The sequence below is a fragment of the Paracoccus sp. NFXS7 genome (assembly GCF_040148865.1).
Classification (GTDB): Bacteria; Pseudomonadota; Alphaproteobacteria; order Rhodobacterales; family Rhodobacteraceae; genus Paracoccus; species Paracoccus marcusii.
Window position 1 is genome coordinate 1 of record NZ_JAKEKV010000014.1, and the last position, 54,768, is coordinate 54,768.

The window sequence follows — 54,768 nt, forward strand, 5'->3', positions numbered from 1 at the left end:
GCAGGATAGCACCGAGAAATTGTCCTATTCACAATAACTCCGCTTATTGCGTAGTTTTTTATTTGACACTGCGCATATTGCGTAGTTATCTTCATTTGCACAGGGCGCGACACACGAGCCGCCCGCCGAGATGGAGAACCCACATGCACCAGACGAATTACCATGAGGATGATCGAGACGGCTGCTTCTTCTGCGGCGTGGCCAGCGCGTTCGCTATCTGGATCATCGGCGCTGCGATCTTCGGGATGATCTGGCTTTTCGCTAGTGATGCCTTTGCGGCGTCCGCCGACCGCCCGGATCTTTGCGCCCAGTACCGCGGCGGCGAGGTCGCGGCCTGCATCGCGGAGATGAGCCAGTGACGCTCCTCGGCAAGGACAAGTGCGCCAACGAGCTGCTGGGTAAGCTGATGACGGAGACGCTCGTCCTGCAGCAGCTGCTGAAAAAGCGCGGCGAGGTGAAAAAATGAACCGCACCCCCCTGCCCCCGATCCTCTACCTGGTGGCCCGCGACTATGGCGCCCTTGGGATCGGCAGCCAGGACATCACCCCGAGCCGTGACGAGGCCTATGACCAGTTCACCTGCGCGACCGATGCGGGAGAGCCGGTCGGTGTCTGGCAGATCACCACGGCCGACGGCCTGCCCGCTGGCATCACCGACGTCACCGACGCATTTGAGCGCGAGCTGCAGGACGTCTGCATTGCCCGCGATCTGGATTGGCCGACGGTTCGCCATCTCGAAGACAACCCCGCCCTGAAACTCGCCGCCGAGTAAGGAAAACCCTACCATGAACGACATGACCAACACCCCCGGCACGGGGCTGATGCTGCCTGCCGGAACGGATCTCGCTGCGCTGTTCAAGGACGGCACCGGGATCGACCCGCTGATCGCCCGCATCGAGGCGGAGGTCCGCGCCCACGTCCCCGACACCAGCACCAACAAAGGCCGCGAGGCGATCAAGTCTCTGGCCTACAAGGTCAGCCGGTCGAAGACGGTGCTGGACGATGCCGGCAAGGCGCTGAACGAGGACGCCCGCAGGCAGATCAACCTGGTCGACGCATCCCGCAAGAACATCCGCGACCGGCTCGACGCACTGCGCGACGAGGCCCGCGCCCCGCTGGTGGCATGGGAGGAGGCCGAGGCCGCCCGCCAGGAACGGAACAAGCGACTTCTGGCGCAGCTGACCAACCACGGCATGAACGGGCTGGAGGCATCGGCCGACATCATTGCGAAGGCGGCACAGATCAAGGGTATCGTCCTACCCGACGGCTTCGGCGACGACCGGGATGCGGCCGAGGCTGCCCGGGCCGCCACCATGGACGCGTTGCGCAACATGTTCGTCGCGGCCCAGAAGCGTGAGGCCGAGGCAGCGGAGCTGGAGGCGCTGCGCCGAGAAGCCGCAGAGCGGGCTGCCGCCGACGAAGCCGCCCGGATCGAGCGTGAGCAGGCCGAGGCCGCGCGCCTGGCAGCCGAGCGCGCCGAGCAGGACCGCATGGACGCCGAGGCGCGCGCGGCGCGTGAAGCAGAGGGGCGTCACCAGCGCGAGCTGGCCGAGGCAGCACGCCGCGAGGAGCAGGCCGCACAGCGTGAGCGGGACCGGATCGCGGCCGAGAAGCGCGCTGAGGAAGAGGCGCAGCGCAGGCGCGAGGAGAACGCCCGCATTCGCAACCGGATCAAGCGCGAGATCGCTGCGGCACTGACCGCCCTGCCCCAGCCCCTGACCCCCGAAACCGTTGCCGAGGCCCTGGTGGCCGGTGGCATCCCGAATTGCAGCGTGAGGTTCTGACATGGATGGAGCATGGCCCTTTGACGACGCCCCGAAGCGTCCCGAGCCGAACAAGATCGCCGGCTCGCCGCCCCACGAGGAGTATCAGCCGCTCACGCGCATCCTCGCCGCCGGCGTCCATCAGATCGACGGCGAGGACTATCACCGCGACCCCTGCCCCGAGGCGTCGCTGTCCTCCACGCTGGCCAAGACCATGCTGGCGCAGTCGCCTCTGCATGCCTGGACGGCCAGCCCGCGGCTGAACCCAGACTGGGAGCCGGTGAACAAGAAGACCTTCGATATCGGCCGGGCGGCGCACCGCGCGATTCTGGGCGCGGGCGGAGACTATGTCGCCATCCCCAGGAGCATACTGGCCAGCAACGGTGCAGCCAGCACGAAGGAGGTCAAGGCCTTCATCGAGGACGCCCGCGCCGCCGGCCAGACGCCCCTTAAGGAGGACGAGGTTGCCCAGATCCAAGCCATGCGCGCCAAGGCTCAGGACAAGCTGACCGCGCTGCAGATCGACCTGGACCCTGCCCGCTCCGAGATGGTGGCCATTGCCGAGATCGACGGCGTCTGGTGCCGCGCGATGATCGACAACGTGCCTCTGGATGCGCGCCTGCCGATCTACGACTTCAAGACCTGCGAGAACGCCAGCCCCGAGGCCTGCCAGAAGGCCATCCTCAATTACGGCTACGACGTGCAGGCCGAGCACTACCGCCAGGTCTGGAAGGCGGCCACCGGCGAGGACCGCGTCTTCCGCTTTATCTTCCAGGAGAAGAGCGCGCCGCACGAGGTCTGCGTGGTCGAACTGGGCGCCGACACGCTGCTGATCGCCCGCAAGAAGATCGCCCGAGCTCGTGAGATGTGGGGCCTGTGCCTGCGCGCGGACCAGTGGCCGGGCTATCCGCTCGGCGTGCACCGCGTCGACCTGCCCAGCTGGGCGATCGAGCGCTGGCTCGAGCGCGAAAGCCACGAGGCCCAGATCAAGCGCGACACGGGCCGCGACATCCTTGCCGCCTCCTATGCGGCGCAATCCCCCGAGAACCACGAGGTGAACCCATGGGCGTGATCCGCTTCATCCCCGTTACCGAGATCAACGATCCCCTGACCCTGTCGATCGGCCTGAGTGGCGGGTCGGGCACGGGCAAGACCTATACCGCGCTGCTAATGGCCCGCGGTATCGCCGAGGTCGTCACCGGCAAGCCCGGCGCCCCCATCGGCTATGTCGACACCGAGAACCGCAGGGCGCTGCACTACAAGGCGGCCTTCCCCGAGATGATGCACTTCGACTTCGCCGCGGTGGACGACAAGGGCAGCGTGGTCGGCTTCGGGCCCGAGCGCTGGATCGAGGTGATCGACGCGGCCGAGAACGCCGGGCTGCCGGTGCTGATCCTCGACAGCTTCTCGCATGCCTGGGAAGGCGTCGGCGGGGTGCTGGACCTGCACGCCACGACGCTGGACCGCCTGACGCGCGGCGATGACAGCAAGAAGGACCAGCGCAGCCAGCTGGCGTGGGCCGAGGTCAAGCCGCGGTACCGGCGCCTGATCGATCGCATCGTGCGCGCCAAGACCAACATCATCATCTGCACCCGCGCCAAGCCGGTCATGCAGGACTTCAAGACCAAGCTGAATGCCCGGACCACCAAGACCCGGCGCAAGGATGTGCCGTGGGATCCCGCTGCCGATGGGGACCTCATGTTCGAGATGACCACGATGGTGATCCTGGACCCGGTCGCGCCGGGCTGCCCCGTCCACCAGATCAAGGTCGCCGACCAGTTCAAGGCGCTGCTGAACCCGCGCCAGCCGATGGGCGCCGAGACCGGCCGCAAGATGGCGGAGTGGGCGAAGGGCCAAGGTAGCGCACAGGAACAAAAGACAGCTCTGGATGAGGCTCGCACCCAAGCGCGCCGGGGGCGCAGCGCCATGCGCACCTGGTGGCAGGAGAACCCGCAGAAGGCGGAGATTGCCAAGGCGATCCTGCCGGAGCTGCAGGAGCTTGCCGCCGCTGCCGACCGCGAAGCCGAGACTGCCAACGATGACCCGTTCGCTGATCGGCCTCAGCCCGACGAGGACGAGGCCAGCGACAGCATGACGCCCGAGCAGCGTGCCGAATACGAGGCCGCCATTGCCAATATGCGCGAGAGCGCCTGATGGCTTGGCGCGCTCATGAGGGGCGTTGGCCCAATGGGCGGCGCTTCTGGACCGTGGAAGACCGTCGCTCCAAGCCCGCTCGGGCTCGGTGCGGCGATAAGGGCGGCATCACCCGCTACTGCGATTATCACTTGGCTCTGTGTGAAGTGTCGCGGCTTGCCACCTTGGATAAGCCCCCTTCCCCACCAAAGCCCAAGTCGCAGGCGTGGCACCCTATCGACTGCGACGACCGCTTTTGACCCCATTCCCCGCCGCCCATCGCCTGTGGCGCGCGGGGAGAACTGGCGGGTCGGTCCCCCTCCCCCTGACCGGCCCGCCCTTTTCACAGCATCACGAGGACCCGCTTATGCGCCACGACTTCCAGAACATCCCCGAGGATGCCGACGTCATCCTGCACCCCGCCGACGCGAACCTGATCCACCGCGAGCCGGTGAAAGCTACCCGCATCGGCATCTACTTTTTCTGTGAAGGGACCGACCCCGAGCGCGGGCCAGACTACTACCTGGGTGACGTCGCGGCCTTCTGTGAGGGCTGGGAGCCGGTCGAGGTCGCGGCATGATCAGGCGCCGCCAATCCCCGTTATTACCTTCCCGGTCCCACCGCACTCGGGGCATTCCTTGCCATCTACCTCTCCAGTGCCTTCGCACTCGCGGCAGATGTTCTCGCCTGCGCCCGGTGCGTCAGGCGGTACTGTGTCTGGGTTCGGATCGTCGCTCATCTTGCATGCTCCTGTTGGCTCATAGGTTAGTGCAACCGGTGCACCTGACCGTTGTTCCAGTTGGCGGGAGGGTGCTGCTGTGAGCCCCCGTCCCGGCCCCATCAAGCACGGCACGATCTACGCCTACAAAGCCCGCGGCTGCCGGTGCGACGCATGCCGGACTGCCAACAGGGAAACCTGCCGGGCTGAGCGCCGCCGGTGCGGTGTGATGCCGCTAGGTAACCCCTGCAGGATCGGCGATCGGCAATTCAGCAGCCAGCTGGAAGCTGCTCGATCCGCAAAAAAGTCCAAGAGCGCGATCAATTACCACCTGGACCGACACGGCAACCTCGATCGGCTCGGCGCAAAGCCGGGCGGGCCGAACAACAGCATGGGCAAGCCGGTCTGCATCGGCGGGCAGGAGTGGCCGTCTCAATCAGCACTGGACCGGGCCTTGAGCGTCCCCCTCGGCACCGTGTCGCGATGGATCAAGGCAGGCGCACTCGACGCCCTGACCGGCGCCGTGATGCACATGAACACACAAAGGAAAGCGGCATGACCATGTATTCAGTTATCTGCAGCTCTGAGGCTCAAGATGTCTCAATGAGTAGACTTACTCGTCATCTTCCTCACCGACACCTGCAGCTTCCAAAATGGCTAGCAACACAGCCATGTCTTCGCGCTGGCGCTCATATTCAACCGCATCCGAGGCACTCAGAATGCGCGCTTCTTCGCTCTCGTCGCAATGGAGTTCAGCAGTACCTAAGACGCGGCGCAGAACTTGGCTGGGAACTGAAACAGAGTGAGTGTGAGACATCGCGACCTCGGAACGAAAACAGCGGCTACAGCTTAGCCTGCGCGGTGGAAGTACTGGAGAACGCCAAGCCATTCGAGTGCGTAAACGCTTCTGTCTTAAAGTTGTCATGGTTTCGTCACTCTTCTCGTAGGACAGATGTATGCGCATCCTGATCGCCTGCGAGACCTCAGGCGTCATGCGCCGAGCCTTCGCGGCCCGCGGCCACGACGTCTGGTCCTGCGACCTCCTAGCGGCCGAGGACGGCAGCAACCGCCATATCCGAGGCGACGTGCGGGAAATTCTGGACGATGGCTGGGACCTGATGGCCGTCATGCACCCGCCCTGCACCCGCCTTTGTCGATCCGGTCGCCGCTGGATGTCTGGGCCGGGCAAGTGGACGCCGCCCAAGCAGCTGCCCAAGGGCCGCACCTGGGCAAGCATGCGCGAGGAGTTCGAGGCGGGCGTGGATCTGTTCACCGCGTGCTGGCGCGCGCCGATCGAGCGGGTCGCGATCGAGAACCCCGAGATGAACGACCTTGCCAAGGACCGGATGCCGGCCGACCTCCCTGCCCCGCAGATCGTCCAGCCGTTCTGGTTTGGCGAGCCAGCCTACAAGGCCACCGGCTTCTACCTGCGTGGCCTGCCGCTGCTGGTGGCGACAAACATGCTGCCAGAGCCGGAGCGGGGCCGCGACGAGTGGAAGGCCTGGAGCGCGATCCACCGCGCTCCGCCAGGGCCAGACCGCTGGAAGATTAGGAGCAGGACCTTCGAGGGGGTGGCGGATGCCAGTGCTGACCAGTGGGGCGGCTATGCGGTCAGCGCGAAGGAGCGGGTCGCATGAGCCCCGAAGCAAACGAGCTGCTGGCCAAGCTCTACAAGACTGGCAAGCACCCCGCGAAGAACCGAAAGGCCGCGGCCGAGCTGATGGATGCCGGGCTGGCCGAGCCGGGCAAGAACGGCGGGCTGAAAATCCTTCCCGCAGGGCGCTTCGCAGCTTGGCAGGCGCAGCAGGTAGTGAGAAGGGAGAAGACATGATGGACATGATCGGTAATGGGGCTATCTTCTCTGACTGCGGTCAGTACCGCCTGCGACTCGACCGGTATATCGGCGCGGGGGACGTGGTTGCTGCCGTTTTCGGGGTCAATCCGTCTCAAGCTGGTGCAGACCACAACGACCAGACCAGCAAGAAATGGATTGGTTTCGGAAAGCGCCTGAGATGGCGGCGATACGTTGCGGCAAATGCGTTCGGCCTCATCGCGACTGACGTGCGAGATCTGGCGACAGCAGCAGACCCCTATGGCCCCCGTTATAGAGAGACTGTTGCAGAGGTGATATCCGAGGCCGATGTACTCGTTGCATGCTGGGGAAGCCGTACGAAGTTGCCAAAGGTGCTGCGCCCCCGCCTTGATGAGATGGCAATGCACCTGCGCCAAAGTGGAAAGCCTGTCTTCTGCTGGGGTCATACGGCGAGCGGCGATCCTATCCATCCAATGATGCTAGGCTACGCGACGCCCCTAATCCCATTCAGGGGATGCGAGGCATGACCTGGCGCCAGCAAGCGGCGGAGATCATCGCGGAGGCCACCCGCGCCCTGCCCTGCCGCTGCAAATAAAGGCTTCCGTTTCAATACGGCTTCGGTATGATCAAAAAGTCCCTTACGGACCTCATCAGTTGCCCTTGCCTCGCAGCGCTCATAACGCCGCGAGGCATTTTTCTATCTGCATCGATGAAAAACTGAGATCACCCACGTAAAGCATGGCAACCAGCGAGGCAGGACTACTTAGTGTGGTACGGGTATTGCCCGCGAACCAAAGTGCAGGCGGAACAGGAATGGGCGGTGGTTAGGGAAATTGCCGCTGTTTAAATATTTTGAAACACACTAATCAATAATTCCGTTAATCTTGGCGTTATTTTGGCGATTACTAGTCATCGAATCTATTTCACGCGCACTTGCATAAATGAACAAAAGATCCTGCTTTATCTTGCTTAATTCTAACAAGTTTTTTGCAGCTAAAACGCTCTGTAGAGACTGAGAGCAACGACCTTGAAGGTGAGAATATGCCTGCCAGTCCCCCTCAAGTTCTTCTATCAACTCCGCCTTGAGCTGAGATATATCGTTAGGAAATGGGTTAGCCTTCAACGGCCTGATAATCTTTGCAACGTTCTCGCTTTTATACTCGATTTCATAGAACGTACTTGATGCTTGCTGAAGTATTGCAGCCCTTTCAGATTCCGTCATTACAACATTGCTTTGCCGCGCGGCTCTCAACGATTGCCACGCAGCGAAAGCGGCAGCAAGCGCGGCTACGATTGACCCAATAGCCGCTGCCCACTCGACTGGACTCCCCCAGCCAGAGAGTATCGAAACATGCTTGATCGCTGTCCAGTAACCGTCCAGCCATTCAATCATTCTACATCCTTATATCGGACGTGCATAAATGCACTTGTGCACAAATGCACGCTCGCATTATTCTCCGAACGCCCTGCCCGCTTCGTGGCGCTTCCACAGCTCATGCAGCGCATGCTCGATCAGTTCGGAGTTATTCATGTCCAGACGGGCACGCAGGATCGCCACACGCTCTAGGATCGGGTCGCGCTTATCGAAGTAGGCACCGAGGTGTTTCTGCCCTGCCCTCTTGGCGACAGGCTTCTCTGCCGCAGGCGCTGGTGCCCGCTTCGCAGCAGGCTTTGGCGCAGCCGGCGCGGCGGCGGCTTCCGGCTCTGGCTCCTTTGACATCATCGCTGCCAGAAGCGGATTTGGTTTTTTCATTTCTGCACCCCTGCCCTATTGCCCAACTGCATTTGTGCCACTGTGCACAATCCCATGACTGCACGATTGCTCATTTGCTGCCCTGCAATTCTGCACGAACCCACGCCCATAGGCTGGCCACTTCCGCAGCAGCCTTGCCGTTCGGATCTACCTCCTGGACCGTCTGTCCGGATGCGCTGGCATCCCGGTGGGCCTTCCGGCGGTGGAGCACGACGGGAGCTGTCTTGGCACCCATGGCCTCGATGACCTCGCGCGTATAGGCGACCTCGGCCGGGCCGGTCGGGTTGGCCATATTCACCACCGCGAACACCCGACGCGAGAAGCCGCGACACAGGCGAAGGGTCCTGGGCATTTGCTCAAGAGGTTCGACATCAGGAGTGGTCGGGATCAGCACTAGGTCGGCGACCTCGACGGCGGCAGGAGCCTCGGTCGAGCGGGCAGGGGGGGTGTCTATGATCACCAGATCGGCCACGCCCTTAGCCTGGGCCAGCTTCTTCGGCAGTTCATTCTCGGTGGAGAACACCACCACCGGCATGTCGCCCTCGCGCCGCTCCGCCCATTGGCTCACGCTCTGCTGCGAATCCATATCGATCATCAGGACCGATAGGCCGTCTCGAACCGCGGCCACTGCAAGTGAGCGGGCGAGGGTGGACTTGCCCACGCCGCCTTTCTGCATTGCAATCGTGATCACCTGCATGTCTGCCCCTTTGCATTTGTGCACATTTGCAACTGTGCATCTTTGATCAACTGCACGATCATGGCTCCCAGAGGGTTACTTCGGGGAGCTGGTCAACGAACAGGTTAGCCTGCTTGCCTTGCTGGGCCTCCCATTGCGCTTTCTTCTCGTCGACGGTCTTGAGCCACCAGGACAGCCGCAGCTTCGTCACCTTTCGGCCCTGGGTCTCGATCGTGTCGACGCGGCACGAGAAGGGGGCGAGGGCGTTCACCTCTGCCACGGCCGGTTCAATTGCCTTGCGGCGTAGCGCCGCGAAAGGTCCGAGCTTGCCATGGGGGACGCCGAGATAGTCCCGCAGCTCGTCGGTCTCGAAGTCGTTGTAGAAGACGTGCTTCAAGCCGATCCGCTTGGCGATGATCTCATAAAGCGCCATCCCGTACTTTGTGCCGAAACCATGGAGGATCTGCATTTCGAGCCTGGCGAAGATCTGGCTGTCGCGCAGGATCGGCAACAGCTTCGGGTGAAGCTCATAGGTGAGCATCGTGGCGATGCCGGGTCCGAACTTCTCGACATCGGTCGGGCCGAGGAGATGAACGTTGCGGGTTGATCCGTCAGACATCCTCACGCGTACGACCGTCTGCATAAGGCTCAGGATTGCCTCTGTCACCCGGTCGTTTGACGTGTGATTGCCTCGCAGTTCGGAGAAGGGGATACGGTATTCCTGCCCCTCGGCGGCCATGTCTGGACCGAAGGCATTGGACAGCAGCTGGTTGTAGATCCTGCGCGCAGCCAGGGTGATCTTCTCGCCACCACGAACTTCGATCAGTTCGGCAGGCTTGATGACCTCGCCGCGACGCTGAAAAGCCCCAAGCGTGCCCGTAGAGCTATCGTGACTTTTTGGGCGAGGTTCGTCCCGCATGCATTGTGACCTGTCCCTGTTTTCGAGTCACAGTAGGCCTAAAAGTCGTCTCTTTGGAAGCCACTGCCGGAAATATCTAACAGCGGCGTGAGGACCTCGCCCCAAAAGTCATGATAGAGCTATAGGGGACATTCGAGGGCAGGGGCCTCGCCCAAAAAGTCACCTTACCTCGCCCCATCGGTCACCATGCCTCGCCCATAAAGTCTCGATACCTCGCCCGATAGGTCACTTTCAGGCTGGATTAATATTTAGGAACAGATGTTTAGGGCCCCTAAAAAGGAAGAAATATAAGAAACTAAAATGCTTATCCCCAAATGCAAAAAGACCGCCCCCGGTTTGAGCCGAGGGGCGGTGATGAAAGATGCTAGTGAATAGGGCAGGGGGCTACGTGCGGTCGTCCGGCCAGCCGTGAGGCTTGTGGCCCCACTTGTCGGACGCTCGCCCCCGTACCTCCTCCAGCGCCGCGGACATCGAATCCGAATAGCCGTTCTTTGAGGGCATGGTGATGACGGACCACGCCCACTGCGGGCGGCCGAGGCGACTGCTCTGCTGGTCGTCCAGCATGACGCGGCCGACGACCAGGCCATCCCGGAGGACGACCCAATCATTGGCATCGGCTTCGAAGGTGATCTTGCGTGTCCAATGCGTAGTCATTCCGGTTCTCGCATGCGAAGGACCCGGCTGCCAAACTGGAGCGAGAGCCGATCGCGCGGCGAGTAGTCGGCCATTGCGTCCCACGCCGCGATCATGGCGCTCAAGTGCCCGGCCGCCAAGGAATACCGATCGCCCTGCCACTCCTCGCACCAGATGATGTAGAGGGCCCGGTTCTCCGGGAAGATCGGCTCGTGAATACGGTGGCGGGGCATGGCTGTCTCCTTCTGGTCGATTAGAACGAAAGAAGAACAACACGCAAGACTTTACCCTATTGCTAACTGTGCACGTGGTCAGATTTTTCGTAGGGCATCATTACACGGACTGCATGATCAACCTTTCGATTGATCAGCTGATCCAAGAACCCTTCTTGTTTTTCGAGAGAATTGGGATTGCTCACCATTGATCGCTTGGTGATCTTTTTTGTGATTACGATACATCGTGCTTGAGAAGTCCTTTTCCGAACATGGCTAACCATTTTCGTCCCCCTCCTGTTGCAATGATAGAAGCGTTAAACGAAAGTCTATTCTCTTTAGTTTCATGACCTCATGCCGGTTAGATCAGCCGCAGGTGACCATCACTGGAACGGCTACGCATCCAGTCCTGGCACCTTCTTAAGAGCTGTGGTCAAGGCATCGGCCTCTACGACTGCCTCGACAGCCTGCTTCTTGTTCCAGACCGCTCTGGTCTTGCCGAGCATGCGTTCGACCCCCGCCCACAGCAGACCTGCCACTGTGATCACTGCATAGACCGTCTCCGCCGTCACATCGATCGGCATCGGAAACGGCAAGCCGAGCATCAGGGCAGCCGCGGCGACGAAGGCCACACAGGCGACGATGAAAGAGCGGTTGGTGAAGGCCAGTGACCAGCGCTTGTCCGGCCCAGCCAGGCGGTTCGCCTGCTCGATCAGCGCAGACAGGTCGCGGAGGGTCTTGAAGAGCATCAGCGGGTTCATGGTCATTTCACTCCGAAGAAAACAGCAACGTCCGCAGCCAGTGCGCCGATGAGGTACAGGGCGCCCTTGGCGGGGTTGGTGACGGCGGGAGAGGCAGGAGAGGGCAGGGGCTTCGGCGGGACACTGTCCATGACAGGCGGCCGGGCGTTGGCCGCGGCCCACCAGCTGCGCACGTCAAAGCCGGGGCATTGCGTTGCACCCAGATCGCGGTGTCCGACGACCTGTGCACCGGGATGCTTGGCCAGCAGCTCGCGGACCAGCTTCACCGTCGCGGCTTTCTGCGCCTCGGTGCGGTTGTCGACGCCGACGTTCGGGCCGGTGGCGCGCTCGATGCCACCGACGGAGCAGATGCCCAGACTGCCGGTGTTGTGGCCTGAGACGTGCGCGCCGACGACCGTGTCTTGGCGGCCTTTCTCGACGGCGCCGCTGCGACGGATCACGTAGTGGTAGCCGACGTCGTTAAACCCGCGGGCGAGGTGCATCTTGCGGATATCGGCCACGCCGTAATCCTGGTCGGGATAGGTCGCGCTGTAGTGCAGCACGATGTACTTGATGGGGAAGTGTGGCATGACTGCCTCCTCGTGGGCATGGACATGAAAAAGCCCGCCGGTCAGGGCGGGCGAGCTTGGCTTTCATTTGCGGGCGATTAATGTGCGCGTAGCCGAAACGTGCTTATTCGTTGTCGTTCGGTCAGGCGGTCCCTGTCTTGCCCGATCTGGGACCGCCGCTAGTTTCTCGGGAAAACTCACGACGGAACGATCTGGGATGGGGCCCGTTGAGACGGGGTAGACAGTGGAATATTTATCCCTGCTTCTGTTCTCGCCCCGCCTGCCAGCGGGGCAATTTTTTATCGCCAGGGCAGCAGCCTAATCTTTGTGGGGTGCAGCCAGGCGCGCCACAGCGGCCAGTGATGCCGCTCATCCTCCGGGATCAGTAGCTGGCGGCATTTCAGGGCACAGAAGAACGATGCCATCTTCATCAGTCCGAAGACGATGTTGATCAGCCGCCCGCGGGTCGCGTCGGTCCACTGCTCGGCGAAACCCGGCACCCACATCCGCAGAAGCGGCATGCCCACATCCCAGTAGATGCCGCGTAGGATGATGGCCCCGGCGAGGATCATGAACCCGGTCGCGAACCACCAGGTCGCGGAGCGAAGCTCACGGAAACTGGCACGGAATGCCCAAATCACGGCGAAATAGCCGAGCGCGTTGATGACGGCGATCAGCCCGATAGTCAGTGCCATGTCTTGGTGTCCTTCTCCAGCTGCTCCACAAGGCGTTCGATTGCCCGCACCCGCGCCTTGATGGCCCGCTTCTCCGGGGCCGAGTCTGTCATGTGCTCGCGCATGATCGTGTCGGCCCTCTCGGCCCTGCGCCCGTGGCCGGTCAGCTGTCGGATGAGCCGCCCCATCATCGCCGATCCTCCAGAAGCCGGACCGCCCGGCCCATGATTTCGGTGTTCGCCGCCGTGGTCTTGTTCGTGTCGGTGATCAGGTCGCGGCTTTCCTTCACCATCGCCTGCGCCATCTCCAGCATCTTGTCCTGCAGCTCGCCGTTGCGCTTGTACTGGATCCAGTTGGCCCAGCCCTGGACGACGATCACGACCCCGGCGAGGCCGCCGCCCACCTCCCGGACAAGGGTCATCAGCTCATTCATGGTATCGGCCCGGCCGTGCGACGGCGGGTGGTGTCATCAGCCATCGCGGCCTCCGTGAAATGGGGTGGAGTTCACGCCCGGCGACCGGGCATGAAAAAGCCCGCACGCGGCGGGTTAGGGTTAGGGTTAATGAACAAATCAGTGCAGACAGCCGGATAAACCGTGCTACCGTCAAAAATGCGCAATGTGCAAATTCGAACGCCAGACGTGTCCGATAGCCGGGGTTATCCCTCACTCAGCCTTTACTAGGCGGGTGTATCGGCGTCTTGCGGAGGCCCCCGGAAACCCCTTCCGGGGGCCGGTTTTTCGCCGCTAACCATGTGCCAATTTAGACAGGCGCGCAGGGCTCCAAATGGCGCTACGTTTGCCTTCGGTCGGGCAGTGGTTCTGGGAGGGGTGGCTGCCTGACCGACCAAACATCTCAGAGCAAAATGTACGGAACGGTTCTGCAATGCAGCAAGTTGTGCAGACGTATTCGTAACCAGTGCCGGAAGTGCCAAATAGGGTCTCGCCAGAAGGCGAGGCCCTTTTCTTTGCATCAAGGCATCGAGGGCAGCAGGAAGCCATGTACAGTCATGCTGCTCGGTTCAGCGTAGTCGGCAGCGGTCCACCCTGCCCACAAGCGATGCCGCTCGATCGTCGCCATGGCATAGGCGTCGGTGGTCGTATCCCAGATGAAGCCGTCCGCCATGTCGGCAGGACGGATTGTCTCGAACAGCACGCCGTCGATGTAGAAGTCGCACTTGTCGGCGAACAGTTCCGTGACAAGCCGCTGCTGGACGCCAGGCGTGAACGGCCCCAAGGCCATCTGCCGCTTGTCCGACGATGCACGACCGCCGCCCCGACGCGGCATGTGGACGGCAGGTGCCCAACCGATCACGCCGTTCCGTTTCACCAGTTCGAAGTCCAGCTCCTTGCCGTTGCCTGCATGGACGAAGAACGCGTTGACCGCCTTGTCGGTGTGGCTGGTGACGACGGCGCCCCACTTGCCGCGAGGCGCTTGACGACGGTTCACCTGCAGCGCTCCGGTGCGCCAGCATCCATCGACCATACCGGCCCGCAGCGTGACGGACTTGTCGGCGTTGTAGTCGATGTTGGTAGGCGTGCCGATGCTGCCCCCGACGCCGTTTTCTTCATCACCGCCCGCCCAGTTCGGCAGGTAGATGTGCATGTTCGGGTTGTTCCAGTCGAAGTCCAGCGCGCGGTCGACACCGAAGTCCTGCACATGGCGGAAGCTGGGCAGCATCTTGCTCGGCGCGGGTTCGGGCATCGGCTGCGGCGCGGGGACCGGCTCCGGTTTAGGCGCAGGCGTAGGGGTCGGCTCCGGATCTGGCGCCGGGGCCGGGGTCGCCGGTTCGGCGGACAGGTGGGCTTCCAGCAGGCTCACGCCCTCCTTCAGCAGGCTCAGAAGGGCAGTCAGCAGTTGGCGTTCGGCCATGTCGAGTTCCTCGGGGGTTGGTTCCGGAACGGGGTCTGGGGTGGGTGTCGGGGTAGGCGTCGGCACCGGGTCAGGCTCCGGGACCGGCACAGGCGCGGGCTCAGGCACCGTGACAGGCGCATCCTCGATCAGCGCCCGCACCGCGGCCCAGGCCGGATTGCGGTCGCCCAGCCAGCGCTGCAGGCCGTGGCAGATGTTCTGGTCGGGCATCCGGCATTCGACCGACATGCACAGCGGGCCTTCGAAGCCTGCGGCATCGAGAGCGGCGAAGGTCGCGGCATAGACCTCGCCCATCTGCGGACTGACCGAGAAGGCATGGATGAACGATCGCAGGGCCGTGCTGCCGCCGACGCCGTTCATGTGGTTGCCGACCTCGTAAGCGCCCAGCTCCATGCCGTATTTCGACGCCTCGGTGCGGTAGTGCCGCCACTTGGGTACCAGGCTGCGGACCGTGCGGTCTGCGCCCCATGCGTTGCCCGTCAGCAGCTGGTCGCGGATCCGATCGAACGCCGCGCCCTGTGACAGGGAGGTACGCCAGCCCTCCAGCTGCGAGGCCCGGCCGCCATAGGCCATGCCGCCGTCGATCTGCGCGTGCACGGTCAGCATGTCGATCACCGAGTGCGGTGCGACGTAGACCGGCAAACCCCGCGTCCCGCTACGGTCCCGCCACAGCGGCGCCAACAGGATGTCAGCCTCGCCGCCGACCCAGTCCGCCTGGTGCTGGACCACGGTGTGCAGCCGCTCGTCCCCGCCCCAGACACGGCGCCAGATCTGCGCCATCTGCACCGACCGCATGCCGTACCAGTTCCGGAACTCAGACCCGGTGCTAATACCGAAGGTTTCGCGGCCCCGGGCGGCGCAGTAGTGGGCCTGCGGGGTGCCTGAGAAATCCCAGGTCTTGGTGCTGTACTCGACATAGACCTGCCGCGGCGCGGGCATCAGGTCACGGATCAGGACTGCGCACTGGCGCATGTGATCGTCAGTAGCCGCAGTCGGCAGGCACAGCCACATCGCGGCATCGATCTCCCGGCACAGCGCCGCCATCCACTCGTAGGGCACGAAGCGGTGGAAGATCTCGTCGGTCGGCAGCGCCCGGCTGGCCCAGTCCGTGATCCGCAGCCCGCCTTGGTTCTCCGACGTCAGGATGCCGATCCACTCGTCGAACCGCAGTGCGTGATAGGGGGCGATCTCGGTCAGGTACTGCCGGCGGAAGATCTTGCCCCGGTCGGCGTCGGCCCAGTCATCCTGGTGCACCAGCGCGATGTTCTTGATCGGACCACCTGTGGGATCGATCGTCCGGACGATCAGGTCGATCCAGGACGCGCCATTGGCGGTGAAGTCGAACTGGATCTCGTTCGGCGACACGCGCGTGATGTTGCGGGCCCCGTGCAGATCGATGGTGCAGGTCCCGTCCCACCGCAGACGGTGACGGCCCGAGCCGCCCGCCTCTGCCGGCATGTTGTGGAACAGGCAGGTGCGGAACCCGCCCGAGCCCGGCGGGATCGAGATCAGCTGGCCGCCGGGGGTCATGTGACCGTCGGCGACCAGTGCATCCCATTGCGCGCCGCCTCGGTCGGCCTGCCAGGACCACGCCTGCTTGAAGGCGTTGATGAAGGGGCGCGCGGACTCGCCATTGATGACGCCGAGGCGCGCCGCTTTGTTAGCGGTGGGCATGAAGTGTCCTTTCTGGACGGTTTCAGGAGAGGGTGATGCCCCACTTGGTGGCGATGTCCTGCAAGGCTTGGACGATCTCGGCGTCAGAGCGGGCGGTGTTCTCGATGACAATTTCGTAGAAGTCCAAGTTGCATTGCGCGCTGGAGTAGCTGCTGGCGTTCACCGTCCGGGACGCGAACAGATAGAAGGCCAGGTCTGTGCTGAAGGCGGTCACGTCCTGCGCCGCGGCATCGACGGTCTTCGCCAGCTGGTTGTCCCAGACCGTAACCGCCGTGCCTGTGTGCTTGATTGCGACGATACGCGCGGCGCCCGATGCCTGCCCTGTGCCCCAAGAGACGTCGTTCGTTGTCCCCTCAAGCAACTGCCGCCGCACAGACGAGGCGGTCGTGTTCCTGCGGATCAGGGCAATCTGCTCCGAGCTGGCATCACCGTTCGCGTTCTCGGACGCCGACCAGATGTAGCCGGTGTTCGTGTCCGTCGGGCGATAGGCGGTGATGACGGTGTAGGGGCGATCGTTGCCTTGGAACATCTGCGAGATGGCATCGGTCGGTAGGGCCTCGAACCGGGGGCGCGTGCCGCTGCCAGAGGTGTCGCGGGTCACGCGGATGATGGCTCGCCCATTCTGGGCATCGGCCACGCGGTTCTTGGTCCCCGCGACCCCAGCCCCAGCTAGGTTTCCACCGCCTGCACGCTTGTTTGCCAGTGCCGTGACCTCGGCACCCGACAGCGTCAGCGTGCTGTCGTCCGAAGCATCGAACCAGCCCGGCCCGGCCCATGAGGCGTAGGCCGGGCCCGATCCAGCGGCTGCGGCTGTGATCGTGACCGTTCTCGATGCCGTCTGGCCGCGCGAGTTGGTGACAGTGATCGTCGGGGTGTAGCTGCCAAGCGGCGGTGTGCCGGTCAGCAGGCCCGTGACCGCGTTGTAGGTCAGGCCAGACCCGGCCAAGCCGGTGACCGTGACCGTCTTGCCCATGTGCAGATCGCCGCAGTCGCACAGAGCGTAGAGGTCGGCGCTGATGGGTTGCCCCTCGGTGACAGTCGTTCCCGACCACCGAACGACAGGGCCGACGGCGATCGTGATCGGCTGCGGCACACAGCCATCGCCAAGCGCAGGCGTCGCCGACCGGGCGAGGACCAGCTGCCCCGGATTGTCCCCGATCGTCCCGGCCAGCGTGTTCCCGGTCCGCGTAACCGAAGGCGGCAGCAGGCCGCGCACCCAGGGCTGCGCCGGGGTGTTGTCCTCGTTCGGGATCATCTCGATCACGTCGGCGGTGACGTCGCTGCCCCAGACCTGCTGAGGGGTCGGGAGCGCGAACGAGAACGCCGTATTGAACGGGGTCTCCAGCACGGCCGCCGGGACCAGCGGTTGGCGGAACGTGCCGGTGCTGGGTCGCCATGCCCGCCACCAGTCGCACTCGATGTCGGCGCCGGCATCTCCGGCCGCATCAAAGATCGCCTGGTTGATGCCGGACTGCAGGATGTGGTTCGTCATCATCAGGTGGAACGGCCGCGACGGATCGAACGCGTTGCCGCCGTAGTCGGGCGAGCCTTCGGCCACCAGCGATCCGTTCTCCCAAAGCCGTACGCGCCAGACACCGCCCACTTGCAGGATCTCGAACGCATAGTCTCGGAACTCCGTCTCGCTGACCGGCGCGGTGTTGCCGAGGGTCGGGCCATAGGAGCCGACCCCATTGTTCCAGGTGTTGCGGTTGAACTGCAGCGCGGGTGAGAAGCCCTCGCAGTCCAGCTCCAGGCCGTCCCATCCGTTGCCCGGCTGCGACTGGATCAGCCAGAAGGTCGGGTGCCACTGGTTCCAAGACGACAGCTCGGAAGGGAAGCGCAGGCGCATCTCCATCAGGCACGGCGCGCGCATCATGTTGCGGCGTCCCATGTGGATCATGGACGACAGGTTCAGCTTGCCGTTCAGCGCGCCCATCAGCGCTCGCTCCGCTGTCGTTGCGCGCCGCGACTTCGCCCGCAGGATGCCGTTCTCGAACGTGATCATGTCGGCGTAGCTGGCCGGTACGACGCCGCGGTTCGCGTCGAGGAAGCCGGTATGCCACGGGTCGGCCTCGTAGCCCCCGAGGCTCGCGGCCCCGCGCAGGTAGCGCGGCGCAGTCGACTGGATGCCGTAGTGCCGGGTGGTCATGTAGGCGCCGGCCGCGCTGGTCGGCGTCAGGAAGTCAGCGGCGGTCATGTCGTCGAAGTCGTCGCCGTCCGCCAGCACGTAGCCGTTGTAGATCGTGCCGGATGCACCAGCTTGACCGATGGATGCACCGCCAATGACGGCAGGCGCCGCGTCGGCCACACCGCTCAGCACAGTCTTGGTCACGCCGGGCCCGCTGATCCCGATGGCGTTTCGGGTACGGATCCGGATCGGGTATTCGGTACCCGCCGCGGGCATGTCGAGCACGTACTGGCCAGCGCCCGTGCCGCTCAGGTTTGTCCAGGTGCCGCCGTTGCTGTACTGCAGGGCGGTGATGGGAGACCCACCGTCGCTCGGCAGGTTGTTGATGGTGATCACCACCTGATTGGGGGCCGGGCCGGTCGCCACCGACCAGTCTCCGGTCGCAAAGGCTGCTGGCGCGGTGGGGATCACGATCTCGCCCGGCATGGCCGCCGGGGGATCGTTGAAGATGGACCTGGCGCCACGCCCGTTCACTGCGCGCATCAGCACCGCGACCAGCCCCGCACCGGTGACGGTCACCGGGCCCTTCAGATAGGCGGCCACGGTGTCGAGCGGGATGGCACGGACGGCACCGGCCGGGACGGGGGTGGAGTAGCCGCCGGCGACGGAGATGAACGGCGCGCCGGGGAAGTTGACGGTCGTGCTGTCCGCACCGCGCAGGACGCAGTCGATCGATGCAGCGGTCGGGTTGCGCAGGATCAGCACGTGACCCGCCCCCGGCTCATAGGTCAGGTCGTTGGTGGCGGTCAGGACGATTTCCGTGACGGGCCGCGCGCCGGCCCCCCCGACGGAGGTCTTGATGATGTTGGCCATGGCCCCTCTCGGTGATTGTGCCCCTCGCAGGGGAGATGGTCGCGATGGTTGGGCGGGCTGCTCTAGCCGGGCCAGCCTGCGTCTGGATCGACGGTCTCGCCCGCGTCCAGTGCCGCCAGCAGGTTGGCCTCGCGGTCGTAGCAAGCCTGCACGTGGGCCCGGACGGCGGAGGCAATCGCGATGATCTCGGCACCGGACAGCAGCCGGAACGACCCGTCGCCCGTCTTCCACCGGACGGCATAGTTGGGCTCCAGCATGGCGCTGACGGCGGCCCCTGCGAAACGGGTCTGGCTGACGTCGTCGGTTGCGACCGACATCCCCGCGATGCTGATCCCGGCGCACATCGCCTCGTGGCGGCGGGACGCGATCTGATCGCGCAGCGCCTGGCGATCCGTCTTCTGCTGCTGCTCAGCGGTGACGACTTGGGTCCAGTCGATCATTCGGGCGCCTCCTCGGCATAGGTCACGGGCAGCGGGATCGGTCCGGTCTGGGTGACGGTGATGGGCTGCGGAAACCGGGCCTCCTCGGGCGCGTCGCTGCCGTGTGGCAGGATCAGCGTCAGCGTGATGTGACCGGCTTCGCGGGTGACGTCGGAGGCCAGGAGCGGGCAGCCGACAGCCTCGCGAGGCAGCGTGCCGCCCTCGGCCAGCGGGCCGAAGTCGTAGGCGGTACCGTTGACGGTCAGCACATCGCCATCGAGGGACAGCGACAGGGCATCGGCCCGCAGTTGCGGGGTGAACGTGATCTTCATGGGAGTGATCCTCAGTACCAGCGGCCGACGGCGATGAAGGTGACACGGGTGGCGATGCGGTTCTGCGTGGCTGCACTGAACGCAGACACGCTCATGCCGGTGGTGCTCATGCCGGTGAAGCGCGGTGAGATCGCAAAGGTCGTGCTGGTGGAGTTTACCCCCAGTGTCACCATAACGTCGTCGGCCGGGGTGCTTGTGACGAAGGTGGCGGGAAAGACAGCGACCACCTCTGCCGTCGAGCTGGTCGTCGTGTACCCCCAGCACAACAGCGTGCCGTCCGCAGTGCGCTGGAAGGCCCCGTTGGCATTGGATCCGTTCTCGATCTGGCGGTCCACGATCCAGCGCGTCCCGTCATAGGTTGCGACCGTGTCGGCATCGGTGCGGATGTAGCCGGCGGGCAGCGCGACGTTGGTGATGGTCCGCGCCTCGATCGCGCCCTGCCCGTCGACGTTGATCGTGACCGGACCGGTGTTCGCCGCAGCGGCCCGCCACCGGACCTGCATGCCCGTCGCAAGCGCCACACCCCCGGTGTTCAGCGTGATGGCGTTCGCCGTCCCGCCGCGTGAGGCATAGGTCTTCCCGCGCAGCAGCGGCAGGTCGCCGTTGTAGTCCGAGACGAATGTCGGAAACCAGCCGAAAAACGCGTCTGCCCGCTCCTCCAGCTGCGCAGGGTTGCCGGTGTTCGGCGGCGTGGGCGGTGGGGTAATTGCCATGCAAAATCACCCGGGTGACGGGCGCTCCTGAGATGATGGGTGAAGCTGTTAGACGAGGCTTTCCGCGTCGATGGTCCCGAAGGACTTGCCGGCGCCGATCGTCAGGTCGTAGTCGCGCAGGATGCCCGCGATGGTCATCCCGAACCGGTCCTCGCCTTCGATGGCGTAGAAGACGCAGATCTTGGACGTGATCCGGCGAATGACCTGCTGCACGCGGGCCTCCCCGCCGGAGGGCACCGAGAAGCGGAACCGGACGATCTCGCTGACAGGGCGCGGAACGATGAACACGCCCCCGAACTCGTCGCGGTCCTTCCGGGAATAGTCCACGATGCCCAGGCTCGATCCCATCAGCGTGATGCCGATGTCGATCTGGTTGCCGATCATGATCTCGCCGACCTCGGCCGAGCCGGTCGAGGCGACGGTGATCTCGATCGAGGACCCGGACGGCAGCGACAGACCCGGCAGGATCAGGTCCGAGCGCACCGTGAAGGGTGTGTAGATGTATTCCCAGAACGTCCCCACTTGGTCGCGCGAGGCGAGCTGGAAGGTCTGGTCGTAGATCAGCACGGCACCCGGAGTGGTGACCCTGATCCGGACGCTCTGCGCATCGAGCCCGAAGAACGCGATGCTGTTGAGGGTCCGCGGCGGGCGGATCGTGTAGGTGATGTTGCCGGGCTGGCGGGTGACCCCGCCAAGCCGGTTGTCGAAGGCGCGCCAGCGGTTGGTGGCCCCGATCCGGAACCACCACTGCGACGTCACATCGGTGAGAGGGTCATGCCCGACATTGGCCGCCTGGATGCTTTCCCAGATGGCGTTCTGCCGGATCACCCGTGCGCCGTTCTCGTAGCTCGTCCCGGCGGCCCATGCGGGATGGTCGGTCTCCGGGACATTGCTGGCCAGCATCATGGCGGGGGTGACGTCGTACGGCTCGATGATCTTCACGTCGCTACCTTGTTCTGGTCGGGATCGATCTTCACGCCTACGCGGTTCATTTCACGCAGGTCCTTTTTGGCATCGGTCGTACTCTCAGCGGTTTTCTGGCTGAAGGCTTTCACATGCTCCATCTCCCTTCTTAGCGCTTGCAGCTCCCGCACCACCTCGCTGTTGTCCAGCATGGCGCGGCTCTGGCGGTGGCTGAAGATGCGGCTCGGACCGGTTGCTTCCAGTTCCGGACCGTTCTCGCCCACGATGCGGAGGCCCCCGAGGTGGGTGCCGCCCGTCGCGAAGCCCGGCGTGTTCCGCAGCGCCGTTTCGGCAGACGTGAACCGTGCCCACAGCCCGCCCGAACCCCAGAGTGTGTTCCAGAACGGGTGGTTGTGGTCGGTGATGTGCCGCCCGTTGATGAAGAAGTGCCCGGTGTGAGGATTGGACCGCACGCCCTTGTCGTTCAGCACGAACGGGTTGGCCGTGGTCACCCCGTACTGCGTCATCATCTGCCGGATGGTGCCGTAGATGCCGCTGACCTCCTGCTTCAGGCGCTCCTTCTCCAGGTAGTTGCGCTCCAGGTTGCCCGTGGGATCGTAGACCGTCCCGCGCAGCAGGTCGCCGCCGTCAAAGGCCGCCAGCCGATTGCGGATCTGGCTGGTGTTGAGCCCGGCCGTGTTGATCCCCGCGGCCCGCGACATCGCCGTGAGATCGGCATCGTCCACGAAGTGGTTGCCCGCGGCATTGGCCGTGAGGCCTCCGACATACGTGTTCAGGGCCGCGACCTTCCGCTGCCGTTCACTCCGCGCCGTCTCGGCCGCGATGGCCTGACGCAGATCCACCAGCGACGTGCGCAGCGTGCCCATGCTGGCGCGCAGCCCGTCCGCGCCTGTGAGCGACGCCGTGACGTTGGCATTGCCCAAGGCGTCGCTGACGCCCGCGACGATAGTGCGGGCATCGCCGGCCCGCAGTGCGATGCGATCGTCCAGGCTGCCAAGCTGACCCAAAAGGCGCGTGATCCCCGCCTGCGTCAGGGTGTTGCCTGCCGCCAGGTGGTTCTGCACGCCGGTCAGGATGTCGACCTGCCGCTGCTGCAGTGCCGCGACCCGTTCCAGCGCCGTCGCAGTGGTGTCGGTCCTGACCGCGACCTTGCTCAGCGCCACGGCCACGCGGGCCTGTGCCAGCGCGGACTCGGTCCTGGACCGTGCCATGTCGTTGACGCTGGACAGGTAGCTGTCGGCCACGCCCGGCAGACGACCCGCCGCCTCCACATCGCCGCTGTTCGCCTGCATCAAGGTGCGCTGGTAGAGCGCCTGGTTGTAGGCGCGCGCCTGCTGAGGGCTGAACAGTGCCGAGGCCGTGCCCCGGAGCTTGTCCAGATAGTCGCGGATGCCGTCACCCGCCTTGCGCCAGTCGGCCGCGGCGGACGTGTTCAGGCGGATCGCTTCGGACAGTCCGCCGATGACGGTGCCGATCGAGGCGACGACCCGATCCTGCAATGCCGTCATCTCCCGGGTGAAGCCAGAGATCTGCGGCAGGATCAGGTCGAAGGCGCCCGACAGGCCGATCAGCGCGGCATAAGCCTCGCGGCCCGCCTCCGTGGTCAGGTCTAGGGACGCGATCATGCGGCGATACTCCTGGCGGGTCTGCGGCATGGCGATGCCCAGCTCCGCCAGCGCGGCCGAGGTCTGGCGGGTGGTGACCGCCAGTCGTTCGGCATCGGTGTAGAACGCCTGGTAGTACTGCTGCGTGGCACTCACCATCGCGTCCAGGCCGCCGAACGCTTCGGCGATCTTGGATGCCGCATCCGCACCGGCAAGGCCCACGGCATGGAAGCGGTGCCCCAGGGTGTCCATGATGCCGTTTACGCCGGTCAGCGACGTGGACAGGCGGTTCAGGGCCTCCGTGGTGCTCTCGCCATCCTTGCGGAGGGCATTGAGGCCGGGGATCATGCCGGCGAAGCCGTCGCCGAGACCCGCGAGGGCCTGCTCGACGGCGCGCTGCGCATCCTCCTTGCTCATGCCCTTGGTGCTGATGGTCATCTGGTGCGCGAAACCCGCAAAGGTCTCGGCCTCGAAGCCGAGCGCCGCAGCGGCATCCATGACGCCGGTCTGGATGTTGCCCACGATGCTGGACAGCGCGTCCTGGGTCTCCTGATCGGCGCGGTCGTAGCTGGTGCGGGTCTTCTTCGACAGGCCCCAGAACCTGCGCGTCTCGGTCTTGCGGAAGGTGTCGACTGCGGTGTTCAGGCCGTCGACGGTGATGCGCAGACCGGCGTCCAGTTCCTTGGTCTTCTTCCTGAAGAAGGAGAACACCGCGGCGACCGCCAGCAGGGGAACGGCGATGGCCCCGGCAGCCGAGGCGAGCCCGGCAAGACTCGTCGTCGCGCCGCCCATCATCAGCGACGTGTACTGGGTGATCGACCCGATGCCGCCCATGGCTGCCTGCAGGCCGCCAGTGAAGGCGGACATGGCCGCCGTGCCGAGCGACGCGATGCCGCCCAGAACGCCACCGACGCCGGTCAGACCGCCCACGGGAGCCCCGGCCGCGCCGAGTGCCGAAGACAGCGCGCCGCCACCTCCAGGAATGCCGCCCAGACCCATGCTGATCATGATGCGGTTCTTGGCGGCCATGGCGATCATCTGCGCCAGCCAGGACTTCAGCATGTCGCCGATGTCGGAGAGCGTGCCCTTGAAGCCGCTCAGCAGCCCATCGGTCATGATGTCGGTGAACTTGCCCGCCAGGGGCAGGCTGTCGGCCAGCTGGATGTTCAGCCGGCGCTGTGCCTCAGCCATCTCGTCCTGTGACAGTCGCCCGGTGAGCTTCGCCAGTTCGGCCACCTCGCGACGGTACTTTGCCATCGGGTCGAGGACCTCACGCCACTTCTGCGCCTCCTTGTCCAGGTTGTCGCTGAGCTTCTCGGCCTCCTTTGCAGCCTTCTTGGACGCCTTCTCGGCTTCGCTGGCGGCTGCCTTGCGACCCTTCGCGACTTCGCCCGTAGCTTTTGCCAACGCCTTTTCTTCGGCCGTCATTTCACCCAGCTGGGCGATACGGTCCAAGTCTAGCTGGTAAAGAGCTTCCGCGTTGTATTGGTCAACACCGGCGGCGATCTGGCGATCTCTGCTCGCGGCGGCCTCAATCTGCATCTGCTTGATGGTGCCAGCGATAGCAGCGTCGGCACCAGCCTTCTGGGCAGCAATGCGAGCACCGATGACCTCGATCTGGTTGTCGATGCCAAGCGAAAAACCAGCAGCCGCGGATAGCGCGGCAGCAAGGTTTCGCGCTGCGGCCGCCGCATTCGAAGCTGCGGCTGCTGCATTGTCCAAGTTTCCACCCAGCTGAAGGCCGAGCATTGATGCTTGGGCGAGTTGCTGAGCGGTTGCCATGATCTCCGGGGGGATCGCAGCGCCAGAGCGCTGAGCCTCACGAAGCTCCTGAACCAATGCTGCTGCGGCGCGAGCCTGTTCTTGCGGGCCCTTGGCCTCCTCTAGGGCTTTCATAGCCTTGTTCAGTTCGACCGCCTGCCCATAACCAAGGCCGTATTTGTCGGCCAGGTTGCCGATCGCCACTGCCAGACGTCCAGACGCTGCAGACATGCCTCCGAAGTCGCCAATGCTAGCTTTCGACAGCGCGTTGATCCGCTCAAGCTCGGCCCCGAGGCCTTCGAACTGACCAGTCGCAGCAGCAATGGCCGCACTCATGGCCTGCACCATTTCCAATTCGGCGAGGTCCCGCATGACCAGGTACAGAGCGCGCGCTGCCTCTGCATTGGCACCAAACTTGGTCGTCAGATCCTCGACAGACAGATTGGTGCCGTCGATGGCCGACTTGTAGGCGCTGAATGCGCTGTTCAGGTCGGAGACTGCATCCTCGGCTGCTTTGGCGCTATTTCCCATGGATAGGAACAACGGCAGGACCGCAGCCCCAACAGCGACGATTGTGCCAAGACCAGCACCCAGCAGTGCCAGCTTCCCTGAGACACCAAGCGCACCTGCAAGCTGGGGGAACTGCTGTGTGAATGCTGTCAGAGCGGACTGTCCCGAAGCGACCTGCACAGCAAAATCTTGGAGCTGGAAGGACGCATTGGTGATCTGTGGTGTAAACCGTGCAAGTCCAGCAGATGCGCCTGCAACAGCAGGGGTCAGCCCCAGGTAACGGGTCTGCGCCAACTGCAAAACCCGAGCGTGCTCGCCTTCGGTGATGATCTTTGCGCGAAGCGCGGTGTTGGCGGTCTCAACTGCTGCCTCATATCGCTTTGATGAAGCATAGACCGGGTCCAGAGCATTCCGCAGAGCTTCGTAGTTCCCCGTGGCCTGCGCAACCGCGGCTGCCTGCTCACGCTGAGCTTGCTCAGCCGTTTCCGCTGCCGTCGCGACGCCCAGATATCGGCTTCGAGCAATTTCTAAAACGGCATTGGCTGCCTGCTGCGAAGCGCTGCCGTCGATGACCATCCGAGCAAGGTCACCCTGAACCAACGCAAAACGCTGGCTTGCGGCATAGGCAGGATCGATCTGTCGACGCAGATCATCGAACGTCCGTGCTCCCTTGGAAACCTCTTGAGCAGAACGGCCCATCGACTGAGAAACCGCTCGCTCCAGCGACTTCATAGTCGCATCGAGACCACCCATGACACCGAAAATCCGTGCCATTGCCTGCTCAATGCTCTTGGCACTGACCTTGAGAGTGTCTTCAACCTTGCCACCAGTCCGCGCAAGACTGTCCATTGCAGTCTCACCTTGCGCGAGACTGGAGGAGTCCACGACTAGGGAAAGGCGAGCGGTTTCGTTCATGGGATTGTCCTTGGCGCACGTACGAAAGCCCCGCAGCATGGTGCAGGGCGAATGGAGGATTGAAGTGAAGCTAGCAACGATCGCCACTATGGGGCTGCTTGCGGCAGCCAGCGGCGCGACGGCACAGGACACTGCCACAGAGGAAATGAGGCAGCGCATAGTCGAGCAGAGGCTCTATGAAGCCTGCGTCCGGCTTTATGCTCAGGACCGTGATGGGACTATCGTTATGCCAACATGCTACGAAGCTTTCATCAGGTTTGGCCTGCCTGATTAACAGGTCAAACCCACCACGATCCTGCTAGCGGCGGATCCCGCAACGAGTCCTCCGCCTCGGCCTGCTCGGCCGCATAGCCATTGCACATCGCGTGCAGTGCCTCCGCCTCCCACGGTTCGTTGATCGCCCGTGTCAGGCGCGCGAAGGCGTCCAGCTCGGTCCAGTCCACGCCACGGGTGCCGTTGACGTCCGCTCGGACCGGGCCGAGCTTCCACATGGCGTCGATCAGGTATGCTCCCGCCGCGACGGGGGGCATCTCGACGGCACGGCCCTTCTTGCGGGCGTACTGCAGCCGCGTCTCCTTCCAGCTCTTTGGCGTCCCGTGAAGGAACGCCAACTGCCGGGCGTAGAGGACTAGGGCTTCGTGGACGCCGCCAAAAAATCGGCATCATCCTGGGCAAAGTCCAGGATCTGCTGCGCGAAGCTCGGCTTGGTCCAGTGCTCGACGTCCTTCTCGCGCATCAGGTGCGCCATGCTGATGAAGTTCAGGTCCAGCAGCGCCGGCGCATCCTCGAAGGTCAGGTCGCGTGCCTTGCCGTCCTCGCCGGCGGTCTGCATGTTGCCGAAGCCCACGATCAGGCGCAGCGCGGCCTTCACGGTGGCCTCGTGCATGTCCTGTGCGGTGTTCGTGTCGACCTGCATGCCGGTCTTGGCGGCGGCCTTGGCCTTCTTTGCCCGTTCCATCTCGTCGCGGCGCAGCTCGGCCTGCACGGCGCGGCTGGATGCGCCCTTGACCATGACGATGCAGGGCTTGCCATTGTTCTCGATCACTTCGCCGGTGGCTTGATCGCGCAGCTCTAGCGGGCGTGCGGTCTCGGCCGCGCCGCGCGCGTCGTATTGCTTCAGAAAGTCCATGGTGTGTCCTTTTCATGGGGTGTGTGAGGTGATGGGGCGGCGGGCCACACCCGAAGCCGCCGCCCCTTACCGATCAGCCGAAGCCGACCGGATCAGCCGACGCGGACCGTTCCGGAGTTGACGCGGAACTCGCCGCTCAGTCCCTTCATGGTCGACGCGTTGCGGGCGCGGTCGCGCAGGTTGGCGACCTTGCCGTGGTAGTAGATGATCTGGCCGTCGGGATCGGTGATCCGGACTGAGACCTCGTCGTTGGTGTTGTTGGCCGTGCGCAGGATCGTCTGCCCGGCATCGGGGCCGTCGGTCAGGAAGGTGAAGGGGATCGACCCGCCGTCCAAGGCGCCGTTGGCGTGATAGGTCCGCCCGGACAGGGTGGTCTCGGTCACGTCCTCGGACTGGTCGCCCGTCTCGCCCCACTCGGTGATCTTGCCGACCGTGGTGAAGCTCCTGCCGGCGAAGCCTGCCGCGTCGACGGTTGCGGGAACGCCCGCGGATACGGCGATCAGAGCGCCGATATAGGTGATGAGTGCCATGATCAGGCGTCCTTCTTGGTTTCAGCGGGCGCGGCGGCCCGTTCGGTGGGGGAGAGCGGGATCTGCGGGGACGGCTTGCGGTCCGGCGCATCGATCACCGACGCGGTGGCCTCGGCGGCTTCGTCGATCGGGTCGGGGTCGTACTCGACGTCGATCATCCTGGCCGCGACCATCGTGGTGATGGTGCGGACATTGTCGGCACTGCGCAGGACCGCGTTCGTGGTCTCAAGGCGGTCCAGCCGGGCCACGGTGTGGCCGGTCGGCAGGATCACCGCCTCACGGGTGTTGTTGGTGATGCTCGCCATGATCAGCTCCCCAGGAGCACGGCGACGAGGCCGGTGCCGGTCACGTTGATGGCACCCTGCAGGTAGGCCGAGATGGTATCGAGCGGGACGGCCACGACGCCGCCGGCCGGGATCGCACCGACCGCGAAGCCCGCCGCGACTGAGATGTTCGGGGCGCCGGGGTAGCTGACGGTGGTGCCGTCCGCTCCGTCGATGACGGACGACACCGCACCTGCCGTGGGGTTGCGCAGGATCAGCACCTGGCCGGTGCCGGGCTCGTAGGTCAGCACGTTCGTTGCGGTCAGGGTGACCTCCGTCACGGGCCGCTGACCGGGGCCGCCCATGGACGTTTTGACAATAGTGGCCATGAGCGGCCCCTTTCGCTGGTTGGGCCCTTGTCAGGGCGGTTGGTGAAGCTGGACAGGTGTGCCGCAGGCGGCCCGTGACGGGCTGTCAGGCGGCGAGGAACGAGATCACGACAGGCACCCGCCAATAGGCCCCGTCGGTCATGCCCTCGCGCGTGTGCGGGGGCTGGGTGATGGTGATCATCTGGCTCCCTGCCGCGAAGCGCGCGCCTGCGGGGAACAGCGCTGCGATGGCATCGGCATGGCGGTTGGCCGGGCGGGACGTGGAGCCCCTGGCGACCACCACCGTCGCGATCAGGCGGCCGACCATCTCCGGCGCCGTGGCGGCCAGCGTCTGGTCGGTGGTCGCGGCCTTCACCAGATCGCAGGAGACATAGGGCAGATTGCCCGGCGCCTTGGGATCGAAGTCCTCGTTGGGCCATGCCTTGGGCAAGGCGGTGAACCCTGCCAGGCGCTCCCGCAGCGCGGCCTCGATCGCTTCGACGCTCATTTCAGCCTCTCGACGTTGCGGGCCACGATCTGCTCCCACTGGGCGGCGGCGCCGTCGACCCAGTGCTTGCCTTCCTGGTTGAAGGTGCGGCCGAGGCTGTCTTCGCCCACGAACCCCTCGTGCTGGCGCATGGCGTGCGCCGCGGTCCATCCGATGCAGGCGATGTCGCCGGGCTGCATCTGGGTGACCAGCAGGGCGATGTTGGCCGATGAGTTGGCCCCGCTCGTATCGGCCGCATCGCTGGCTTGTCCGATCTGCGAGCCGTTGAGCTCGGTCACTACGCTGTTGATCAGGTGGCCGTCATCGACCGGCATCCGGCCCCCGTTGGCGATCGGGGTCTGCGCGATGTCCATGACCTCCTGGATGCTCTCCGACAGAACCGCCTGCATCTGGGCCTTTGTCTTGTCGGCGAAGGCCGCGATCGAGGCGGCGAAGGATCGGTCTGCCATCTGATACCCCAATAAAAAAGGCCGCCCTGAGGCGGCCAGCGTCACTCGACCCAAGCCCAACTTCGTCGGTTCTTGATGGCGGAGACCTGTTGCGGTGAAATCTCGAACTCGGAAGCGATCGCCTTTCCGCACTCGCCAGCCGTCAAACGCTCTCGAATATCGCGAACGATCCGTGCATCGAGCTTGGCGGTGTTCACGTCCATGCCCCGGCGGCTAGTGCGTACTTCCATGACGACCTTCCTCTGGCTGGTGATGTTCGCAACCCTAGGGAGAAAACACATCGTCACCTAGTCTTTTAATAGGTCCGACTTGATCCGGTAGACTGCCAGGCAGCGGCACTGGATGACGTTGGCCGCCAGCCCTTTCGAGTTGCCGGGGCTGTGCTGCAGGTCGCCGGGGTACTGCATGAAGACGCCCGGGGCAGGGTTGAAGAACTCGCCTAGCCTGATCGTATCGTCGTGCAGATGGCGGTGGCTGTCCCGCACTCGCCCGTCCAAGGTGGCCTGCCAGCGGATGCGCACCTGATCCTGTCGGACCGTGCCACTCTCGACCAGCTGCAGGAATCCCTCATGCCGCCCGGCGCGCAGGCCGTTCAGCGCCTCGGTGCGGCCGATGGTGTCGCCACGGTCCTTCAGCAGCTTGTTGCGCAGCTGTTTGCGGCTGATCGCGATGTCCGCGTCGCTGACGGCCTCCCCGGCGCGGTAGGCGCGCAGGATGCGCTGCTTCGTCGCCTCGTTGACGCTCTCCAGCGTCACGAAGGGCGGCTTGCCGTCGCGCGGAACGGTGACCAGGTCGCGGACACCCTCCGGCGTCATCATGCCGTCCAAGACCTTGCGGAACACGCCCTGGCGGCGGCCGTCGAGGCCGATGAACCCGCCCTCGCGCTTGCCGGTGGCCGGATCGACGCGGCCGACGATGGCACGGGCGGTGTCGCGCGGGTGCTGCCCCGCCTCGGCCGCCTCGCGGATGACGATGCGGGCCTGCTCCTTCTGCTCTTCGATCACCTCGGTGATGAGGCGCGACGACTGCTGCCTGATCCACCGCTCGGCGCGGTCGTGCCGCCCGTTGAAGCTGAAGACGAAGCTGCTGCCGTCGTAGGGGTCACGGATGCGCGTCTGCGCGAGGGCCATCGGGCCGCCCACAATATAGGAGCCGCGCTGTGCCTCGTAGAGCGGGCTGAAGAAGCCTTGCTCCAGCCGCAGCGCCTCGATGGCACCCTCAATATCGCCATCCCGGATCATGTCCTCGACCTGCTTGAGGCGGATCGCGCTGGTGATCTGGTCAATGGCGGCGATAAAGGCGTCGCGGATCGCAGGCTCCAGCTTGTCCAGAGCATCCTGAATGTCAGCCGGCAGTCGCGCCATGTCAGGCCCTCAGGATCAGGTCGTAGTACAGCGCGACCCCGCCCGGAGCGAACGGCTCGCAGCGGACGATCGCATAGCTGGTGGTGCCGATGCGCAGGTGGTCGGCAGGCGTGGGCGTGGTGCCTTCCGCTGCCATCATCTCGCGCCGATCAGACGCCTGGATGGTGGTGCCGTTCACCAACCCTAATGCTAGCGTGTCGCGCAGCAGCCTGACCGGGATCAGCTGGTCCGGCCCGGCGTGCCGGTCGTGATCGGGGCCGGTCCAACTGACGCGCACAAGCGTGGCATCGTAGCCCACGTCACCGAGGGCGCCAGCCACCTCGGCTGCGATGGCCTGCCAATCTTCCATGGCTCACGTCCTCATGAGAAACGACACACCACCCATGGCGGACCGCACCAGCCCTGCCAGAAGCCCGTCGATGATCGCCGAGCGCGGCATGTAGGCATCGGGCCCGGACGCACCCCTGACACGCTCCCAGGTCAGCTTTCCCGCGCCGACCAGCACCTTGTCGGTGGCCGGGGTCGAGACGGGTGACAGGACGCCGGGCGTGCGGGTCTCGATGACCGCAGCCTCAATGATGGCGTGCTTTACCGCCTCCGGAACCGCGTCCTCCTCCCACTCCGACAGCCACCGGCTGTTGAAGCGCGCGGCGATGTAGCGCTGACCACGGATCAGGTCCGCCGGGCCCGGCTTCGGGGTGACGCCTGCCGCGCTGGTGTAGTCGGTGGCCTCGGCTACGGTTACGGCCGGGACGGTGTAGCTGAGCATCTGCCTGCCTCCGCTGTGCTTTGGATGGGGGCCGGATCGGCCAGCCCCACACCGAAGATCAGCCCTGCTTGTCGGCGATGCGCGCGATCATCGTCGCGCGGCCGGCGGCGTGGTGGGGCTTCTCGCCCAGCACGTCCTGGTAGCGCGCGCGAAGATCCTCATCTGACAGGGTGTCGAGGTCGTCGCCAACCGGATGGTTGCCGATGATGGCCTGCGCGCCGTCGGTGATGACCACGCCTGCCTCGTCCGCGCTGTTCGCGGGCGCGCCGGTCTCGACGTTGGTGTTGCTGGCCTTGATGCCGGTGCCGCCGGTGGCCGCGACCTCGGCGTTGGGCGCGAAGTTGCCCTCGCTATCCGCCAGCAGGCGGGCGGTGCCTTCGGGGTCGGGGCGCACCGGCTCGACCTTGTCTGCGGCCTCGGCCGACTTGCGGGCCTCGGCGGTGGCCTGATCGGCCATTTTGCTGAACGCATCGGCCATTCGGTCCATTGCGGTGCCGCCGGCCTGGGCGCGCGACTGCAGGATCATCGCCCGGCTCTCGTCGCGGCGCGCGATGGCCTCGGCAAGCAGCGGGTCGTTGTCATGGGTGTCCATGATGCTTCTCCGTGTCTCTGAAAGGGAAGGGCAGGGGCAGGGGCCGAAGCCCCCACCGTCAGCCGTTGGTCACGACGGCGACCATGCGGACCAGCTTCGGATCGTAGACCCGCGTCCAGTTCGCGCCGCCGCCCAGCTCGGTGTCGCTGACGCCCGAGGCCGAGGCCGGGGTGCCGCTGAACGACACGCCACGGGGGTGCATGACCCAGTGCCGGCGGTACCAGACCGTCTCGACGCCTTCACCGTTGCCGGCCGAGGCATTGCTCTCGATCTCGACGGGCTTCTTCGGACCACCCTCGCCGGTGGCTTCGGCATAGCCGATGGCCCCGTTGCCGAAGAGGTAGGTGGTGTACTTGAAGCCGCTGGTGTCGCCGGGCTCGCGGGGGCACTGGTCCGAGACGTAGACGATCTTGCCGTCCCAGGTGTCGAACTCCAGGCCGGTGGCCGGGTCCTTGAACCGCTCGATCGCCCGAGCGGCGCGCAGGTTGAAGAACACCCGCGAGTGCATCAGGACGGCCGACAGGGTGGTGCCGTACTCGCCCAGCAGCGCATAGGCGTTCGACACGATCTCGGCATCGAAGCGGACCGGGGTGACGGCGCCGTCCTCGGATGCCACGTCTAGCACGTTGCCGGCCATGCCGGGCGAGGCAAACACGCCGCGCATCTGCAGGCCCATGATGCGCTGCTCCTCGCGAACCCAGTATTCGGCGATCAGCTGTGCCACGGCGTCCAGCGGATCCTCCGCCAGCATCGAGGCGACCAGGTTGGCCGACTGCCAGCCGTTGTTGCGGCGGATCTTGCGGGCCATGTCCTGGCCTTGGGTCAGCTTGTTCGGGATGGCGTTCTGCGCCGGATCGTCCGTCGAGACGTTCGAGTTGCCGGTCAGGTCGTTCCAGAACGGCATCTGCACCAAGTCGCCGGGACCGTTGGCGAAGCGCTGCAGCTCGGCATCGGTTGAGACGATGGGCGAGTTGCGGATGCGCGACAGCTGGGCGATGCGCTGGATGGTGGTGGGGAGGAAGAGCGGGCCATAGATGACGTCGCTCAGGCGGGTCGTAGCCATGTGAGGCTCCTTTGCGTGAGATTGCCTTGCGGGGGATGGTCAGCCATCCCGTCGGGCCCGGCTGATTGATGCGCCATCGGCGCGGTTATTGCGGAGAGCCCGTCACCAGTTGGGCGTGACGCCGGCGGCCTGGGCCATCTGACGCGCCTTGGTGGGGTTCTCCGAAATGGCTTGCTGCTGCTTGGTCAGGTTCGGCTTCTTGCCGTTGCTGCTGTCCCAAGGGTTGTCGGCGAAGCGAGCGCCGGTGCCGCCCTGTGCGTCGCTGCCTGTGGCCTTCTTGACGTAGATTTTGCCTTCTTCAGAGCCGGACCAGTCCTTGACGTAGCTGCCGAGCGGCATGGGACCCATGTCGGTGTCGACCTGCGCTTTGAACTGACCGTCTTCCTCAACCAGCTTCACCGCGCCCTTGGACTTCAGCAGGGCCATCGCGCCGGGCTTGAAGGCCGGATCGACGCCCGCCTCGTCCAGCGCCTTCGACAGGCCGTCGTCGATCGACAGCTTGTTGACCGCGCCGGTCAGAGTGTTGATGCGCTCGTCCTTCTTCGCCAGCTCGGCTTGATGCTTGCGCTCCAGCTGCTGGCGGATCTGGGCGACCTGCTCGTCGGTCTTGGCGGGGGCCTTGCCCTCCGCCTGCGCCTGCAGTGCCTCGTAGGCATCGGCGTCAAAATCGTCGGGCAGGCCTTCCAAGCGCGTCCGCGCTGCGGTCAGGTCCGACTGCAGGGTGCGGTTGGTCTGCTTCTGGCGCTCGTGCGCCGTCTTCAGATTGACCACCGTGGGGTGCACGTCGATGCCGTCGAGGTCGAGGACGAACTTGCCGTCGATCTCCTTGTACTCGGCGCGCAGGGCTTCCGGAACGTTGTCCAGATTGTCGAGAAGGGTCTTCAGAGCCATCGGCTCACTCCTTGTGATGAAACCTGCCTCGCAGGCATGAAAAAGCCCGCCGAAGCGGGCTGTCGTCAGAGGTCGTCGTCCTCGCCCCCGCCTTTCGGCTTGATGAGCGCGAACTCCTCCTCAGCTGTCCGCTCCGCGCTGGCGATCTCGCCGCGCTGGAGGTTCTCGTAATAAGTCTCGTAGCTGATGCCGCCGCCTTGCCAGACGCGCATCAAAGCCTCGGCCTGCTCGGGCGTCATGCCCGCGTCCACGAAGGACAGGTTCGGCTTGACCACGACCTGATTGGGGTCCGCGCCGATCATCACCGCGATGTGCCGCAGGCCCTTCTCCAGCCCCTGGGCGCTGGTCAGGGCGACAGAGGTCAGCGTGGCGGTCTGCGCCGCGTAGCGGATGCGCAGCGCGTCGCCGCTTTCCGCTGATCGCTTCTCGCTGTCGAAGAGGCGCGCCCCGGCCGAGGCGGCGTTCTCGCGCTCGTCTAGGATCGCAGTGCGATGCGCCTCGATGCCCGTGCCGGACGGCCCGACATACTTGGCATCGGGTGCGTGATCTTCCCGGCTGGCAGTGAGGCTGATGACGACCCCGGCGCCGACGGCCGCAGGCGCGTCGCCGTTAATGATGACCAGCGTCTCCTGGCCCGTCATGTAGAGCTGGTGCCGATAGTCCGCGTCCAGCCGGTACATGGCCAGTGCGGCTCGGGCCACGCCGATCAATGGCGGCTCCTGCGGAGATACGGACAGATCCTGCGGGCCCATGACCACCAGCGGAATGGCCGTGAGGGCCGCCCCGCCGCGCGCGGTCGGCTGCACAGGCTCGCCATCCTGCTCCTCGCCGTCGTACTTCTCGACGGAGTAGCGGCCTTCATCGAGCCGCAGCACTCGGTATGCCTTATGCTGCTTCCACGAGAAGCCATCCCGGGACAGCCCACTCTCGTCCAGCACGAAGAAGTCGCGGGAGGGAGACCAGTTAATCAGCGCCTCTGTGGTGTAGCCGGCCAGCCAGGGCAGGTCCGAGCCCTCCGACGCGGCATCGGCCAGCAGCCCGTACCGCCCGGTCAACAGCAGCTCGCCCGTGATCCGGCGGTGCAGGGCCTCTAACGGCAAACCATCGGCAGTAGCGCGCTCCCACAGCCCCTGCATGGCGGGTGGCATGTCGATCTGCGCCTCGGTGCGGTGGATGACGCCGATCATGCCGCGGATCGTCGGCGCCAGGATCTCCGAGAACTGGGCCCGCGTCTGGTAGGCCTCGAACATCTTGGCACCGCCATCCTCCTGGACACGGAAGCCGGACGGCATCGGCAGGTATCGCTCGCCCGCGGCCTTCACCGCTGTCTCGCCGTGCGCGCAGTCGCGCATGAGGGCCCATTCGTCGACGCGGTCGAGATAGTCCGGGTGCTTGGTGTCGACGGTGCCTGTCATCGCTCAGTACATCCCTACCATCGTCGTCGTGGTTGTCTTCGGCGGCGGCGGTTTCTTCTGCCGCGGCGCATTCGCCATCACAAAGGCATCCGCCAGGTTCGGCGATGCGACCTTGCGCTTGCTCAGGTCTTTCTTGCTCTCGACCTTGACCCGGCCCGCGTTGTCGAAGTCGCGGCGCGGTGTAGCCAATTCGTCGATGAGCCGGTCGAGGTGGTCACAATCCGGACTGATCGAGATCAGGTCGTGCGGCTCGTAGTGCATCTCTCGCGTGACCGCGTTGAAGGTGTTGCGGAAGCGGCGTGCGACGTCCCACCAGGTTTGTGCCTTCAGATTGGCATAGTAGTCGCCGTTTGCAGGCGATTTGGGGTCATCCTGATCGGCAGGATCGTCGGGGTTCACCACCCCATCACTGGCATTAAACCGGTGATAGCCATGGCTGACGCCGAACTTCTTGTTGAGCGCCTGAAAGTGCGCGCCTGCGAAGGCTCCGACGCCGATACTGTCGTACTCAATATCGGCCCCGTTATCGCGCGCCAGGGCGTGCACCCGGCCTGCCGACTTCAGCAGTTCGTCCTCGCGCCCCTTCCACTCCTCGGCAAAGGTCGCCTCGATGCCCTCCATCAGCACCTGGGCGTTCTTGTCATCGCCACTGTCGGCCACGTCGAAGCCGATGCGTCGGGCCGGACCTCTGGCTATGCCAAGGCGCTTGCACGCATCTAGAGAGGCCATGATCCAGGACCGCTTGATCACGACGGCGTCGTCATCCTCGCGCGGCTGGCCCAAGTAGATGTGGGCGAACTCTTCGGCGTCTTCGGCCTCCTTCGCTTCGATGATCCGCAGCATCGTCTCCGAGAGGAACGGGTTCTCGGTGTAGTTGATGTGCCGCTTGATCGTGTCTGGCGGGGTGTTGGCGACGAACCGGCGCCAGACAAAGTCCGTAACCAGCCGCGGGTTGAACAGGATCCAGACCTGCGAGCCTTCCTTCCGGATCGTCGGCTCCAGGATCTCCCACTGCTCGGCGGTCAGGTTGTGCGCTTCCTCCAGCCAGAGGATGTCGATCCCTTCGAGCGACTTGATCTCGTCGATGTGCCGCCAGAGGCCGTAGAACAGAAACTCGGCCCCGGTGGTGTTGTGCCGGATCGCGTTGTCGGTGATCGTGAATTGAGCCTGCAGCCCGAACCGCTCGATTTGGATCTTGAGCAGCGTGTAGACGGACTCAGCGATCTTGTTCTGGAACTGTCGGGCACACAGCACGCGGATGCGACACTTGGTGGCGAGAAACACCGAGAAGCCCGCGGCGTCCCATGATTTTGACGACGCCCGGCCGCCGTAGAGCACACGGTTACGGGCTGGCTTCAGCCAAAAGTCACGAAGCGCCGGATTAAGGGTTGGACCCTGAAAGGTCTGCGTAGAAGTCGGCAAGGCTCTTTACCTCCACGGCCCCGCCGTCCTTTCCCGTCAGTTCGCGACGATTGGTGAACGCTCCGCCCATCTCCTTAGCAGCCTGCTCTAGAAGCGAGGATGCCAGGACCATGTTGCCCTGTGCCTCGGCCTTCTCGGCCATGCGCTGCAGCCCTCGGAGGCGCACAGCGCGGTGGCTGATGCCGATCTTGCTGGTGTCCTCCAGGAAGGCGGCGCGGGTTTCCTCGAAGATGGCGCACCACTTCGGCGCCAGCCCCTTGCCCGCGCGCTTGGTCGGGTCATAGGTCTCGATTGACTGGCGGGTGACGGTGATCCCGAACTCGTCCTGCACCGCCTTCACGACGGTCGACGGGCCATCGAAGCAGGCGAGAGACTGAACGATGAAGGTCCGGATCTCGGTATTCAGCTTTGATGCTGCCATAGTAGGAATTTCCGCCACTGGAAAATTTCTTTGTTTAGGAGGATTACTTTGACGTCAGCCTCCCTTGAGCTAATGTTTGAGTCCCAAACGAAGGATTAGAAATGTCCATTCCTGAATATCAGCAGGCCTATCGGGAATTCAAAGCTGCACGATCCGCAGCTATCGCGATGGCCGAAAATATCGGTAAGATAAACGACGCTCTTAGATACGATCTGCGGTCATTCATCGGGTACAATTTTAACATCGACATTCAGCCACGGAGCGGCGTGCGTTATAATGAGAAAAGCCGTGTTGCTATGACTGATTGGCCGTCGTCGGAGCAAATGGATGCGGTCATAAGAGCATGGACCCAAAGCTATCTCCAGCTTCACAAGCGATGGGGAGACGTTCTTCTGCATGACCGCGAAGGCCTTATTCCACCTCCAGAACAGTTAAGGTTGTCGGAGCACTAAGCCTAATTGGCCCATCACCCGTCTCGCCCGTGCCGTCGCAGCTAGGACAGGTCCGCGCGCCCTCAGAGAACCAGAAGCACGGTAGGTCGCGCCTGGACGGGTAGGGCGCAGCCTTCACCGCACCCTTGCCCTGGCATTTCTTGCAGACGGTCATGCTAGCCTCGTTGATTTCGGAGGGGGTCCGCACGGCGAGGGGCCGGGACCACGCCCTCCCCGCCCGGGAGGACCAGGGCGGATGGGATGATTGGCTTAGGTATGGGAAATGAAAAAGCGCCGCAGGGCTTTACCCTCGGCGCGTACTTCTGCCCGTGTGTCTTAGCAAGTCTAAGCTACGCGGGCAACATCTAACTTTTACATAGTAGATGATGCCTGAGGTCCTGGTCATGAACGTTGCGCATGTGCAGACCAAAGGTTCTTGATATCGGTTTGAGGTTCAAGGAATAGAACAATCAGTTCAAGAAATGGCATGAGCAGGATGGTCATAGATGAGTGTTCAACAGCTAGACGTCCGGCCTGAGACTTTCGCACCCGGGGACATCTACAAGAATGTGCTTTTCGGTACGAACGGGTGGAAGTTTTTGTGGAACGGCGGACAGCGTCAATTCGATCACCTAATGGGCGAGCCACTGATCCCAGGGTCAGTCGAGAACTTCGTTTCAAGCCTGAAGTCGCGTCGCACGATTTGCGCTGAACGGCGCCTACCTTACATGCATATGGTCTTTCCATCAAAACCGGTAGTGATGACGGAATATCTTCCGGAGCCACTTAAAGGAAAGGTACGTAGTCTTTTCGAACGTCATTATCGCGCGGTCGTCGATCAGGCTGGGCTTGGCGATATCTGCCTCTACCCTGAACAGATGTTAAAGGAAGAGAAGTCAGTTCGGCAGATTTTCATGCCTCATGATACGCACATGGCTGCTACTGGTTGCGCAATGGTCTCCGAATTGATGATCCAAGCCTTGGGTTGGTCACACGATCCGCAGGCCCATATGGACATCTTCAACAGGCATTGGCTTGGTGACCTAGGCGTGATGGCTGGTACAAATGAACGTCTTGAGGAAGCTTCTCTGCGACCCACTAGTCGCAGCGCCCAAACTTGGAACAATCGTCCTAGTCTGACGGGCAACACCGGTAATATTGTGGTTGTGCATCACCCTCAGGCTACGAGCAATAAGCGGCTGCTGGCAATCGGCGACAGTTTTATTGCTCATAGTCTAATTTCTCTTTCTACTTTTTTCCGAGACATTCTTTATGTACGCAGCCCTGGGTTCCAACCGGACTTAATAGACCTTTTTGCGCCAGACGCGGTAATCACTGGAAATGCTGAGCGATACTTATGTCGGGTTGCACCAGATTCTTTAGCGGACAGTGCTCTTATGTACAGCTATGGCCTGAATAATTATACGCCTGCACCTGACTTCAGCGCAGCGCTTCGAGCGCAACTCGCGTATAAGCATTATCCCCATCAATACATGCGCTGGAGCCAGCAGGTCAGTATGCTAAGATTTAGTGGACTCGGTCTTGCTAAGCTTAATGAGCAACTGATGATCGATGTCGACGACGACACTTGGCTGCAATCGACCGATCGAGATCCAATTATGCTTTTTTCCGACACCTCGCTCAAGACAGGAGCTGATTACCATCTTCGCGTTAAGATGGAGAGTAAGGTAAACAGCATCGCTCAACTGTTTATTGGACAAACGGGAGGCGATCGTACTTTTTCTGAAAAGTGCTCAGTATCAGTACCTGTGTCGGTCGGAATGAACATCTTAGAATTTAATATTCCTGCGGCAGGTCGTGGCCAGCAACTACGGTTTGATCCCTTAAAATGCCCCGGGCGGTTCCAGATTACTGCAATGGATCTCACTGCGATAGAATAATAATCGCAGCAGTACCGCGCACTTTTTCATCATCTTGCTGGTGACGGAACCAGCGGCATTTGCACGATAACTATACCAGGCCGTTCGCAACCACTGGTGGTGTGAAGCATGTCGATGATATGGGACAGTACGCATGACGTTCTGTCCGGCCCGATTGGGTTCGCCCACCGCCCTGCACAACCGATGACACGCGGTCGCCTTCTCTCGACCGCCGCCCAAAGGAGCCCTGACCGGTGCCTGTAGATACCTCGGACCTGACCTTGCCCATAACCACCGACCGCCCTTCCGGCGCCTTCGCGTTGATTGTCCATGTCTGGCATTTAGATACGCTAGATGACCTGTCTGCGGCCTGCGACAATTTTCCTGCTGAGGCCGACCGGTTTGTAACTTTCGCTGACAGCTTCCAGCCTGAGGACCGTCAGCGTATCGCGGACTGCTTTGTTGGGGCAAAATTGGTGCCGGTGCATAACGTGGGCCAAGATGTTGGCGCGCTGATGCAGCTAATGGACCAAATTGACTTCGGCCATTACGACTTTGTTTGTAAGATTCATTCTAAGAAAGGCCTCAAGATGCCTGAGGCCTGGCGGCGCACGCTGCTAGGTGGCGTGCTTGGATCGCGCCAGCAGGTGGACAAGATTATCGCCGGCTTTCGTGAAGATCCGCAGGTGATGTTGGCAGGCGCGCGGCAGCTGTTCCTCTATGGCCCAGCTTATCTATGGCGGAATGCCAGCGGAATTGATGAACTGGCGGGATCGTTGCTGCAGGGATTTGACTTTCGAAGCCAAGACTGGGGCTTTGTCGCAGGCACTTGCTTCTGGATCCGCACTAGCATCCTGCTGCGGCTCAAAGCGCTGCAGATCGACTGGCAGCCTGGTTCCTATGCCGATGACGGAACGCCTGCTCATGTACTTGAGCGTATGTTCGGTATGTTGGTTGCCATCGACGGAGGTATCGTACTGCTTACCGATCAGCGCGACAGCGCGTCCCTGCCACAGCCTGTAACCGGCTTTCCGGCTAGCCTGTCACGCGAACGCATTCCTATTATAGATACCCTAACCGAACTGGAGGCTGCACGCCGCCGTCGCCAACGCAGTAGCAAAGTGACAATGCGCCGTCGGGTAGCGGTTTTTGCAAGCTACAGCGCAGACGGGGTGCTGCCCCCTCAGGTACAGCCGTATTTAGAAGGACTACGTCCACTGGTCGAGCGTATCGTAGTAGTCTGCGATAACGACCTCGCCCCCGATCAGCGCGCTTGTCTGTTAGGACTAGCCGACCATGTCATCACCGGAAGACATGGCGAATACGACTTCGGCTCCTACAAGCGCGGCGAGGCCTGGGCCCGTGATGCAGGCTGGTTGGATGATGCAGACGACTTGATCCTATGCAACGATAGCTGCTTCGGGCCAGTAGGTAGTTTCGCGCCCATGTTCACACACATGGATGCGCGACATCTAGATTTTTGGGGCGCTACGGACAGCCAAGAAATCCATCCCCATCTGCAAAGCTTTTTTGTGGTGCTGAACTGGCATGTATTTCAATCGCGGGCCTTCCGCGATTTTGTAGGCAGCATCACTAAGCAGCCCAATGTCCACGAGGTTATCAAGAAATATGAAATTGGCCTTACAAAGACACTAGCTGGGGCCGGATACAGCTGGGGCGCTATGGTCGAAAATCGACTGGAAGGTGTGCATCCAAACGATCCGACTTATCGCAATATAACGCTTCATCCTATTCTTTCGATGGAAATGGGTTTGCCTCTAGTAAAGGCCAAAGCGCTTCGAAGCGTTGCAGATAATGTGGAAGGTCCAAATAGAACGCTAGAATGGTTGCGAAAGAATTCTGATACAATTTACCAAGCAGCAATTTCTAACCTAAATATCGCCCGCTTTCTCGACACTGGGCGTATCGGCTTTTCCATGATCATGCCGACTCGAAACCGAGCGTGGTGCATATCGGATGCAATACGTTCGGCAATGCAGCAAACCCATAAGAATTTTGAGCTCATTATTGTTGATGACGGGTCGGAAGATGATACTGCCGGGGTAATCAGGCGAGATTTCGGTGTCGAGTTGGGCAGCGGAATACTTCGTTATGTTAAATTGGCAGAATCAACCGGAGTTTGCGCGGCAAGGAACATTGGTATTGCCCATGCTCGCCACGACTGGATCACCTATCTAGACAGCGACAACCAACTACGTCCGAATTTTTTGACTGTCATAGCGAATGCTATCATACAACAGCCGGAAACAGACTGCTTCTATGGTCGAATAATTAATCGAAGCACAGGACACATCGTTGGTCGGGGCTTTGTCCGAAAAGATATTCTTTGGGGTAACTATATTGATCTTGGTGTCTTCTCACACCGAAAATCACTTGTACAAAGATTTGGCGGGTTTGATCCTAGTCTGCGCCGACTCGTTGATTGGGATTTGATCATTCGCCTTACGGCGCACCAAGAGCCATGCTTCATTCCTCAGGTATTTTTGGATTACAGTGATGACGAGGAGGGCCAGAGTGCAGATCGCATTTCGGTCCGTGAGTCATTCCTTCGGGCCAACGTCGCGGTTCATAGCAAGCACTCGCCGCGCCCTACAGTTTCAACCGCAATTCTTAGCTACAATCATCAAGAATTCATCGTCGAGGCAATCGAAAGTGCTCTCGAACAGCGCGGCGATTACACGCATGAGATTTTGTTGGCCGATGACGGATCCTCGGACGGGACGGCGCGGATCATGGCGCGTTACGCTGCGCGTTATCCAACCCGTATTCGCAACATCAGCACTGGCGGCAATCTAGGTGTTTCGGCCAACTATCAGCATTGCTTTAGAGAGGCGGCGGGTAACTACATCGCCATTCTAGAAGGCGATGACTATTGGACTGACCTGGAAAAAAACGCTCGCCAAGCTGACTTCTTGGCAAGCGACTCAGAGGTGGGGGCAGTCTTCTCTCGCATCGAGCTGTTCAACATGGCGAACAACAGCCGCCGCCTACTCAAACGTCAGGACAATTTACCATCACTACTGGCTGGCGAACATTTCACGCTGAACCAACATCTGAACCTTATCGTCAATTTCTCGTCTATGATGTTCCGGCGCAGCATGCTGCTAAATCTACCCTCATCGATCTATCATCCGCGCTTGAGCGAGATTGCTTTGGCCTTCTATCTCGACAGGATCGGTAAGATAGGATTTATCGACAAGGTGATGGGGGTGTATCGCCTCAATCCATCCAGCGTTTGGACAGGAGCTGATCAAGTGGGGCAATTAGAGCAGGCGATCGCTACCCGTGCAGGTGCGCTTGCTGTTGCGCGTCCTATTCATCATGCAGTTATCCGTCAGCGGATGCTGGAGAAACAACAGCAGCTACAGGCCTTGCAGGTTCAGAACCCGCAGACCCTCATCCGGCAGGTAAGATGATAACCGACGCACCGATCGTGGACCGCCCCGGACGGGTGGCGGTGATTGTACTAGGAATGCACCGTTCGGGGACCTCGTCGCTGGCAGGGATGCTAGACGGGCTTGGCTGCCGCGGGCCGGCAACACCGATGCCGGGGACGGACGCGAATGCCGCAGGCTATTTCGAGTCGCTGCCGGTCTTTCGACTAAATGATTCGATCCTCGCTGCCTTAGGTTCACGGTGGGATGATTGGCGCCCGCTGCGCTCCGACGTCCACCTTTCGCCTCGCCTCGCCGAGTTCCATGGCAAGGCATGCGACGTGATCAAGGCCGAATATGGTGATAGCTCGCTGATCTACCTAAAGGACCCTCGCATCAGCATACTGCTGCCATTCTGGCAGCAAGTTCTCCAAGCAGTAGGTTTCCATAGCGTCTATCTGCACACCCATCGCAGCCCCTCTGAGATCGCAGCATCACTGCAACGACGTGATGAAATTGATCCTGGTCTGTCGCTGCTGGCCTGGGTATCACAGGTGTTACAGGCTGAGCGTCATAGCCGCGGGCACACGCGGCACTTCACCTCCTACGAAACGCTACTACGCGATCCCGCTGCGGTCGCCGAAGCTGCTGAGACTGCTTTCGGTTTTCCCTGGCCACGGCCGGTCGAAGCTGGGGCAGGGCGAGTAAACAGCACTCTTCGCCATCATGATAGCGGTGCACGCGCTGCACTGGAGGATGCTCGTGTGCCAGAGCTAGTCCGCCAGACGTTGGAGATATTGGAGCGGTGGGTCACTCAAGGTGAACAGGCTGAGGATCACCCTCGGCTAGATGACATTGCTACAGCCTTCGATCAGGCCGAGGGCCTGTTTGCAGGGGCAATGGAAGCTCTGAGAAGCCGCTCTGCACAGCTGGCGCCAATGCGAGCGCGGGAAGAGACGCTTAAAACGGAAAAGACTGCGTTAGAGGCGCGCTTGACCCAAGCAAGCAAGGATAAGGCCATGCTGGACGAAAAACTTACTCAGCTCACCAAGGCTCGCGATGAGGCTTTGCGCGACCGCGACGACGCCAGCCAAACCCGAGATAAAGCCTTGCAAGATCGCGACGCTGCCAGCCAGGCTCGCGACGAGGCCTTACGTGATCGCGATGCTGTTCGCAAAGCCCAAGCGGAGGCCGAGGCCCAGCAGGCCCGACAGCTGCAAGAGTTGGACATGCTCACCGACCGCCTGATCGACCGTGACGCCACCTTGGCTGCGATCCGTCGCGACACGTTGGCAGTATCTAAACGTGCCGAGCAGCTGGAACAGGAGCGCAACGCGGCAACCGAGGCCGCGCGCCTGCAGCAGGAGCAGTCTAGGAACGAGATTGAGGCATTGCGCGGCCAGATAGCAGCGCAGCGTCGGGAGTTTCTGTCGAGCACGTCATGGCGCGTGAGCGCACCGGTCCGCGTGTTGGGTCGAATAATCCGACGGCGCTGATCCGGTTGCCTCAAGGGGGCGCTAGAGAAGCCCCCCAAGGCCTTACATTAAGTGAAGCCGCTCTCGACCTTTTCTTCCCAGTCATAATGGGAGGAGATCGTGTCATGGATGTCCGAAATCCGTTGCAAAAGAGCATACAATGACGCCGTTTTTATCGGCAGTTCCGCAATGTTTTTCTCATAATTTTCCGAGCAAGGCATTCCAAATATGCTTTCGCAGAACTGTATATTTCGAATGTGCTTTGCATTTTTAAATTTGTTGGCAGCCAAGCCCACAAAGAAATAATCTATTGAATCGTACACGGAATTGACTTCTTCAGTAATTACTGACGTCAATTCAGGGTTCTCGCTGATTTTTGACAGGATTGCAATTCTTGCTTTTTGCCTTTGCTCTACTTCAGTCAAGCTGGAGAAATACTCTCTTTCCGCTTCCAGCTTATCGGCATGAAAGCATCGTCTGAATAAAGCATAGTTCACTGCACCAAGCTGATTGCAGAGAACAAGGAAATGCCCGAGATAAGCATAGTTGCTTACTATGTCTTCATTCGATCCATAGGGCCGAAAACTGTCGATCTCTGATATCTTCCGAGCAAGCCTAACTTTGGGCTCTATGTTCGCCAGTGATAGCTTGCTCGTCATCTACTCGTCCTGTTCTTCTCAAAGTTCTCTCGGGAGAACATAGCAGGGACACGTCGTCAAGGCTCGCTCCGTACGTGTACAACATGTCCACCAGTCATGTTGACCAAAGCTGCCTGATCCGCTTAAGGCTTGGCGTAGCGTTCCCATGAAAAACGCCTGTCAGGAAACATCTGAACTGTAGGCTCCACCCGGCGTTCGTAATCGTGACAGGTCCGCGCCGTTGGCGATCCCCTGCGTTCTTCATGAGGTAACTGATGACTATCAATCCATTCCGGTTCCGGCCGGAAACACCTGATAATTCGCCAGAGCCCGAAGCCGATGATCTTGATGGTGGAACCGGTGACTGGGAGGACAACTGGCTCTCCAACTCGATGGCATGGGCTAGCCGCGCTTGTCTGCCAGCTTGGTGCGATACACCGAAGCACTGGACCTCACGCGTCACCAATTATTTCCACACGTCGTGTCCCTGCTGCTTATTCTTTCGCGGCGTGACGCTTGGAGGCGCGTTTGGACTGACGGTTGGTCTCGCAGCAGGCTTGCTCATTTAGGTGACGCTCATGAATGCAGATGTCTGTTGCACGGTATAGATCTCGGCCGCTGTCTACAAAGCGCAATAATCTCATTTTTGATCCCCGCAACTAGGCGTGGGGCCGTCCCATCCAAGCCCAGAAGACCGATGGCAGATACCAGCAATTTGCGAAAATCAAATTGCTATGCTTTGCTAGTGAAACACGCGGCGAAAGGAAATCCTCATGCCAAAGGCACTGACCATATCGACCCGTAACGAACGCAACGAGCCAGTGATGATCGACTGCCTTCAGGATAACGAGGCAGAAGAAAATGCGCAGGATGCAGACGCTGATGGGTCTGCAACTGTTGGCGATCAAGGCGCCCGATACCGGGTTAGCGACACAGGCCAATCTGTAACCCGCATCGATGCAGGGAAATATCGTATTGATGAGACAGCTGAGACCCTGATCGAAGTGTAAGGAAGACCTCCTTTTGCATTGAGTAGCATCAACGCAGTCATGACTAGAAAAGTGACGCAGGCTCTCCCTTTCGGGCAGGTGCCTTTCTTGGCTGCCCGACAAGTTTGTCTGCGAGTAGGAATGTTTGCGGTTTGGCCAGGAGAGATGGTATGAACACGTCAGTTCAGGCTGCCAAGTTTGGCCAACATGACAGTGAACCTAGACGATGCCCGTCGTAAGAGGCTCGCTTCAGCGCTGTCAGACGCACATGCGCAGGTGGAGATGTGCGAAAAGGCGATCGCGCAGAACCAACTCCAATTGCTTTCACTGCGTAGAGAACTGATAGCCGCCTTGGCGCAGCTCTCTGATGCGAAACGGCGCTATGACCAAGCCAAGTGAGTCATAATGTCGATTACTGTTGGATTGGGGGCACGCCGGGTGGGTTCTATCCTGAAACGCGACAAGCCATGATTTGCTGGGCTTTCGTGGATCGAGGAGTTCAACTTGGCATCGCATCTCACCCTCTCCGAGCGCCGCATCATTGCGGGCATGCTGCAGCGCAAGATCAGCGTGGCGCAGATTGCGGTGCAACTCGGCCGGCACCGCTCGACGATCCACCGCGAGATCGGGCGCAACTTCTGGCGCGATCCGGAGGTGCCGATGGCGACGGGCTACTGGCACATGAACGCTCAGCACCTGGCCGACGACCGTCGCAAGAGGCAGGCTAAGCTCCTGCAGGATGATAACTTGCGGGGCGGCGTGATCGCAGCACTGGAGGCCGGCTGGTCTCCGCAGCAGATTGCCGGGCGCATGCGGCATGAGCGCGCGCGGCGGCGCGTCTGCCACGAGACTATCTACCGCTACGTCTACTCTCCAGATGGCCGAGCACAGGAGCTTGCCCGTTATCTTCCCGAGCGGCGGCGCAAGCGCAAGGCGCGCTACGCGCGCAAGCCGAGAAGCCTTGTCCTCCCAGAGCGCTGCATGATCAGGAACCGCCCTCAAGCCGTCAAAGACCGGCAGGTCTTCGGCCATTGGGAGGCCGACCTGATGATCTTCCGAAAGGAGCATGGGCCGGCCAATCTGGCCACGGTGGTCGAGCGCGTCAGCCGCTACACGGCGATCTTCCGCAACAACGATCGGCGGTCCAGGCCAATCATGGACAATCTGATCAACCTGCTCTCGCCCCTGCCCCGGCATGCCCGTCAAAGCCTGACTTTCGACCGAGGCCTTGAGTTTGTGTCGTGGCGCGAGCTTGAGGAAGGGCTTGGGGCGCAGGCCTGGTTCTGCGATCCACAGGCGCCTTGGCAGAAGCCTACAGTTGAGAACACGAACCGCCGCGTCCGGCGCTGGCTTCCGCGCGACACGATCTTGCTGACAATCCAGCAGAAAGAGTTGCTGGGCTTGGCTCAGCGGATGAACGCCACGCCCCGCAAATGCCTTGGCTACAGGACGCCGGCCGAGGTCTTCCGCGAGGAGTTGGCGAAGGCCTCAGGCCTGCAATAGCGTTTGAGTTGCGAGTGTTCGCTGCCGTTGACGGTACAGGTTATCCTGCCTAACATTTACCGGTCTGAAACAGGTTAGGCTTGGGAAGGTTGGCCCAGCCCCCGCACCCTGCGGGTCCTTCCGTTGCAAGGCAGCGGCCCGAGACTATCAAGGCGTCTGCGCGGTGCAGGAGCCGATAGGTAGGGTATGACATGAAGCCGAGAATTTCCGTTATAACACTTGGCGTGAGTGACCTCGAACGCTCGCTTTCCTTTTACCGTGATGGGCTTGGGATGCCCACCGAGGGCATCATCGGACAGGAGTTCGAGCATGGTGCGGTGGCGTTCTTTGACCTGTCCGGCGGGCTGAAGCTCGCCCTCTGGTCGCAGGCCGACATCGCCCACGATACTGGATTGCCAGTACAGCCGGTTAGCCCGACCGCCATAACGATCGGGCATAATGTAGCGCGACCGGAAGAAGTCGATCAGTACATGGAGGATGCGGTGCGGGCAGGTGCTGAAGTGATCAAATCTGCACAGGACACATTTTACGGCGGCTACGCTGGCTATTTCCGAGACCCTGACGGGCACCTTTGGGAAATCGTCTGGAACCCGGACCTGCTTCCGCTGGAGAATTGAGCTGCCCTATTGAAGTCCCCGGCCCTCCTGAGGCAAGCGGCAACACTACAGTTCACGCTGTCAGTGGCGCTGGATCCCCGCCTGACCCGGACGGGCTGCGATGGCGGATGTCTCCGCCCGCCCGGGTCAGGCTAAGTCGGCGCCCGTGTCGCGTTTCGAGTTGAATCCGCAGCCTAAGATATGCGCAGCGGCCCTACTCCATTACACCCATACTGGCTGGATGCGGCTGCAACAAGCGTAGTTCAGAAAAGGCAAATGTCTTCGCGCCGCCTGATCTGTGCAGGCGTTTCCTGAACAAGGAACGTCTTCCTTGGCGTGCCGTTTTGCACGACGACGACCCTTGTCGCCCCGTGCGGTTGATCCGTAAGCGTAAGATCGGTTTGCGGCGTGTAAGGCACCGCTAACGGCTCGTTCGTATGGAAGTCCGTTAACAGCAGTCGTGCCATCTTTGTGCCCCTAGGATTAGACAAATTCATTTGGGACAGAATACCATGTGCCAAGCAGTTCGGGCAATGTGACGAAATGATACCGCGATACTGGTGAGGCAATCGGTATACCTTAGTACTGCCTGATCTTCGGCAAAGGAGCGGCCTTCGTCTGGTCAGGCTGATGCTCCGCAACCAGTGCCTCGACCTTGGCACTCACGCCACGGAATGAATTGTTGTGTTGATAGGAGGACAGGGCATGCTTGATCAGCGCCAGCTCGTGCGGAGTAAATGTCACGCTCATGTATCGAATCCCAGAAATTTAGGAACAATAAAATACGAATGTCCTACGGACGGCACAGATATGAACAGAACTGTCTTGGTCGCACAAGACATGCTTGGCTGAACCATTTGTAACGTTCTGCATATTGTGCAGATGTACCGAGATGCCTGCTATTTAGCTTTCCAGTGCTGTCCTCCGCGCATCGATGATCTCCTGTCTGGTCTCACACACATGCACGACATGCTGTGAGCCATTCCGATAGAGCGCCAAGATAGTCGCACGTTCAGCGCCTTCATCGATGTTGAACTTGGTGTCTTGTGCGAACGTTAGTACAACAGGTGTGCCCAACGGTATTCTGGTCAGCGTCATCTGTGGCATAACTTGCCACTCCTATGAAACCTGCACGGTATGCAGATACGAAGAAGTAAACTGATCTGTTCCATTCGCTTTTTATTAGAGGCGGAACGCCGCTTATCCGCCAAGCTTGGGCACCATCGCTCAGAACCCGGCCCACGACAGCACTACCACTAGCACGGCGAATGCCGCCACGAACTCGCACAAGTCACGGATCAGGAGTAATGCTCCTGTTCCACCCTATTCTGCTGAAAGGCCCAATTTATGTGCTCCATCTCTCGGTTCAGAGTTGATGCTGAGACCTAGCGAACGATGGATCTGCTGATCGTGTCGGCAGAGCAAATAGCCAGTACGCCCCAAGCTGCTTCAAGCACCACGCGGTGAAGATGCTGACGCCTGTCGAAACGATCACCAGGACGGGCACGGCGACATTGTCATGGATGGACGTGATACTCAGCCGCTCAAGAATTGGAAGAGTAAGGGCGATAACCAACAGGTGGATGAGGTAGATCGCCAAGGTGTTTCGCCCGAGGTATCCGAACAGTGTCTGCGCCACCGGCGTCTGCGATATCACGATCGCAGCCATCATTCCGCCGATCATGCCGCAGATGTTCAGCAACACTGCGGACATGCCTGCGGCGATGGAAAGGCTTGCCGAAAGCTCCCTGAACGCCAGGAACATGGCGAGCAAAGTGACGACCAGCATACCCATCACCGGAATGCTCTCTGAAAGACGTTTAAGGGCGGGCATGCCATAGATCGCAGGAAGCACGAAGAACGGCACATACTTGAGCGCGTTGACCTGGGCGAAGTTCAGGCCAAGGGGCTGGACGATCGGCGAGAACGCCACGACGCTTGTAGCAACGGTAAGCAGCACCGCGAAGGCGGGCACTGACACCAACGCACGTGCGAGCAGGAAATAGAAGGACAGGGCCCAGATAAACCAAATCCCTGTCTGAGGCTTGAAGAACCCGGAAATCACGGTCTCGATAAGGCCGTCGGACAAATCTGCTGAAGGATGCGGCGCCACATACTTGAAGAATGCAAGATGGATGATGCTCCACAGTGCGAACAAGTACACATACATGAGCGACTTTTTCCTAGTCACCGCGCGCCAGCTGCGATGTATGATCGACGATGCCAAAAAGCCGGAGATTGCAAAGAAGAGCGGCATTCTCACCGGCTGAAATACAGCCGACATAAGACTGTAGGCCTGAGATTGTATCTCATAACTGCTGGCTATGATATTGGCGTGGTATGCAACCACAAGGAGAATAGACAGCCCTTTAGCAGCGTCTATCCAATCTATTCGGTTGCTCTTTTTTTCCGGAGCAATTGGGGAAGATAGCTGGGGCATAGAAAAGCTTTCGACAAAAACCACGGCATTACTTTAGTTCGAGAATGAAGACAAACGCGTTAACCTTTTCTCTTATTCTGCATGCCACGGCGCCAGCGCCGGCAGCGCCCCAGTGATCTCGATCGTGTCCAGCATCCCCGGCCTGCTCAGGACGGCCCACAGGTCCAGCAGCGCCCCGCACCATGCCAAGTAGTTCCGACGTTTAGCGGCGACCATGCTTGCGGTGCCGGTGTAGCTGATGGCGCAGACGTCACCCTTGCGCTCATGCCGGTTCCGGTGTCGGTCGCGCCACACCCAGATGCTGCCATTGCGTGACACCCCTGCCACGAAGCATCCCTCCTCATCGCTCCAGTCCCATCCGCAGGGCGTGATGCTGATGCGATCCCCCTGCCCCCAGTCCGGCGCGCTGCGGGCGCGGGCCAGCTCGGCGATCTGCGTGGCCATGCGCCGGCCGCCGACGTGATCCGGCAGAGCCTCGACTACAGCAGCGATGACCTGCGCATCCCGGTGCGGATCGCTGGTCCCTCCCCCGTCAACCGTCACGCCGACCTTGTGCCGTTCGGCCATGATCCAGAGCGTGTCGACGCCCGGCCGGTCGAACTCGTGGGCGCCGTACTGGTCGAAGTCGAGCACGGCCTTCTCGGTCAGGAAGGCCCACGCCAGGGCGTCGTTGATCGACATGGCGCGGGTTATGCGGGATCCGGTGGTGATGGTCTTGTGAAGGCTCATGCGGGACTTACCAAATCTTTATGCATCTTATGAGCGTCACATGCAGTTTTTCTCCGGGAGAAAGAGGATCTGTGAAAATGCGCTTCATCGAACTTAACCAGCTTGGCAGCGACGGTGCCCGCTATTCCATTTCGGTTTCGGTCACTCAGATTGTAAGAATGACAGCCCAGGCAGATGACCGGTGTCTGCTCAGCCTTACGGACGGAACGGCGGTTACAGTCACAGAAAGCTATGACTCCGTCGCTGGTCTCTTGATGGATTCCGGAGCTACGTACATTTCGGAAAAGGTCACGCACCGACCGCCACACAGTCGGTGATCTGTCGAAGAGCTGGCGGGACTGCACCCTACCTCCCCTGCCAGCTTTTATAGCGTCCGAGAACCTGCTCATGCCGCGGTGTCCTTCCGGTACCGGAGCGCCGCCAGGAGCCGCTGCTGGCCGTCCATCGAGGGCTTGCCGTTCTCACCTAGCACCTCGGCGCACAGGAAGGCCTTCCAGCGTGCCAGCGCCATGGAGGCCTGGACCTCCAGCTGCAGCGCGACGGCCTCGATCTTGTTGCCGCTGATCAGCAGCTCGGCGATGGTCAGGTCCTCTGCGGGCGTGAAGGCCGGTGCCATTTTCTCCAGGTGTCTCACGATGGCCCGCTCGGGCAGGCTCAGCGCACCCCAGGGGCGGTCGGTGGTCTGCGGCTTACTTGCGGCCGGAGCTGCGAAGGGCCGTGCTGCGGGCTTCTTGATCGGGTCTTGAGCGGGGGTCAGTTTCGGGGGCACAGGCCTAGCGTTTGCTGGCGCCGCGTTTTTGATCGGCTCCTGCACTGGGGCGGCCTCGGCAGCGGTATCTACCTTGGATGCGACCTCCGGAAGCGTCAGGCCGTGGTCAGACTGCAAGCGGATCTCGACCGGCGCCGGCGAACCTACATACTGCGTCCCCTGGTCGGCCTCGCTGACGAACAGCTTGCGGCCTGTGGCCTCCTCGAACTCGGTCAGCGCGTTTGCCAGCAGGGCGAGGGCAGTCCCCTCCTGCATCAGCTTGTGGGCGCGGTCGGTGATCTCCGAGACGGTCATGCTTGCGAAATGGATGCTCACTGTCGGGGTCCTCTTGGTGGGGTTGGGGTATTGGGCGGCCATGGGTCAGCCTCCGATCATTTTGCGGCGCCTGGCACGGCGCTGCTCTGGGGTTTCGGCTGGTGCACTAGGCGTGCCTGCTGCCGGTCGCGCAGTCTTAGCGCGGGCAAGTTCGTTCATCCCGGCGGTGAACCAGGACCAGCGGTTGGGCATGAAGCCGGGCGACTTGCTGCGCTGCTTTGCGAGCATGTCCCGGATCACACCGTCCTGCTCCGATCGGCTCAGGCCAAGCCCATCCCACTTCGCGATCTCGACCTGGTCGTTGGTCGTACCGGTGAACCGTCCCTCTAGAGTGATGCCCGCAGCGGAGCATCCCATGAGGCTGAGAACCTCTTCCCTTCGACTGTCCCTTGCGGCGACGACGACAGCAGGCTGTGCCTCGCGCGCAGTCGTTGACGGTTCAATGACGGTTCCTGACGGTTTGGGTGAACGTGGTTCAGGGGTTTTGCGAACGTGGTTCAGGGGGGTGGTGAACCCGGTTCGGGGGTGAACGTCGTTCAGGGGTGAACGTGGTTCAGGGGTCGCGGTGACGGTATAGAGGTTCGCACCCCCCTGCCCTGCACATGGCGTGACCGTGACGAAGCCCTTCTCGATCAGCCGTGAAATGACCTTCTGAATGCCGCGGCCGGACAGTTTCGTGCGCTTGGCAAGCCGTGCGATAGACGGGTAGCACCGTCCCAGATCGTCGGCATGATCGGCCAGCGCGATCAGCACGAGGCACTCGCTGCTGTCGATGCCCTCGATGTCCCACACGGCGGACATGACCTTGATGCTCATGATCCTACTCTGACCAAACGGTGTTGGTAGAGAGGGCGCACAGGCAGCGGGCGGTGCCGGTCTGTCCCATGCGCTGCTTGGCGACGCCGATTTCGAGCTTGCCGCGGGCGGCCTCCATATCGAGGAGCCAGTCGGCATACTCGTCTTGGTCGGACGCTTCGGGTTCCTCCTGCGCCAGGTAGTATTCCGGTCGGTAGCAGAACAGCACGCTGTCAGCGTCCTGCTCCAGCTGGCCACTCTCGCGCAGATCGGACAGGATCGGCCGCTTGTCGTCGCGCTTGTCCACCTCGCGGGACAGCTGGGACAGCGCCACGACCGGAATGTTCAGCGACATGGCAATGCCCTTGAGGGCAATGCTGATCTCGGTGACCTGCTCGTACCGACTGCGGCCCCGGCTGGATTTGAGCAGCTGGGCATAGTCGACGATCAGCAGGCGGAATTTCGGGTTGGCCCGGGCGATCTGCCTGACGGCCATCGAAAGCGCCTCGACGTTGGCGTGAGCGCGCGAGAGGAAGGTGATGGGCAGGTTGCCTACTGCCTCGGCGTTTTCGACTAGGCCGCGGACTTGGTCCTCGCTCATGATCCCGGTGCGCATGTCGACATAGGGCACCGCACAACCGTACTGGGCAGAGGCCTCCGACAGAGCCCGCTGCGCCATGGCGGCCGGGGTCATCTCCAGAGAGGCAATGGCGACCCCATGCCCGGCCCGTGCAGCGTTCAGTGCCATCGTCAGCGCCACCGCGGACTTGCCCATGGCCGGGCGCCCGCCGAGGAGCGTCAGTTCGCCGGGATAGAGGCCCGGGATGATGTCATCGAGCGCGGGGATGCCGAAGCGGACGAGATCGGCATTGGTCCCTTGATAGGCCTCGATCGCCATGGCCATCGCCTCACGCACCGCGGCACTCATGGACACGGGGCGGTCGGCTTCGGTCGTGAACTCGGCTGCCAGAATCTCGCGCTCAAGCCCGTGCGCGATCTCAGTGGCCGGAATGTCCCCGCGCAGCAGTGATGTCTGCGCCTGCGAGATTGCGGCGGCCAGTGCGCGCTTTCGGGCCAGCTCGGCAAGGTGCTTCGCCATGTCCGCGGCAAAGGCCGGCGGCAGGCTGTTCGACGCCATGCGCACGAGGTATGCCGGGCCCCCAGCTTCCTCCAGATCCCGCGAGCCCTGCAGGTCCGCCTTGATCGTGACCGGGCTGACCAGGTCGCCCCGATTGGCGCGGGCCTCGATCAGGTCATAGATCTTCGCATGCAGCGGATGATGGAACAGCTCGGCGCCGCCCGT

62 protein-coding genes (1 of these 62 only partly in view) are annotated in these 54,768 nt (G+C 62.2%); 17 read left to right on the plus strand and 45 right to left on the minus strand.

Annotated elements, in window-relative coordinates:
* The first annotated feature begins 143 nt into the window (after positions 1 to 143).
* From LZ686_RS17010 to LZ686_RS17040, 7 genes are all read left to right on the plus strand, one after another.
* Positions 144 to 359: a hypothetical protein gene (locus tag LZ686_RS17010; protein ID WP_349548545.1), complete on the plus strand. Its 216-nt coding sequence runs from the start codon at positions 144 to 146 to the stop codon at positions 357 to 359.
* A 103-nt stretch (positions 360 to 462) separates the two neighbouring features.
* Positions 463 to 771 carry a hypothetical protein gene (locus tag LZ686_RS17015; RefSeq protein ID WP_349548546.1) on the plus strand — a complete coding sequence of 103 codons (309 nt, stop codon included), beginning with the start codon at positions 463 to 465 and terminating at the stop codon, positions 769 to 771.
* Between the two features lie 13 nt (positions 772 to 784).
* On the plus strand, positions 785 to 1,783 hold the full coding sequence (locus LZ686_RS17020) for a hypothetical protein (RefSeq protein ID WP_349548547.1): 999 nt from the start codon (positions 785 to 787) through the stop codon (positions 1,781 to 1,783).
* Position 1,784: 1 nt separating this feature from the next.
* On the plus strand, positions 1,785 to 2,834 hold the full coding sequence (locus LZ686_RS17025) for a PD-(D/E)XK nuclease-like domain-containing protein (RefSeq protein WP_349548548.1): 1,050 nt from the start codon (positions 1,785 to 1,787) through the stop codon (positions 2,832 to 2,834).
* Positions 2,825 to 3,916: an AAA family ATPase gene (locus LZ686_RS17030; protein WP_349548549.1), complete on the plus strand. Its 1,092-nt coding sequence runs from the start codon at positions 2,825 to 2,827 to the stop codon at positions 3,914 to 3,916. The genes LZ686_RS17025 and LZ686_RS17030 overlap by 10 nt, the downstream gene beginning before the upstream one ends.
* A 346-nt stretch (positions 3,917 to 4,262) precedes the next feature.
* Complete coding sequence (locus LZ686_RS17035; protein ID WP_139085368.1) at positions 4,263 to 4,475, plus strand: hypothetical protein; 213 nt, start codon at positions 4,263 to 4,265, stop codon at positions 4,473 to 4,475.
* Positions 4,476 to 4,713: 238 nt separating this feature from the next.
* Positions 4,714 to 5,172 carry a hypothetical protein gene (locus tag LZ686_RS17040; RefSeq protein ID WP_349548550.1) on the plus strand — a complete coding sequence of 153 codons (459 nt, stop codon included), beginning with the start codon at positions 4,714 to 4,716 and terminating at the stop codon, positions 5,170 to 5,172.
* 54 nt (positions 5,173 to 5,226) lie between these two features.
* Here the strand turns inward: LZ686_RS17040 and LZ686_RS17045 are convergent, their stop codons facing one another.
* On the minus strand, positions 5,227 to 5,430 hold the full coding sequence (locus tag LZ686_RS17045; RefSeq protein ID WP_349548551.1) for a hypothetical protein: 204 nt from the start codon (positions 5,428 to 5,430) through the stop codon (positions 5,227 to 5,229).
* Positions 5,431 to 5,569: 139 nt separating this feature from the next.
* Here LZ686_RS17045 and LZ686_RS17050 point away from each other — a divergent pair, with 139 nt between their 5' ends.
* From LZ686_RS17050 to LZ686_RS17060, 3 genes are read left to right on the plus strand one after another with little or no spacing between them, the layout of a single operon-like run.
* Positions 5,570 to 6,250, plus strand: a complete 681-nt coding sequence (locus LZ686_RS17050; RefSeq protein ID WP_349548552.1) for a hypothetical protein — start codon at positions 5,570 to 5,572, stop codon at positions 6,248 to 6,250.
* Positions 6,247 to 6,444, plus strand: a complete 198-nt coding sequence (locus LZ686_RS17055) for a hypothetical protein (protein ID WP_349548553.1) — start codon at positions 6,247 to 6,249, stop codon at positions 6,442 to 6,444. Before LZ686_RS17050 ends, LZ686_RS17055 begins: the two co-directional genes overlap by 4 nt.
* Positions 6,441 to 6,953, plus strand: a complete 513-nt coding sequence (locus LZ686_RS17060) for a DUF1643 domain-containing protein (protein ID WP_349548554.1) — start codon at positions 6,441 to 6,443, stop codon at positions 6,951 to 6,953. The genes LZ686_RS17055 and LZ686_RS17060 overlap by 4 nt, the downstream gene beginning before the upstream one ends.
* Positions 6,954 to 7,288: 335 nt before the next feature.
* Here LZ686_RS17060 and LZ686_RS17065 read toward each other — a convergent pair whose 3' ends face one another.
* The 35 genes from LZ686_RS17065 to LZ686_RS17235 all read right to left on the minus strand — a co-directional run bounded on the left by LZ686_RS17065 (position 7,289) and on the right by LZ686_RS17235 (position 37,510).
* Positions 7,289 to 7,819: a hypothetical protein gene (locus LZ686_RS17065; RefSeq protein WP_349548555.1), complete on the minus strand. Its 531-nt coding sequence runs from the start codon at positions 7,817 to 7,819 to the stop codon at positions 7,289 to 7,291.
* A 57-nt stretch (positions 7,820 to 7,876) separates the two neighbouring features.
* Positions 7,877 to 8,179, minus strand: coding sequence for a hypothetical protein (locus LZ686_RS17070; RefSeq protein WP_349548556.1), 303 nt, complete (start codon positions 8,177 to 8,179; stop codon positions 7,877 to 7,879).
* A gap of 70 nt (positions 8,180 to 8,249) precedes the next feature.
* Positions 8,250 to 8,876, minus strand: coding sequence for an AAA family ATPase (locus tag LZ686_RS17075; RefSeq protein ID WP_349548557.1), 627 nt, complete (start codon positions 8,874 to 8,876; stop codon positions 8,250 to 8,252).
* 58 nt (positions 8,877 to 8,934) lie between these two features.
* Positions 8,935 to 9,774, minus strand: a complete 840-nt coding sequence (locus tag LZ686_RS17080) for a replication initiation protein (RefSeq protein ID WP_349548558.1) — start codon at positions 9,772 to 9,774, stop codon at positions 8,935 to 8,937.
* Positions 9,775 to 10,158: 384 nt separating this feature from the next.
* Positions 10,159 to 10,428 carry a hypothetical protein gene (locus LZ686_RS17085; RefSeq protein WP_349548559.1) on the minus strand — a complete coding sequence of 90 codons (270 nt, stop codon included), beginning with the start codon at positions 10,426 to 10,428 and terminating at the stop codon, positions 10,159 to 10,161.
* On the minus strand, positions 10,425 to 10,640 hold the full coding sequence (locus LZ686_RS17090) for a hypothetical protein (protein WP_349548560.1): 216 nt from the start codon (positions 10,638 to 10,640) through the stop codon (positions 10,425 to 10,427). The genes LZ686_RS17085 and LZ686_RS17090 overlap by 4 nt, the downstream gene beginning before the upstream one ends.
* Positions 10,641 to 11,014: 374 nt before the next feature.
* Positions 11,015 to 11,380: a hypothetical protein gene (locus LZ686_RS17095; RefSeq protein WP_349548561.1), complete on the minus strand. Its 366-nt coding sequence runs from the start codon at positions 11,378 to 11,380 to the stop codon at positions 11,015 to 11,017.
* Between the two features lie 2 nt (positions 11,381 to 11,382).
* Positions 11,383 to 11,949, minus strand: a complete 567-nt coding sequence (locus LZ686_RS17100) for an N-acetylmuramoyl-L-alanine amidase (RefSeq protein ID WP_349548562.1) — start codon at positions 11,947 to 11,949, stop codon at positions 11,383 to 11,385.
* Positions 11,950 to 12,227: 278 nt separating this feature from the next.
* A complete protein-coding gene (locus tag LZ686_RS17105) occupies positions 12,228 to 12,623 on the minus strand; it encodes a hypothetical protein (RefSeq protein ID WP_349548563.1) in 396 nt (131 codons plus the stop codon).
* The gene (locus LZ686_RS17110) at positions 12,614 to 12,793 is read right to left on the minus strand and encodes a hypothetical protein (protein ID WP_349548564.1); all 180 of its coding nucleotides are present in this window, start codon (positions 12,791 to 12,793) and stop codon (positions 12,614 to 12,616) included. The genes LZ686_RS17105 and LZ686_RS17110 overlap by 10 nt, the downstream gene beginning before the upstream one ends.
* A complete protein-coding gene (locus tag LZ686_RS17115; RefSeq protein WP_127898437.1) occupies positions 12,790 to 13,023 on the minus strand; it encodes a hypothetical protein in 234 nt (77 codons plus the stop codon). Before LZ686_RS17115 ends, LZ686_RS17110 begins: the two co-directional genes overlap by 4 nt.
* A gap of 550 nt (positions 13,024 to 13,573) precedes the next feature.
* Positions 13,574 to 16,147: a hypothetical protein gene (locus tag LZ686_RS17120; RefSeq protein WP_349548565.1), complete on the minus strand. Its 2,574-nt coding sequence runs from the start codon at positions 16,145 to 16,147 to the stop codon at positions 13,574 to 13,576.
* A gap of 22 nt (positions 16,148 to 16,169) precedes the next feature.
* Positions 16,170 to 19,148 carry a putative Ig domain-containing protein gene (locus LZ686_RS17125; protein ID WP_349548566.1) on the minus strand — a complete coding sequence of 993 codons (2,979 nt, stop codon included), beginning with the start codon at positions 19,146 to 19,148 and terminating at the stop codon, positions 16,170 to 16,172.
* Positions 19,149 to 19,210: 62 nt separating this feature from the next.
* A complete protein-coding gene (locus tag LZ686_RS17130) occupies positions 19,211 to 19,588 on the minus strand; it encodes a DUF4376 domain-containing protein (protein ID WP_349548567.1) in 378 nt (125 codons plus the stop codon).
* Complete coding sequence (locus tag LZ686_RS17135) at positions 19,585 to 19,899, minus strand: hypothetical protein (protein WP_349548569.1); 315 nt, start codon at positions 19,897 to 19,899, stop codon at positions 19,585 to 19,587. The genes LZ686_RS17130 and LZ686_RS17135 overlap by 4 nt, the downstream gene beginning before the upstream one ends.
* Before the next feature lie 11 nt (positions 19,900 to 19,910).
* Positions 19,911 to 20,612, minus strand: coding sequence for a hypothetical protein (locus tag LZ686_RS17140; protein WP_349548570.1), 702 nt, complete (start codon positions 20,610 to 20,612; stop codon positions 19,911 to 19,913).
* Between the two features lie 48 nt (positions 20,613 to 20,660).
* Entirely contained in the window at positions 20,661 to 21,554 is an 894-nt protein-coding gene (locus LZ686_RS17145) for a hypothetical protein (protein WP_349548571.1), read from the minus strand.
* On the minus strand, positions 21,551 to 26,326 hold the full coding sequence (locus LZ686_RS17150) for a hypothetical protein (protein WP_349548572.1): 4,776 nt from the start codon (positions 26,324 to 26,326) through the stop codon (positions 21,551 to 21,553). Before LZ686_RS17150 ends, LZ686_RS17145 begins: the two co-directional genes overlap by 4 nt.
* 278 nt (positions 26,327 to 26,604) lie before the next feature.
* Positions 26,605 to 26,937, minus strand: a complete 333-nt coding sequence (locus LZ686_RS17155) for a hypothetical protein (protein ID WP_349548573.1) — start codon at positions 26,935 to 26,937, stop codon at positions 26,605 to 26,607.
* Positions 26,938 to 26,954: 17 nt separating this feature from the next.
* Positions 26,955 to 27,455, minus strand: coding sequence for a hypothetical protein (locus LZ686_RS17160; RefSeq protein ID WP_349548574.1), 501 nt, complete (start codon positions 27,453 to 27,455; stop codon positions 26,955 to 26,957).
* A gap of 92 nt (positions 27,456 to 27,547) precedes the next feature.
* A complete protein-coding gene (locus LZ686_RS17165; protein WP_349548575.1) occupies positions 27,548 to 27,985 on the minus strand; it encodes a hypothetical protein in 438 nt (145 codons plus the stop codon).
* 2 nt (positions 27,986 to 27,987) lie between these two features.
* The gene (locus LZ686_RS17170) at positions 27,988 to 28,290 is read right to left on the minus strand and encodes a hypothetical protein (RefSeq protein ID WP_349548576.1); all 303 of its coding nucleotides are present in this window, start codon (positions 28,288 to 28,290) and stop codon (positions 27,988 to 27,990) included.
* Positions 28,291 to 28,292: 2 nt separating this feature from the next.
* Positions 28,293 to 28,637 carry a hypothetical protein gene (locus tag LZ686_RS17175; protein ID WP_157020389.1) on the minus strand — a complete coding sequence of 115 codons (345 nt, stop codon included), beginning with the start codon at positions 28,635 to 28,637 and terminating at the stop codon, positions 28,293 to 28,295.
* 85 nt (positions 28,638 to 28,722) lie between these two features.
* The gene (locus LZ686_RS17180) at positions 28,723 to 29,124 is read right to left on the minus strand and encodes a phage tail terminator-like protein (protein ID WP_349548577.1); all 402 of its coding nucleotides are present in this window, start codon (positions 29,122 to 29,124) and stop codon (positions 28,723 to 28,725) included.
* The gene (locus tag LZ686_RS17185; RefSeq protein ID WP_349548578.1) at positions 29,121 to 29,618 is read right to left on the minus strand and encodes a hypothetical protein; all 498 of its coding nucleotides are present in this window, start codon (positions 29,616 to 29,618) and stop codon (positions 29,121 to 29,123) included. Before LZ686_RS17185 ends, LZ686_RS17180 begins: the two co-directional genes overlap by 4 nt.
* Positions 29,615 to 29,803 carry a hypothetical protein gene (locus LZ686_RS17190; RefSeq protein ID WP_349548579.1) on the minus strand — a complete coding sequence of 63 codons (189 nt, stop codon included), beginning with the start codon at positions 29,801 to 29,803 and terminating at the stop codon, positions 29,615 to 29,617. The genes LZ686_RS17185 and LZ686_RS17190 overlap by 4 nt, the downstream gene beginning before the upstream one ends.
* A gap of 57 nt (positions 29,804 to 29,860) precedes the next feature.
* Positions 29,861 to 30,937 (minus strand): phage minor head protein, encoded by a 1,077-nt coding sequence (locus tag LZ686_RS17195; protein WP_349548580.1) that lies wholly within the window; start codon positions 30,935 to 30,937, stop codon positions 29,861 to 29,863.
* A gap of 1 nt (position 30,938) precedes the next feature.
* Positions 30,939 to 31,286: a hypothetical protein gene (locus LZ686_RS17200; protein WP_349548581.1), complete on the minus strand. Its 348-nt coding sequence runs from the start codon at positions 31,284 to 31,286 to the stop codon at positions 30,939 to 30,941.
* 3 nt (positions 31,287 to 31,289) lie between these two features.
* Positions 31,290 to 31,706 (minus strand): hypothetical protein, encoded by a 417-nt coding sequence (locus tag LZ686_RS17205; protein ID WP_349548582.1) that lies wholly within the window; start codon positions 31,704 to 31,706, stop codon positions 31,290 to 31,292.
* 58 nt (positions 31,707 to 31,764) lie between these two features.
* Entirely contained in the window at positions 31,765 to 32,298 is a 534-nt protein-coding gene (locus tag LZ686_RS17210; protein WP_349548583.1) for a hypothetical protein, read from the minus strand.
* Positions 32,299 to 32,356: 58 nt separating this feature from the next.
* Positions 32,357 to 33,361 carry a hypothetical protein gene (locus LZ686_RS17215; protein WP_349548584.1) on the minus strand — a complete coding sequence of 335 codons (1,005 nt, stop codon included), beginning with the start codon at positions 33,359 to 33,361 and terminating at the stop codon, positions 32,357 to 32,359.
* Between the two features lie 102 nt (positions 33,362 to 33,463).
* The gene (locus LZ686_RS17220) at positions 33,464 to 34,252 is read right to left on the minus strand and encodes a hypothetical protein (protein ID WP_349548585.1); all 789 of its coding nucleotides are present in this window, start codon (positions 34,250 to 34,252) and stop codon (positions 33,464 to 33,466) included.
* Positions 34,253 to 34,317: 65 nt separating this feature from the next.
* Complete coding sequence (locus LZ686_RS17225) at positions 34,318 to 35,667, minus strand: DUF4055 domain-containing protein (RefSeq protein WP_349548586.1); 1,350 nt, start codon at positions 35,665 to 35,667, stop codon at positions 34,318 to 34,320.
* A gap of 3 nt (positions 35,668 to 35,670) precedes the next feature.
* Entirely contained in the window at positions 35,671 to 37,005 is a 1,335-nt protein-coding gene (locus LZ686_RS17230) for a PBSX family phage terminase large subunit (protein WP_349548605.1), read from the minus strand.
* Between the two features lie 43 nt (positions 37,006 to 37,048).
* On the minus strand, positions 37,049 to 37,510 hold the full coding sequence (locus tag LZ686_RS17235; RefSeq protein ID WP_349548587.1) for a DUF2280 domain-containing protein: 462 nt from the start codon (positions 37,508 to 37,510) through the stop codon (positions 37,049 to 37,051).
* A gap of 101 nt (positions 37,511 to 37,611) precedes the next feature.
* On the opposite strand from LZ686_RS17235, the gene LZ686_RS17240 reads away from it, so the two are divergent.
* The 4 genes from LZ686_RS17240 to LZ686_RS17255 all read left to right on the plus strand — a co-directional run bounded on the left by LZ686_RS17240 (position 37,612) and on the right by LZ686_RS17255 (position 44,712).
* Positions 37,612 to 37,962: a hypothetical protein gene (locus LZ686_RS17240; RefSeq protein ID WP_349548588.1), complete on the plus strand. Its 351-nt coding sequence runs from the start codon at positions 37,612 to 37,614 to the stop codon at positions 37,960 to 37,962.
* A gap of 485 nt (positions 37,963 to 38,447) precedes the next feature.
* Entirely contained in the window at positions 38,448 to 39,842 is a 1,395-nt protein-coding gene (locus LZ686_RS17245) for an alginate O-acetyltransferase AlgX-related protein (protein ID WP_349548589.1), read from the plus strand.
* Positions 39,843 to 40,075: 233 nt separating this feature from the next.
* Positions 40,076 to 43,258 (plus strand): rhamnan synthesis F family protein, encoded by a 3,183-nt coding sequence (locus LZ686_RS17250; protein ID WP_349548590.1) that lies wholly within the window; start codon positions 40,076 to 40,078, stop codon positions 43,256 to 43,258.
* Between the two features lie 128 nt (positions 43,259 to 43,386).
* On the plus strand, positions 43,387 to 44,712 hold the full coding sequence (locus LZ686_RS17255; protein ID WP_349548591.1) for a sulfotransferase family protein: 1,326 nt from the start codon (positions 43,387 to 43,389) through the stop codon (positions 44,710 to 44,712).
* Between the two features lie 47 nt (positions 44,713 to 44,759).
* Here the strand turns inward: LZ686_RS17255 and LZ686_RS17260 are convergent, their stop codons facing one another.
* Entirely contained in the window at positions 44,760 to 45,350 is a 591-nt protein-coding gene (locus LZ686_RS17260; RefSeq protein WP_349548592.1) for a hypothetical protein, read from the minus strand.
* Positions 45,351 to 46,102: 752 nt separating this feature from the next.
* Here LZ686_RS17260 and LZ686_RS17265 point away from each other — a divergent pair.
* The 3 genes from LZ686_RS17265 to LZ686_RS17275 all read left to right on the plus strand — a co-directional run bounded on the left by LZ686_RS17265 (position 46,103) and on the right by LZ686_RS17275 (position 48,438).
* On the plus strand, positions 46,103 to 46,339 hold the full coding sequence (locus tag LZ686_RS17265) for a hypothetical protein (RefSeq protein ID WP_349548593.1): 237 nt from the start codon (positions 46,103 to 46,105) through the stop codon (positions 46,337 to 46,339).
* Positions 46,340 to 46,822: 483 nt separating this feature from the next.
* A complete protein-coding gene (locus LZ686_RS17270; RefSeq protein WP_349548594.1) occupies positions 46,823 to 47,821 on the plus strand; it encodes an IS30 family transposase in 999 nt (332 codons plus the stop codon).
* 191 nt (positions 47,822 to 48,012) lie between these two features.
* Entirely contained in the window at positions 48,013 to 48,438 is a 426-nt protein-coding gene (locus LZ686_RS17275; protein WP_045999921.1) for a VOC family protein, read from the plus strand.
* Positions 48,439 to 48,680: 242 nt separating this feature from the next.
* Here the strand turns inward: LZ686_RS17275 and LZ686_RS17280 are convergent, their stop codons facing one another.
* From LZ686_RS17280 to LZ686_RS17310, 8 genes are all read right to left on the minus strand, one after another.
* On the minus strand, positions 48,681 to 48,884 hold the full coding sequence (locus tag LZ686_RS17280) for a hypothetical protein (protein ID WP_349548595.1): 204 nt from the start codon (positions 48,882 to 48,884) through the stop codon (positions 48,681 to 48,683).
* Positions 48,885 to 48,996: 112 nt separating this feature from the next.
* Positions 48,997 to 49,167 (minus strand): hypothetical protein, encoded by a 171-nt coding sequence (locus LZ686_RS17285; protein ID WP_349548596.1) that lies wholly within the window; start codon positions 49,165 to 49,167, stop codon positions 48,997 to 48,999.
* Positions 49,168 to 49,185: 18 nt separating this feature from the next.
* Entirely contained in the window at positions 49,186 to 49,320 is a 135-nt protein-coding gene (locus LZ686_RS18865; RefSeq protein ID WP_502922027.1) for a Dyp-type peroxidase domain-containing protein, read from the minus strand.
* A gap of 463 nt (positions 49,321 to 49,783) precedes the next feature.
* Positions 49,784 to 50,881: an acyltransferase family protein gene (locus LZ686_RS17290; RefSeq protein WP_349548597.1), complete on the minus strand. Its 1,098-nt coding sequence runs from the start codon at positions 50,879 to 50,881 to the stop codon at positions 49,784 to 49,786.
* Positions 50,882 to 50,929: 48 nt separating this feature from the next.
* On the minus strand, positions 50,930 to 51,586 hold the full coding sequence (locus LZ686_RS17295) for a hypothetical protein (RefSeq protein ID WP_349548598.1): 657 nt from the start codon (positions 51,584 to 51,586) through the stop codon (positions 50,930 to 50,932).
* A gap of 385 nt (positions 51,587 to 51,971) precedes the next feature.
* Complete coding sequence (locus tag LZ686_RS17300; protein ID WP_349548599.1) at positions 51,972 to 52,670, minus strand: hypothetical protein; 699 nt, start codon at positions 52,668 to 52,670, stop codon at positions 51,972 to 51,974.
* A gap of 45 nt (positions 52,671 to 52,715) precedes the next feature.
* Complete coding sequence (locus LZ686_RS17305) at positions 52,716 to 53,486, minus strand: helix-turn-helix domain-containing protein (RefSeq protein ID WP_349548600.1); 771 nt, start codon at positions 53,484 to 53,486, stop codon at positions 52,716 to 52,718.
* Between the two features lie 4 nt (positions 53,487 to 53,490).
* Positions 53,491 to 54,768, minus strand: partial view of a replicative DNA helicase gene (locus LZ686_RS17310; protein ID WP_349548601.1) — the 3' portion only. It continues 114 nt past the right edge of the window; the window shows 1,278 of its 1,392 coding nt (coding positions 115-1,392); the start codon falls outside the window, past its right edge — the gene reads right to left on this strand; it ends in the stop codon at positions 53,491 to 53,493.

Coding starts and splice junctions, on each gene's coding strand:
- LZ686_RS17010 (WP_349548545.1), top strand. CDS start 144: ATGCACCAGACGAATTACCATGAGGATGATCGAGACGGCTGCTTCTTC.
- LZ686_RS17015 (WP_349548546.1), top strand. CDS start 463: ATGAACCGCACCCCCCTGCCCCCGATCCTCTACCTGGTGGCCCGCGAC.
- LZ686_RS17020 (WP_349548547.1), top strand. CDS start 785: ATGAACGACATGACCAACACCCCCGGCACGGGGCTGATGCTGCCTGCC.
- LZ686_RS17025 (WP_349548548.1), top strand. CDS start 1,785: ATGGATGGAGCATGGCCCTTTGACGACGCCCCGAAGCGTCCCGAGCCG.
- LZ686_RS17030 (WP_349548549.1), top strand. CDS start 2,825: ATGGGCGTGATCCGCTTCATCCCCGTTACCGAGATCAACGATCCCCTG.
- LZ686_RS17035 (WP_139085368.1), top strand. CDS start 4,263: ATGCGCCACGACTTCCAGAACATCCCCGAGGATGCCGACGTCATCCTG.
- LZ686_RS17045 (WP_349548551.1), bottom strand. CDS start 5,430: ATGTCTCACACTCACTCTGTTTCAGTTCCCAGCCAAGTTCTGCGCCGC.
- LZ686_RS17050 (WP_349548552.1), top strand. CDS start 5,570: ATGCGCATCCTGATCGCCTGCGAGACCTCAGGCGTCATGCGCCGAGCC.
- LZ686_RS17055 (WP_349548553.1), top strand. CDS start 6,247: ATGAGCCCCGAAGCAAACGAGCTGCTGGCCAAGCTCTACAAGACTGGC.
- LZ686_RS17060 (WP_349548554.1), top strand. CDS start 6,441: ATGATGGACATGATCGGTAATGGGGCTATCTTCTCTGACTGCGGTCAG.
- LZ686_RS17065 (WP_349548555.1), bottom strand. CDS start 7,819: ATGATTGAATGGCTGGACGGTTACTGGACAGCGATCAAGCATGTTTCG.
- LZ686_RS17070 (WP_349548556.1), bottom strand. CDS start 8,179: ATGAAAAAACCAAATCCGCTTCTGGCAGCGATGATGTCAAAGGAGCCA.
- LZ686_RS17075 (WP_349548557.1), bottom strand. CDS start 8,876: ATGCAGGTGATCACGATTGCAATGCAGAAAGGCGGCGTGGGCAAGTCC.
- LZ686_RS17080 (WP_349548558.1), bottom strand. CDS start 9,774: ATGCGGGACGAACCTCGCCCAAAAAGTCACGATAGCTCTACGGGCACG.
- LZ686_RS17085 (WP_349548559.1), bottom strand. CDS start 10,428: ATGACTACGCATTGGACACGCAAGATCACCTTCGAAGCCGATGCCAAT.
- LZ686_RS17090 (WP_349548560.1), bottom strand. CDS start 10,640: ATGCCCCGCCACCGTATTCACGAGCCGATCTTCCCGGAGAACCGGGCC.
- LZ686_RS17095 (WP_349548561.1), bottom strand. CDS start 11,380: ATGAACCCGCTGATGCTCTTCAAGACCCTCCGCGACCTGTCTGCGCTG.
- LZ686_RS17100 (WP_349548562.1), bottom strand. CDS start 11,949: ATGCCACACTTCCCCATCAAGTACATCGTGCTGCACTACAGCGCGACC.
- LZ686_RS17105 (WP_349548563.1), bottom strand. CDS start 12,623: ATGGCACTGACTATCGGGCTGATCGCCGTCATCAACGCGCTCGGCTAT.
- LZ686_RS17110 (WP_349548564.1), bottom strand. CDS start 12,793: ATGATGGGGCGGCTCATCCGACAGCTGACCGGCCACGGGCGCAGGGCC.
- LZ686_RS17115 (WP_127898437.1), bottom strand. CDS start 13,023: ATGACCCTTGTCCGGGAGGTGGGCGGCGGCCTCGCCGGGGTCGTGATC.
- LZ686_RS17120 (WP_349548565.1), bottom strand. CDS start 16,147: ATGCCCACCGCTAACAAAGCGGCGCGCCTCGGCGTCATCAATGGCGAG.
- LZ686_RS17125 (WP_349548566.1), bottom strand. CDS start 19,148: ATGGCCAACATCATCAAGACCTCCGTCGGGGGGGCCGGCGCGCGGCCC.
- LZ686_RS17130 (WP_349548567.1), bottom strand. CDS start 19,588: ATGATCGACTGGACCCAAGTCGTCACCGCTGAGCAGCAGCAGAAGACG.
- LZ686_RS17135 (WP_349548569.1), bottom strand. CDS start 19,899: ATGAAGATCACGTTCACCCCGCAACTGCGGGCCGATGCCCTGTCGCTG.
- LZ686_RS17140 (WP_349548570.1), bottom strand. CDS start 20,612: ATGGCAATTACCCCACCGCCCACGCCGCCGAACACCGGCAACCCTGCG.
- LZ686_RS17150 (WP_349548572.1), bottom strand. CDS start 26,326: ATGAACGAAACCGCTCGCCTTTCCCTAGTCGTGGACTCCTCCAGTCTC.
- LZ686_RS17160 (WP_349548574.1), bottom strand. CDS start 27,455: ATGGACTTTCTGAAGCAATACGACGCGCGCGGCGCGGCCGAGACCGCA.
- LZ686_RS17165 (WP_349548575.1), bottom strand. CDS start 27,985: ATGGCACTCATCACCTATATCGGCGCTCTGATCGCCGTATCCGCGGGC.
- LZ686_RS17170 (WP_349548576.1), bottom strand. CDS start 28,290: ATGGCGAGCATCACCAACAACACCCGTGAGGCGGTGATCCTGCCGACC.
- LZ686_RS17175 (WP_157020389.1), bottom strand. CDS start 28,637: ATGGCCACTATTGTCAAAACGTCCATGGGCGGCCCCGGTCAGCGGCCC.
- LZ686_RS17180 (WP_349548577.1), bottom strand. CDS start 29,124: ATGAGCGTCGAAGCGATCGAGGCCGCGCTGCGGGAGCGCCTGGCAGGG.
- LZ686_RS17190 (WP_349548579.1), bottom strand. CDS start 29,803: ATGGAAGTACGCACTAGCCGCCGGGGCATGGACGTGAACACCGCCAAG.
- LZ686_RS17195 (WP_349548580.1), bottom strand. CDS start 30,937: ATGGCGCGACTGCCGGCTGACATTCAGGATGCTCTGGACAAGCTGGAG.
- LZ686_RS17200 (WP_349548581.1), bottom strand. CDS start 31,286: ATGGAAGATTGGCAGGCCATCGCAGCCGAGGTGGCTGGCGCCCTCGGT.
- LZ686_RS17205 (WP_349548582.1), bottom strand. CDS start 31,706: ATGCTCAGCTACACCGTCCCGGCCGTAACCGTAGCCGAGGCCACCGAC.
- LZ686_RS17210 (WP_349548583.1), bottom strand. CDS start 32,298: ATGGACACCCATGACAACGACCCGCTGCTTGCCGAGGCCATCGCGCGC.
- LZ686_RS17215 (WP_349548584.1), bottom strand. CDS start 33,361: ATGGCTACGACCCGCCTGAGCGACGTCATCTATGGCCCGCTCTTCCTC.
- LZ686_RS17220 (WP_349548585.1), bottom strand. CDS start 34,252: ATGGCTCTGAAGACCCTTCTCGACAATCTGGACAACGTTCCGGAAGCC.
- LZ686_RS17225 (WP_349548586.1), bottom strand. CDS start 35,667: ATGACAGGCACCGTCGACACCAAGCACCCGGACTATCTCGACCGCGTC.
- LZ686_RS17235 (WP_349548587.1), bottom strand. CDS start 37,510: ATGGCAGCATCAAAGCTGAATACCGAGATCCGGACCTTCATCGTTCAG.
- LZ686_RS17240 (WP_349548588.1), top strand. CDS start 37,612: ATGTCCATTCCTGAATATCAGCAGGCCTATCGGGAATTCAAAGCTGCA.
- LZ686_RS17245 (WP_349548589.1), top strand. CDS start 38,448: ATGAGTGTTCAACAGCTAGACGTCCGGCCTGAGACTTTCGCACCCGGG.
- LZ686_RS17255 (WP_349548591.1), top strand. CDS start 43,387: ATGCCGGGGACGGACGCGAATGCCGCAGGCTATTTCGAGTCGCTGCCG.
- LZ686_RS17260 (WP_349548592.1), bottom strand. CDS start 45,350: ATGACGAGCAAGCTATCACTGGCGAACATAGAGCCCAAAGTTAGGCTT.
- LZ686_RS17265 (WP_349548593.1), top strand. CDS start 46,103: ATGCCAAAGGCACTGACCATATCGACCCGTAACGAACGCAACGAGCCA.
- LZ686_RS17275 (WP_045999921.1), top strand. CDS start 48,013: ATGAAGCCGAGAATTTCCGTTATAACACTTGGCGTGAGTGACCTCGAA.
- LZ686_RS17280 (WP_349548595.1), bottom strand. CDS start 48,884: ATGGCACGACTGCTGTTAACGGACTTCCATACGAACGAGCCGTTAGCG.
- LZ686_RS17285 (WP_349548596.1), bottom strand. CDS start 49,167: ATGAGCGTGACATTTACTCCGCACGAGCTGGCGCTGATCAAGCATGCC.
- LZ686_RS17295 (WP_349548598.1), bottom strand. CDS start 51,586: ATGAGCCTTCACAAGACCATCACCACCGGATCCCGCATAACCCGCGCC.
- LZ686_RS17305 (WP_349548600.1), bottom strand. CDS start 53,486: ATGAGCATCAAGGTCATGTCCGCCGTGTGGGACATCGAGGGCATCGAC.